This window comes from Paenibacillus senegalimassiliensis (assembly GCF_001486585.1).
Lineage (GTDB): Bacteria > Bacillota > Bacilli > Paenibacillales > Paenibacillaceae > Fontibacillus > Fontibacillus senegalimassiliensis.
The window spans coordinates 1-57,671 of sequence record NZ_LN909036.1; the positions used below are offsets into that span (position 1 = coordinate 1).

The following is a 57,671-nucleotide window of genomic DNA, read 5'->3' on the forward strand; positions in this document are numbered from 1 at the left end:
CTGGGTAGCTAAGTGCGGAAGGGATAAGCGCTGAAAGCATCTAAGCGTGAAGCCCCCCTCAAGATGAGATTTCCCAATGAGTAAGACCCCTTGAAGACGACGAGGTTGATAGGCCTGAGGTGGAAGTGCAGCAATGTATGGAGCTGACAGGTACTAATCGGTCGAGGGCTTATCCAAAAATAACGCAAATTCGTTTCGTATCCAGTTTTCAAGGATTAATACCTTGAATTTATGGCTTGGAGAGATACCCAAGTGGCTATAAGGGGACCCTCTGCTAAGGGGTTAGACTGCGTAAGCGGTGCGAGGGTTCGAATCCCTCTCTCTCCGCCATTTGTACAAGCTGTAACTTAATATGGCGGTGTAGCTCAGCTGGCTAGAGCGTACGGTTCATACCCGTGAGGTCGGGGGTTCGATCCCCTCCGCCGCTACCATATTATCCTGGAGGCTTAGCTCAGCTGGGAGAGCATCTGCCTTACAAGCAGAGGGTCGGGGGTTCGAGCCCCTCAGCCTCCACCATCTATAAATCTTTCTTCTATTTACACCGTGCCGGTGTAGCTCAACTGGTAGAGCAACTGACTTGTAATCAGTAGGTTGGGGGTTCAAGTCCTCTCGCCGGCACCATTTTTTTTGCGGAGCCGTGGTGTAGAGGCCTAACATGCCTGCCTGTCACGCAGGAGACCGCGGGTTCGAATCCCGTCGGCTCCGCCATTTAAGTTTATTTTCACCACAAAGTGGGAAAGTGGACAACTTCACCACTTTATTTTTTTGACCAAATTGCATATGGCTCGGTAGCTCAGTCGGTAGAGCAGAGGACTGAAAATCCTCGTGTCGGCGGTTCGATTCCGTCCCGAGCCACTTCTATGTTATCCCAGGATCATTTATGATTTGCTCGGGCAACATAGGTATTATGGAGGCTTAGCGAAGTGGCCAAACGCAGCAGACTGTAAATCTGTTCTCTGACGAGTTCGGTGGTTCGAATCCATCAGCCTCCACCAGTTTTTTTTATGAGCCATTAGCTCAGTTGGTAGAGCACCTGACTTTTAATCAGGGTGTCGAAGGTTCGAGTCCTTCATGGCTCATCTCTAGAAGTCGTTAACTTTACGGTTAACGGCTTTTTTTGTGTTTTGGCGACATCGGCAATAATGGCAAGATTTACGCTTCCGGTAAAGGGTATGATAAAATAAAAATATTTAACACTACAAAGGATCGAGGGAAAGTCAGCTCATGGATATCAAATTGCTGAAGCAGCAAGTGGAGAACATCGTGGACACGTCCTTGACGGAATCGAACTGGGAGCTTGAGGCATGGAACGAGCTGGTACGGCGATCCGGGGGAAATGAATTTGGACCGTTCCATCAAGATCAACGATGGGTCTGGCTATTGAAGTATCAATCATCTTCCGTGCTTGCCTTTGAAGCGGGAGCAGAGACGATCACCGAAGCCGAAGCAAAGCTGATTCAAATGCTATTGTCTTCTGTGCACTCCCCCGTCTCTCCATCCGGCTTGAAGCGTGATGAAGAAGCGCGAAGTTTACAGTTGGGGCAATGGCTGCAAGAGAGATTGGAGCAAGGGGAACTGGCACAACAGATCCCGGAGAACATGCCAATCAAAGCCAAGCTTCGAGGGAGGTTGCTACCTTTTTTGCTGAGTTGGGAGCACCAAGGCCAAGCCATATCGTTTACCCAACTGAGTAAACTGCTTAAGAGTTATTTTGGTGGTGCCATCATACTCATTCCACTTAAAGAGGACTGGCTGATACTGCTTGGAGAAGAACTCTTCACCAGCCTAAGAGAAGAAAGCGAAGAGGCTGCCGAGACGGAAAGGGACATGCTGAGCGCGCTTTGCGAAGGGTTGTATGAGCTGATTACCAACGAATGGGTCGGTGGTTTGCATTTGTCGGTGGGAGATGTATTAATTACCGCTAATGAATTAACAACTGCTACCTTGGCATTACGGCAAACCTTGGCCTTGGGCCGGATGTTTAATGTAACCAATCAGATTCATCTGCCATGGGAATTAAAGCTGGAGCGGTTAATTGCTAGCATACCTGAGGCTGAGCGGCAAAAATTTATTGCAGAGAGCGGAGATCACAGTCACCTTTTGCAGGAAGAAGAGACCTTCACTACCCTGGAGACCTTCTTCTCTCTGGATTGCAATGTGAGCGAAACGGCCAAGCGGCTTTATATTCACCGAAATACTCTGTTATACCGATTCGACAAGTTCAAGCAGGAGACAGGACTGGATGTCCGAACCTTTGCAGATGCCGTGTTGGTCAAGCTGGAGCTATTATTGTACAAAGTGACGAAAAGGTCGTAATTTTTTTGTGCAGTTTGTGTATGGATGGGTTTTGCCCTATCGTTTAATATATAAATATAGAATGTATCCGATTTCATGAAACATAAACACAACTAATTTAACGACTTGGGAGGAATAACAAATGGCAGGCGTACGCTTAGAACACATTTTCAAAAAATATCCGGGTGCGGATAAAGCAACTGTTGCTGACATTAACCTCGATATTGCTGATAAAGAATTTTTGGTACTGGTAGGTCCGTCCGGTTGCGGTAAATCAACAACGCTCCGTATGATTGCTGGTCTGGAAGAAATTACAGAAGGTAAATTGTACATTGGCGACCGTGTCGTGAATGACGTTGCTCCGAAAGACCGCGACATCGCGATGGTATTCCAATCCTACGCTTTGTATCCACATATGAATGTGTATCAAAACATGGCGTTTGGTTTGAAACTTCGTAAAGTAAAGAAAGAAGAAATCGACCAACGTGTTCGTGAAGCTGCAAGAATTCTTGATATCGAGCATTTGCTGGATCGTAAACCAAAAGCACTTTCCGGCGGTCAACGTCAACGGGTAGCCTTGGGCCGTGCTATTGTCCGTGATCCTCAAGTCTTCCTGATGGATGAACCTCTTTCTAACTTGGATGCTAAGCTGCGTGGTCAAATGCGCGCCGAAATCACGAAATTGGTAAAACGTCTGGAAACTACTTGCATCTACGTAACACATGACCAAATCGAAGCTATGACGATGGGTGACCGTATCGTGGTTATGCATGACGGTATCATTCAACAAGCAGCTTCTCCGGAAGAACTGTACAACCAACCAAGTAACATTTTCGTAGCAGGCTTTATCGGTTCCCCTACGATGAACTTCATCCATGGTACTTTGACAGAAGAAGCAGGTGCCGTTCGTCTGAAAGCTACTAACCTGGATGTTGTTGTGCCTCAAGGTAAAGCGGCTGTACTGAAAGATAAAGGCTACATTGGTAAAGAAGTGATTATGGGTGTTCGTCCTGAGGACATTCATGAAGAGCCTGTATTCCTGGAAGCTTCCCCGCAAACTTCATTTGCAGCTAACGTGTACCTGACGGAAAACCTGGGTCACGAAATGCAATTGTACTTGAACGGTGCAGGTGGCGACGGCCTGATTGCACGTGTAGACGGACGTTCCAATACACGTGAAGGCGACAATGTTAAATTGGCGATCGATATGAACAAAATTCATATCTTCGACAAGGAAACAGAACGCAACGTATTCTACAATTAATTTTCGAAAACTTACGAAAACCGCCCTTCGGGGCGGTTTTTTTGCCGATATGCCAGTAAAATACCGCTGAATTGGCTGACAACCACAGCATTGAGGTGGCGATGATTGATTTACGGGGCATTTTCCATTACGATGAATACATTGAGCAATCCAGAAATAGGTTGAATTTATGCCTTAGGGCAGCTTATATTTGCAACCGTAGACACAATCGGACGTTCTAGGTTCCGGAGAGTGCCGGTAGGAAGGAAGAACAAATGGCTACTAAAAAGGTAAAGGTATCGGAATTGGTCAATCAGTTCGGGCTTGAGGTAATTTCCGGAGAGCAAGGATTGAAACGGCCGATTACGGTGGACGATTTATATCGCCCCGGTCTGGAAATGGCGGGTTACTTTGAATATCATCCGCCGGAGCGCGTTCAGATTTTGGGGAAAACAGAAATGGCTTTCTTTGAAATGTTGCCGCCCCAGGAGCGCAAAGATCGTATGGAGCGCTTGTGCAGCAGTGAAGAGACACCTTGCATTATTCTCACACGTTCCTGGGAGGTCCCAGATGAACTGGTGGCTATCAGTGCAGAGAAGCAAATTCCCGTGTTACGCAGCAGTATGGCGACGACGATTTTATCAAGCAGAATTACTAGCTTCCTCGAACGGAAGCTTGCCCCTACGGCGACGATCCATGGTGTTCTGGTGGACGTATATGGCGTAGGTATGCTAATTACCGGCAGCAGCGGCATCGGGAAAAGTGAAACCGCATTAGAACTGGTCAAACGTGGACACCGTCTTGTTGCTGATGATGCGGTAGAAATTCGGCAGACCTCCGATAATCAACTACATGGTACGGCACCAGAGCTCATTCGGCACCTGCTGGAAATTCGCGGCGTTGGTATTATTAACGTAATGACCTTATTTGGTGCTGGGGCGATTCGCAACAATAAGCGGATTTCGTTGGTGGTAAGGTTGGAGGCATGGCAGCAAGAGAAGCAATATGATCGTTTGGGCCTGGATGAAGAGACGACACGAATCATTGATACCGACGTGCCATTGGCCACGATTCCGGTACGTCCAGGACGGAACTTAGCAGTTATTATTGAAGTGGCGGCCATGAACTTCCGTCTGAAACGCATGGGGTATAATGCAGCCTTGCAATTTACCACTAAGCTGACGGAGACGATTGCAGAAGATATCGACGATTTGGATTAGGAGCGTGAATCATGAGCACCTTGTTATTGGACCCGATTGCCTTTTCTATCGGGAGTATAAACGTGCATTGGTATGGTTTGATTTTGGGAAGTGCGGCTTTATTCGGACTTCTGTTGGCTGTCTGGGAGGGCAAGCGATTCCAGGTTCCCCAGGAGCTGTTCATGGACTTGCTGTTGCTGGGTGTACCTTCGGCCATTATTGGCGCACGTATTTACTACGTCGCTTTTATGTGGGATGAATACAAAAATAATTTCTGGGATGTCTTCAAAATTTGGAATGGTGGGATCGCGATTTATGGTGCTCTCATCGGAGCCATTATTTGTGCGGTTATTTTCTTCAAGCGCCGTGGCTATAACTTCTGGCGGATAGCCGATATTTGTGCGCCATCCCTGATTGCAGGCCAAATGATCGGGCGCTGGGGGAACTTCGTGAATCAGGAAGCGTATGGGGGGCCTATATCCGAATCCTTCCTGCGGGATAGTCTACACCTTCCGTCATTTATCGTGAATCAAATGAATGTGCAAGGGACCTTCCATCACCCGACGTTCTTATACGAATCGTTGTGGAACCTGGCGGGCTTGGCCTTGTTATTCTTGCTGCGCAGACAGAAATTTTTGCGTGCTGGTGAGCTCTTTGCTTCCTATTTCATTTGGTATTCCATCGGGCGGTTCTATATTGAAGCATTGCGGACAGACAGCTTGGCCTTCCAAGGGGCTTCCTGGCTTGCCTCCTTCGTAGATGGCTTATGGTCTCCAATGACCTGGTTTGGCTTCGAGCAGGGTTACCTGGCTCCATCTTACGGCAATGTCCGGATATCGCAATTGGTAGCCATCGGCTTAATCGTTGCTGCGATTGCGTTCATTATCATTCGCCGCCGTAAGGTAACAGATCTGCCGTATTATAGCGACCCGATTGTATGTACAAAGGCAGCTCCCGTTAGCGTGTTGCCTGCTACTTCAGAAGCGGGGGAAGCTAGACCAGCACAAGAAACTGATGAGCATGCTGAGATTATAGTGGACAACCTGGAAGAGGAAGATAAGAAGGAGTAACGACGACATGATCGACACCGTGTTATTTGATTTGGATGGGACTATCATCAATACCAACGAGCTGATTATTGCTACATTCTTGCAAGTCATCGACAAGCATGGCTTGGGGCCTTACACGCGGGAGCAGATTATTCCGCATATGGGGACTACGTTGGAGCACCAGTTGCAAACCTTCTCTGGACAGGAGGACGTGGCCGCATTGGTCGCAGACTACCGAAAATATAATCGGGAGCGACACGATGAACTGATCGACGAGTTCCCTCATGTGAAGGAAGTGCTGGCGGAGCTTCACGAGCGTGGCGTCACGATGGGAATTGTGACCACGAAAATTAGGGAAACAACCATGCTGGCGCTTGAACGATTTGGCTTTCTTGATTACATGAAGACCATTGTTACGGTGGATGATGTCAGCCATCCCAAACCGCATCCGGAGCCGATCTTGACTGCCTTAAATGCACTACAGGCTGATCCTGCCCGAACATTAATGGTTGGGGACAGTGCGGCAGACCTTCTATGCGCCAAAGCGGCAGGGGTGCATGCTGCGGGTGTAGCCTGGTCTCTAAAGGGTGAGGCGGAGCTTCGCAAGTACGATCCCGATTATATTATCCAGGATATGACCGAACTGTATGCCATTCTCGAAGGAGAGTCGGTGAAGCCGTGAGGAAGGTAAGGAGCTATCCGGTAGAAGGCCCCAATGCATTATGGCAATTGTACCGGACAGTCAGCCCTTGGAAGGGCGTCCGCAACTTCATATTCATTCAGATCGCCCGGTATTGTCCGGTGTTATCAGTGAAGAATGCCATCTATCGCCGTATCCTTGGGGTGAAGGTTGGAGAGCACACCGCCTTTGGCCTTATGGTGATGCTGGATGTATTTTTCCCTGAGTTGATTACGATTGGCCGGAATTCCGTTATCGGGTACAATACGACAATTCTGGCGCACGAATATCTGATCAAGGAGTATCGGCTGGGCGAAGTGAATATCGGCAATGAGGTGATGATCGGAGCCAATTGCACCATTTTACCGGGTGTAACGATTGGGGACCATGCTGTAGTGGCTGCCGGATCTGTGGTACATAAGAATGTAGAGGCTGGTGCTTTTGTGGGTGGGAACCCATTACGGTCATTGGAACGCCGCAGTCTGGAGAACGAATAGGATAAGCTGTCTTATGTCAACACGACATGGGGCAGCTTTTTGCTTAAGCCTCCTTTATTTTGCATAGACAACCCTTGGGGAGTGATATAATTTAAGGTAGACATCCCATACATAATTACGGGTTTCTTCTTAATTATGCCTAGGAGTTGATGATGTGAACCAAGTAGTCAAGGAACGGTTACCGCAACTGGAGATTTTTCGGGCGCTGGCCATTTTCAGTGTAATCCAGGTTCATGCTTCTTCGTTTGCTGCCGCGGAACAGGCGCTGGACTCGCCTTTTTATTATGTGTATAACTGGATGAACATCTTCTTCAAGATCGGTACGCCGGGCTTTATATTTTTGAGCAGCTTTGTGTTGTTCTACAATTATTATGATCGGCCGATAAGCCGGAAGCTGGTGAGCAGATTTTATAAGAAACGCTTGACGTATATCATTTTGCCTTATGTTCTGGTCTCTTGCTGCTATTTTTTTCTGATTGCCATCCTCTATCATGGTTTTCTCCAAGACCCCACGATCGCTGATTTAAAATCATTAGGTACGGCTCTGCTTACAGGAACGGCCTATACTCATCTTTATTTCATCTTCATCAGCATCCAATTTTATGTGCTATTTCCTCTCTTTTTGTGGTTATTCCAGTCTTTCCGTGAAAACAGGCTGCTGTTAAGCTTGATTCTTCCCGTAGGGCTCGCCTTGCAGTGGGGGTTCTTCTTCTGGAATCGATACAGCCTGCAATTGCCAAATAAGGCGAGCATTGCTCTAACGTACATGGCATATTACATGCTGGGGGCAGTAGTGGCTATATATTTCCCGGCGGTTAAGAGCTGGCTTACTGTAAAATGGAGTGAGATGTCCAGGAGGCAGCGCACCCTTTCTACGGCATTATGGATTGGTTGGTTCATCGTGGCTTTTGCCCATGTTCATCTCTGGCTGATATACCGGAAGGGGGCTGGAGTCCCCAATTCACTCTGGTTTGAATTATTCTGGAATGTGCATTGCTTGTTGTCGTCACTGGTGCTTCTTCAAATGGCCTTTTACATTTCTCGAAGAGGTTCGGATACCTTGGTCGCATGGTTGACCCGGCTAGGTGAGTTGTCCTTTGGCATTTATTTGTTTCATCCGTTCGTCCTGTTGGTCTATCGGTGGTTCTTCAACAAGCAGGGACTACCTAGTGAATCGGTGGGCTATTTGTTGTACATTATAGGGGGCTCCTTGCTTGCGCTCATGGGGTCTTTGGTTTTCGTACAGCTTAGCTTCCGCTGGCTGCCCTTTGCTTCCTGGCTCCTGGGAAATGTTCCAGCTTCATTACGGCGCAAAAGTGGTGGCAATCAGGAGGGCCAGTCTACCCCTTCAGTAGACACCCATAGCTAACAGAGGGAACGGTGTCCGGGGCGTTGACGGTCTGAAAGTAAGTGTGATAAGATATGTCATAATCTTTAGTTTGTTAGACAATTAGCGCTTTAATGCGATAAATTAATTCTGGAGATATATTAGGGGTGAATTACTTGTCGAAACCAAAAGTATTTGAAAAACCGGCAGGCGTTCGCGACTATTTGCCGTTTGCCGTTGATAAGCTGCGTGCGATTGAGCGTCGTGTGCTGGATTGCATGGCTGGCTGGGGTTACCGGCAAATTATGACGCCAACGATGGAATATTACGATACCGTTGGGGTGGCGAGCTCCACCTCGGATCAGAAATTATTTAAGCTACTGAACAACCGCGGCACGACAATGGTGCTACGTTCAGATATGACTGCACCCATTGCTCGCGTAGTCTCCTCCTTACTGAAGGAAGAGCCGCTTCCACTGCGATTATCCTACCATGCTAATGTGTTCCGGGCGATTGAGGAGGAGGCGGGTAAGGAAGCGGAATTTTTTCAAACCGGGGTTGAACTGGTGGGAGATGATTCCGCTGATGCAGATGCCGAAGTCATCGCCTTGGCTGTCGCTTCATTGCAGGCGGCGGGCGTCAAGTCTTTCAAGATCGCTGTAGGCCATGTCGGGTTCCTTAACGGCTTGCTGGCCGAAGCGGTGCCAGGACGAGACGACATTCGCCAGGCGCTGAAGGAAGGGCTGCTCCATCGTGATTACGTTGGCTATCGGGAGATGCTGGCCGAGCTATCCTTATCCCAACAACAGCATGAGGAGCTTGAAGGAATTCTCCGGCTGCGTGGAGGCAAGGAAGTGTGTGGTCAAGCTCTGGAGTTAAGCGCCGACCCGCTTGCCCAAGCATCGGTCAAGCATTTGAGTCAGGTGTGGGATGCGCTGGAGGACTTCGGGGTAGCTGAGCATGTCATGATTGATTTGACGATGATTGGTGACTTCTCTTATTATACGGGCATGACCTTCGAGGGATATGCAGCCGAACTGGGCTTCCCGGTATGCAGCGGTGGGCGGTACGATAATTTGCTGCAACAATTCGGCAGACCTGCTCCGGCCACAGGATTCTCCCTGAAGACGAACCGGATCCTTGACGGCGTTCACGGCCTGGACAGCGAAGCGGAACTGCCGGTGGTATTGCAATATGACGTGGTCAATCGGAAACGTGCCTTTGCAGAAGCCGAGCGGCTTCGCCAGGAAGGAAAAAGTGTCTTGATGAGACATGTTGCAAGCCTAGGGGATTTGCTGGCATCAGGACAAGGCGGGGAACGGCGGCCGGGACCGCTGGGACCCTTGTATGGAGACATTCTGACCTTTGTGAGCTTCTAAAGCAGAGGTCCAGTCTCCCAGTCTGAAAGGAGGGCCATCTAGTGGGCCAGATTATAAAAGTAGCCATGCCCAAAGGGCGTATTTATAAGAAAGCATCGATCTTGTTTCGTGAGGCAGGTATTCTCATTCCAGGAGATGTGGATGATTCGCGCAAGCTGGTTATACCACTGCCGGAGATCGGTATGGAGTTCATTCTGGCCAAACCGGTGGACGTACCCACCTATGTTGAATACGGGGTCGCTGATATCGGGATTGTGGGCAAGGATGTATTAATGGAAGAGGAACGGGACGTATATGAGTTACTGGATCTTGGTATTGCCCGTTGCCGGATGTCTGTCATTGCACTGCCGGATTGGAAGCCGGGGATACAGCAGCGAGTGGCGACCAAGTATCCAAACGTGGCCTCAAGATTCTTCCGTGAGCAAGGACAGCAGGTGGAAGTGATCAAGCTGAACGGTTCCATTGAGCTGGCACCCCTGATTGGTCTTGCGGATCGGATTGTCGATATGGTAGAAACCGGGCAAACGTTAAAAGAGAATGGACTGGTTGAGCGGGAACAGCTCTTTGAAATTACCAGCCGCTTGATTGCGAATCGGGTAAGCTATCGGATGAAGAATGCAGAGATTCAGACGGTATGCGATGCGCTAAGTAAAGTGATTGGGCGGGATCAGGTCAAGCAAGGCTAAGCAAATGGAACGAACAGCGTGGTGAACAAGTTGCCGAAGAGCGGTGACAGCGGGTGTAAGCCTATAATGGACGCAGGTGCCCTATGGGTTCACCACACTTCTAAATAGAGCAGGGGGAACGTGGGATGAAGCTGGTATCGGCAGAGGAGTTTGATTTGCGGCGGGAAGTGGAATACGGCTCGCCAGAGCAGAATGAGACGGTAAAAGCCATCGTGAAGGCAGTCAAGCAGGAAGGGGATGCGGCACTGCTTCGGTACACGAAGCAGTTTGACAAGGTAGCGCTAGAGGCTTCGCAGCTACGCGTTATGCCGGAGGAACTGGAAGCGGCTTATGCTAAGGTTGAGGCTTCCTTTGTAACGGCTATTCGGGCGGCGGCCGACCATATCCGGCAATTCCATGCCCGGCAGAAGCGCAACTCCTGGATGGACCTGCAAGCCGATGGCAGTCTGCTCGGCCAGATCATTCGGCCGCTGAAGCGAGTCGGAGTCTATGTTCCCGGCGGTAAAGCAGCCTATCCATCCTCCGTGCTGATGAACGTCATTCCTGCTCAGGTGGCAGGCGTACCGGAGATTGTGATGGTGACGCCGCCAGCGACCGGCGGCAAGGAAAGGATCGACCCGTATATTCTCGTCGCCGCCGCTGAGGCGGGCGTACATGAGATCTACCGGGTCGGCGGGGCGCAAGCGGTGGCGGCACTCGCTTACGGCACCGACACGATTGCCCCGGTCGATAAAATTTGCGGACCGGGCAACATCTACGTCGCGCTAGCCAAGCGCGAGGTGTACGGCGTCGTCGATATCGACAGTATCGCCGGACCGAGTGAAATCGCCGTCCTGGCCGACGATACAGCAGATGCCGCCTATGTGGCGGCAGATCTGCTGTCGCAGGCGGAGCATGACGAGATGGCTTCGGCGATTCTCGTGACCCCGTCCGAGACGTTCGCCAAGGCTTGTCAGGCCGAGGTGGAGCGTCAGTTGGCCGAATTGCCGCGCAAGGAGATCGCGGGCGCGTCGATAGAACAGTACGGCGCTATTCTGCTGGTCGATTCGATTGAGGCGGGTATCGATGTGATCAATAAGCTGGCGCCGGAGCATTTTGAGCTAATTGTGGACAATCCGATGGGGTATTTGGGGTTGATCGAGAACGCTGGCGCAATCTTCCTTGGTCCCTATAGCTCTGAACCGGTGGGCGACTATTTTGCCGGACCGAATCATATCATTCCAACCAATGGTACGGCGAGATTCTCATCGCCGGTGGATGTGGATGATTTTATCAAAAAGTCCAGTGTGATTTATTATAGTAAGGAAGCGTTGCTGGAGAACGGGGCTACCATTATGGAACTGGCCCGGCGCGAAGGGCTGGAGGGCCACGCTCGCGCCATTGAAGTGCGGCTGCGTCAAGAAGGAAAGGCAGGGGGATTACAATGACAACCCATAATGAAAATGTGATCGTACGGGAATCCAGCGTTAGCCGGACTACCAATGAGACGGATATCAAATTGAGCTTTGCGGTCGATGGCCGTGGCGAAGCCAAGCTGGAGACGGACGTACCATTCCTGAATCATATGCTGGATTTGTTCACCAAGCACGGACAATTCAACCTGGCTGTGGAAGCGCGGGGAGATATTGAGATTGATGACCATCATACGGTGGAGGATATCGGGATTTGTCTGGGACAAGTAATCCGGGAAGCGCTGGGCGACAAGAAGGGCATTAAGCGGTATGCCAGCGTTTTTATCCCTATGGATGAGGCCTTGGCTCAAGTGGTCATTGATATCAGCAATCGGCCTCACTTCGAGTATCGGGCAGAGTATCCGTCAGACCGCGTAGGCAGCTTCGATGTGCAACTGGTGCAAGAGTTCCTGTGGAAGCTGGCGCTCGAGGCGCGGATTACGCTGCATGTGATTGTGCATTACGGACAGAATACGCACCACATGATCGAAGCGGTCTTCAAGGCGCTCGGACGGGCGCTGGATGAGGCAACGACCATCGATCCGCGCGTCAGCGGGGTGCCATCGACGAAGGGAGTGCTATAGCCCATGAGAATCGCCATCGTCGATTATGGCATGGGCAACCTGCACAGCGTAGGCAAAGCGGTGGAGCGCCTTGGCTATGAGGGCTTCGTCACGGGAGACGAAGCCCAGATTGTTGCGGCAGACGGCGTGATTCTGCCGGGCGTCGGGGCCTTTGGCGATGCGATGGAGCATCTGCGAGCCACTGGGCTGGACCGCGTAGTGCGGACGGTAGCCGCCAGCGGCACGCCGCTGCTCGGCATCTGCCTCGGGATGCAGCTACTCTTCGCGGAGAGCGAAGAGTATGGGCGCAACGAGGGGCTGGGCTTGCTGCCGGGCAAGGCGGTCCGGTTTGCCGGCACCGAAGGGTACAAGGTGCCGCATATGGGCTGGAACCGGCTGGAGTTTCGCCAGCCGGAGAACCCGCTGCTCCAGGGCCTGGAGGAAGGACATGTGTACTTCGTCCACTCCTTCCATGTGCTGCCGGAGCAGCCGGAGGATTTGCTGGCCGTGACAGACTACGGCCACCCGGTTACGGCCATTGTGGGCCGTGCCAATGTGCTGGGCATGCAGTTCCACCCCGAGAAGAGTGGAGCGCTGGGAATGGCGCTGCTGCGCAACTTCCTGGCCTTGGTGGAACGACAAGAAGGCTGAGTCTAACGTACGTTGCGGCACAGTGCAGCCACGTTCATGACAGCTTGGTTGGCGGCAGGCGGGATGTGCTTGTCCAGGGTGAGGGTGAACCCGGGCTGCATGCCGCATGCGCGCAAACCAAGCTGTACACGTCTATTATGAGAGCATAGATACAGGAGGGAATCACGATGTCATCATTTATCATATACCCGGCTATCGATATTCGCGGAGGCCAGTGTGTCAGATTGGTTCAAGGCGATTATGACCGTGAGACGGTATATAATGCCGATCCGCTAGAGGTGGCACGTTCCTGGGAAGCCCAGGGCGGTTCGTTTATTCACTTGGTAGATTTGGATGGGGCCAAGGCCGGCCATCCGGTAAATGACGAATTAATCGGGCGCATTGCCAGCAGTGTTCAGGTTCCGGTACAAGTTGGCGGGGGACTTCGGACGGTGGAGGATGTACGGCATCTGCTGTCGCTTGGCGTTAGCCGGGTGATCATCGGTACGGCAGCCATTGAGGATCGGGCCTTCACCGAGGCGGTGCTGGGCGAGTACGGGGACCAGGTAGCTATTGGGATCGACGCGAGAAATGGACTGGTGGCTACGCGCGGCTGGCTGGAAACGTCCGAGGTACAGGCGGAGGTATTGGCCAAGGAACTGGCGGCGAAGGGAGCCGAGACTTTTATCTTCACGGATATTTCCCGGGATGGCATGATGCAGGGACCTAATGTGGAGGCAATCCGTTCACTAGCCAAAGCGTCGGGGAAAACGGTCATTGCTTCCGGGGGCGTCACGGTTCAGGATGATTTGCTGCGGTTAGCGGAATATGCCGATCAAGGTATCGGTGGCGCGATTGTGGGCAAAGCGCTGTATACGGGTAATATTCAACTGGCTGAGGCCATTAAGGCCGTCCAAGCCGGGAGATAAAGTTACTCTTAAGTGACGGGAAAAGTTCTGAACTGATTATAGAAAGGAAGTTGAACCAGATGCTCGCAAAGCGAATCATTCCCTGTCTGGATGTGAAGGATGGCCGGGTCGTCAAAGGGGTTAACTTCGTCAACCTGCGCGACGCCGGGGACCCGGTGGAGTTAGCAGCCCTATATGACCGCGAAGGTGCGGACGAGCTTGTATTTCTTGATATCTCTGCCTCGCACGAAGGGCGGGCGACGATGGTGGAAGTGGTCAAGCAAACGGCCGGGGAGATCGCTATTCCTTTTACTGTAGGTGGCGGGATTTCTCAGGTTGAGGATATGAAGCGCCTGCTGCGGGCCGGTGCGGACAAGATCGGGATTAATACGGCGGCGGTGCTGAATCCGGAGCTTATTGCGGATGGGTCACGTCGCTTCGGTGCTCAGTGTATCGTGGTGGCGGTGGATGCCAAGTATAATGCGGACTGGGAAGAATGGGAAGTGTACACCCATGGTGGACGCAAACCGACAGGAATTCGTGCGCTGAATTGGGTACGGGAGGTAGAGAAGCGGGGAGCGGGCGAGATTCTGCTCACCAGCATGGATGCGGATGGTACCAAGGATGGCTTTGACTTGCCGCTTACGAGCGCTGTTAGCCGGGCTGTCGGCATTCCGGTAATCGCTTCGGGCGGAGCCGGGAAGATGGAGGATTTCTACGAGGTATTTATGGAAGGCCAGGCCGATGCGGCGCTGGCGGCGACGATTTTTCATTATAAAGAAATGGCGATACCGGACTTGAAAAAAGACCTGAAGGTCAAAGGGGTGGAGATACGATGAGCGTAGCGGGTGAACAACCGTTGCAGTTGCTGGTGTCTGTAGAGGAATTGAATGGAGCAATCAAGTGGGATGCGGACGGATTAGTCCCGGCTGTGGTCCAGGATGCGGATAGCAAGGAAGTGCTGATGATGGCTTATATGAACCAGGAATCGCTGCGCAAGTCCGTGGAGACGGGATTCACCTGGTTCTGGAGCCGCTCACGTAGCGAGCTTTGGAACAAAGGGGCGACCTCTGGCAATACACAGCGAATCACGGCGCTGCACTACGATTGCGACGGCGATACGCTGTTGGTAGAGGCGCAGTCGGCGGGCCCTGCCTGTCACACCGGTGAGCGGACCTGCTTCTACCGCACGGCGGCCGTTGCCAACGATACTGAATCGAAGGTGACTGAAGGAAGTGAGCTGGCGCGGTTCAAGGTGCTGGCCGAACTGGAGCAGTTAATTGCCGAGCGTGACGCTGAGCGTCCAGAAGGCGCGTATACGACGTATCTGTTCGAGAAGGGCATCGACAAGATTCTCAAGAAGGTGGGCGAGGAGACGGCTGAATCGATCATCGCTGCCAAAAATGGGGATAATGACGAGCTTCGTTACGAGGTTAGCGATCTGATCTACCATCTGCTGGTGCTGCTGCGCGAACGCAAGCTGCCGTTGGACGAGGTTATGCAAGAGCTGGAGCGGCGCCATGAACGGCCGCGCCGGGATTAAGGGGGCGCTTGTCTCATGTTGATCGACTATCATACACATCATGAACGGTGCGGGCACGCTGTTGGCAAGCTGGAGGAATATATTCAGCAAGGTATAGCGATCGGCTTGTCCCACATCGGGGTATCCGATCATATGCCGCTCTTGCATGTGGACCCGGCGACCTATTATTCCGAGGTGGCGATGCCCATGGAGGAATTGCCACGTTACGTGGAGGAAGCCTTCGCATTGAAGGAGAAATACCGGGGACAGATTGATGTCAGAGTCGGCCTGGAAGGTGACTATGTAGAGGGCTGGGAAGCGGACATTAGCAAGCTGATCCAAATGTATCCATGGGACTATGTGATTGGCTCCGTTCATTTTCTTGGAGAATGGGATGTGACGGATTACCGGCAAGTACACCATTGGGAAGGGCAGGACGCACTCACGATCTATCGTCGCTACTTTGAGGCGGTAGCCAAGGCCGCGGCCACGGGCTTCTACGATATCATGGGTCATTTGGACGCGATAAAAAGATTCAAGCATAAGCCTGGCGCTGAGTCGGAGCAAGCTGTGATAGAACTGGAGCGCACAGCGTTGAACGCGGTGGCTAAAGCAGGCGTTGCTATGGAATTGAACGCCTCTGGCTTATCCAAGCCTTGTGCGGAGATGTTCCCTAGCCAGCGGATCTTGCAAGGGGCCATTGAACGGGGTATTCCACTGACGTTAGGGTCAGATGCTCATGATCCTCAGAAGCTGGGAGAGCATCTGGATACGGCAAGAGAACTGCTGTACCGCTTGGGCGTACGGGAGGTTGCCACCTTCGAGGGAAGACGGAGAACTATGATTGCCCTGGATTGTGACTGAGGGCGGAGTGAACCCGGGGCTTGCTACGCTGGACGCTACTTGAAAATGGATGTACGATAAAGACGAGAATGTGTTACACGAGGTTGAGCTCGCACTATAATTCAATCTATTTGAGGAGTGAAACAGGTGGGGTCCAAGATGCGTATTTTTTCCGGTTCGTCCAACCCAAGGCTGGTATCTGATATTTGTGAGCGCCTAGGCGTGGAGCCCGGAAAGGTCAAGCTATCGCGCTTCAAGAGCGGCGAGATTTATGTCCACTATGAGGAGAGCATCCGTAATTCCGACGTGTTTCTGGTGCAGTCGTTAGCACATCCGATTAATGAGTTATTTGTCGAGCTGTTGGTGATGATTGATGCGGCGAAGCGGGCTTCCGCTCGAACAGTGAACATCATTATGCCGTATTACGGTTATGCCCGGCAGGAGCGCAAGTCCGCACCACGGGAGCCAATCTCGGCAAAGATGCTAGCTGATGTGCTGACTACGGCAGGGGCCAGCCGAGTGGTGACTATCGATTTGCACGCTCCCGCAATACAAGGCTTCTTCAATATTCCGGTGGATCATTTAACGGCGCTGGATTTAATGACCGATTACCTGAAGGCGCAAAATATCCCGAACCCTGTCATTGTCTCACCCGATGCCGGACGAGCCTCTATGGCGGAGAAGCTGGCCAACGGGCTGGATTCTCCGTTTGCTATTATGATCAAGAAGCGGCCTTCGCATAATGAATCAGTTATCACGCACGTTATTGGTGATGTTGCCGGGCATACGCCCATCATTATTGAGGATTTGATCGATACAGGCACGACCATCGTGAATGTGGTAGAAGGCTTGAAGGAGCGCGGAGCTACAGATGCTTATGTGTGCGCTACCCACGGGCTGTTCTCCGGGGAGGCGCTGGAGAAGCTACAGCATCCTAATATCCGGCAGGTCGTGGTCACAGACTCGATTGACCAGCCTGAACTGCATTCCGCTCATATTCAGGTGCTATCTGTCGCCCCGATGCTGGCCCGAGCGACCCAGTTCATTATGGAGGGCGGATCAATCGCAGCTTTGTTTAAGGACCGGGGGATTTAACTCTCCTGAGCGCTTATATTTCAAAATCAGTTGGAGGGCGTCCTTCAACTGATCAGGCTAGCCGAATTCTGGCTGGCCTTTTTAATTTAACTCTTCTTTGGCGGTTGTCCCTTCCGCTTGGCTTGAGCCTTCTCCATATTCTCCTCGGCGCGAAAACGAACGATTTGTCGAATTAAGTCCAGAGGGAGTGGTTGTTCGATAGGAAACTGTATCGATCCTTTGGCATGCTTGTAGCCAGTTAGCTGATCCTGAAATTTCTCGATACCGCTAGGGGCAGGATAGAAGCCGATATGCTTCTTATAGGCGGCGTAATGCACCAGGTTGGTGCCAGCAAGGGCGAAGGTAGGCATCTGATAGCTAATTTTTTCAGTAGCTTCGGGAGCAGCTTCGCGAATAGCACCGCGAATTTGCTGCAATTTCTCCTGAATATTCGGCGGCCATAGGGCCATGTAATCTTCTATGGTGGACAGTGGGGGCGTATTTTCTTTCATAGCGTACCTCCTCCTCCTTATTTTCTCCTCTTATTATGACTAAACAAAGACCAGACCAGAACAATAAATAATCCTAATACGATGCCAGTAACTACAATATTTTCCCATAAAATAGTCATAACGGAAATAAGTTTCTCCTCTCGCATAAGCCTTATAATCCCGCTTACCGTCCTGTTTATATTCGCTTGGGCTAATTTATTTTCCTTCCTCTTCCGTAAAGTCCGCTATTTTCCGACAGGATTCCTCGTGGGAGGACAGCTTATACTATGGTATACTTTGGGGTGATGGAAGATTAAGTACGCTATAAAGGGGAGGTGCCTTGCTTGAAGGGAAACAAGCGACCGGCCGGAAAAAAACGGGGGAAAGTGCTGCCGATCTCGATGGATGCGGGATTTTTCTTCGAGAGAGCCGTTTTCTCATTGGATCGCTACCGCTATGACAAGGCATTGAAGTATTTTCGTAAAGCTGTAGAATATGAGCCGGGTAATCCGGTGAATCACTGCAATATGGCGGGCATCTTGTCCGAAATGGGAGATTACGAGGGCTCCAATGCTGTGCTGAAGACGGTTCTGGAGGAGATAGACCCGGGGATGACGGAGTGCTATTTCTATATGGCTAATAACTATGCAAATCTGGATTTGTTCGAAGCGGCAGAGGAAGCGCTAGTCACTTATTTGGAGCAGGATGAGAGCGGTCAATTTCTGGATGAAGCCGAAGAGATGGTTGATCTGCTGCAAGTTGAGTTGGAGCGACCAGCTAGACTCCGGGGTATTAAATCCCGGCAAGGAGTATATGAGCATGATCAAGCGCGTTCCTTGCTGGAGGATGGCAAGTTCACCCAAGCGGTGAGTCTGCTAGAACAGTTGGTGCAGCAGCAGCCTGATTTCTTGGCGGCACGCAACAACCTGGCCTTGGGTTACTATTATCTTGGCCTGTTCCGCAAGGCGCTGGATACCGTGGAAGAAGTGCTGGCCCAGGACGGAAGCAACCTGCATGGCTTGTGTAATCTGGCTATATTCTATCAGCATGCCGGAGAGAGCGAGGCTTTGGAAGAGCTTGCGAATCAACTGGCTAGTATTATTCCATTCCACGAGGAGCACGTATTTAAGCTGGCGACGACAATGGGGATTTTGGGCCGTCATGAGGAGGCGTTTCACCATTTCGACCGTTTGCTGAAGAGCTTTAGTATTCCCAAGGATGCCTGCCTTTTCCATTATGCAGCGGTGGCTGCTTACCATACAGGTCGTTCCAGGCAAGCGCGCAAGCTTTGGAGCAAGGCTAGAGGGCTTGATCCGCAGGCGGGAGTGGCTGATTTCTATTTGAATCGCCTTATTGCTGAGCGAGAGGGAGGTCCGGTGGATTCGCTGCCGGTCAATTACCAGTACCTGTTGCCTTTCGAGGAGCAGTTCAAACGCTGGGAGTTGGAAGAAGAGGGCTTACCTTCCGAGGTGAAGGACAATCCGCTGATTCGCTCCTCCTTCTTCTGGGCATTACGTCACGGCGATGCTCGCACCAAGTTGCAGGTTATTCAGGCACTGGGCCTGATTGCTGATCAGGAGGTTGAGGAAGCGTTACAAGCTTTCTTATTGGAGCCCGACGAAGATGCTTATTTGAAAGAGATGGCTTTGTTTGTGCTTCGCAGTCTCGGTGTCAGTAAGCCGTTGCCTGTTCGCTCAGGCAGTACGACGCGAATGGTCGACCCTAGCCGGGCCTCTACAGAGCTGCCAGTGTGGCGGAGCGAGTGGCAAGCCGTGGTAGATTTGGCTATAGAGCATATGAAACGAAGCTTTGACCTCCAACAGCAGCACGATATGGAGACATTGTGGGTCGATTTTATTACCCGGTTATATCCCGAGGCGCCGGCGATTACTCATTTGGAGGGCTGGGCGGCGGCGTTGGAATACTTGACGGCCAAGATGCACGGGCGTTATGTCACCTATGAGCAGGTAGCTAAGCAATACAATATATCTGCCTCAACAGCCAGCCGTTATGTACGCCGAGTAGATGAAGTATGCGGTGTGAAGGAGAAGATTGAGGCCATTTTTCCATCCGTTCAGTAGGTAGATGAGGGTAAAGCTGTTCCGACTTGGGGAAAACTTGATAGGTAGTGTCTATGTAGGACCTGTGAGAGACCATCCTGAGGAGGTAGGGAAGATGCATAAGACAGTGGTTATTGGTACCGGGCCTGCCGGACTGACGGCAGCGATTTATTTAGCAAGAGCGAATCTTAGCCCAATTGTCATTGAGGGGCTGGAGCCGGGAGGACAACTCACCACGACAACGGAGGTTGAGAATTTCCCCGGGTTCCCCGAAGGCATTCAAGGGCCAGAGCTTATGGATCATATGCGTAAGCAAGCCGAGCGGTTTGGGGCTGAATTTGTCACGGGCTGGGTGGAAAGCGTGGACTTCTCTGGACAACCCTTTCAGGTGAAGCTGGAAGGCGGTAAGACGCTGGAAGCCTCATCCGTCATTATCTCTACGGGGGCTTCGGCCAAGTATTTAGGCATTCCTGGCGAGCAAGAAAATGTAGGCCGGGGTGTCAGCACCTGTGCGACTTGCGATGGCTTCTTCTTCCGCAGCAAGAAGCTGCTGGTTATCGGGGGCGGCGACTCTGCAATGGAGGAAGCGAATTTCTTGACGAGGTTCGCATCTGAGGTTACGGTGGTGCATCGGCGCGAAGAACTGCGTGCTTCGAAGATTATGCAGGAACGGGCACGGGCCAATGAAAAAATCGCCTGGGCGTTGAACCGTGCGCCGCTGGAAGTAGTTACGGCCGAGGGAATCGTCAAGGGGTTAAAGGTTCGTCATAACGAGAGCGGCCAAGAGGAATTGCTGGAGGCAGATGGCATATTCGTAGCTATTGGTCATACGCCCAATACGAAGTTCCTGAATGGAGCCGTCGAGACGGACGGGTTAGGTTATATCGTCGTGAAGCCGGGGACGACGGAGACGAACGTACCGGGGGTATTTGCCTGCGGAGACGTGCAGGATACCCGTTATCGGCAGGCGATTACCGCAGCGGGGTCAGGCTGTATGGCGGCTATGGATTGTGAGAAGTTCCTGGAGGGCAGCATGGTCCATGATTGGAGTGGACTGGCAGGCTCGTAAGGCTTGTAAAATGATGAAAAAGGATGCTGGCGACACGTGAATGTGCGCTGTGCATCCTTTTTTATATGCGTTATTGTTACGTTACAGCCAGCCGTTCTCCTCCGCCAACCGTACCGCCTCAATTCGGCTCCCTACTGCGAGTTTACTGAGAATTTCCGAGATGTAGTTGCGAACCGTACCATGGGAAAGGTGCAGGGTGGCCGCGATATCTCCGGCTGTCTTTCCTCCTGCTGCCAGGCGAAGAATGTCCTGCTCGCGGGAGGTGAGCGGATTCTCCTGACGAACGCTACCGAAGATCAGCTCCGGCGATATTTCCCGGTGGCCGTCCATGACTCGGCGAATGGCTTCGGCCAGCCGGTCGCTGGATTCGTCCTTGAGCAAGTAGCCGTGCACGCCTGTCTTGACGGCCCGCTCGAAATAGCCAGGGCGGGCGAAGGTGGTCAAGATGATGACGCGGCAGGGTGATCCCTGCTGCTGTAAGGTCTCGGCGACATCCAGCCCGGTTTGCAGCGGCATTTCAATGTCCATCAGGCAGACATCAGGCTGAAGCGCCCCGATTAACTTAAGAGCTTCTGCCCCATCCCCGGCTTGACCAACCACCTCAAGGTCATCCTCGAGATCAAGCAGGGAGGCCAAAGCCCCTCGTAACAACCGTTGATCTTCGGCAATCAGGATGCGGATCATACAGATTCACCTTCTTTGTTGGTTTCTTTGATAATCAGCGGGATGGTGATGATAAGCCGGGTACCATGTGAGAACGAACCGGCACTGGGTGCATCTGTGGTGGCAGTGGCGTCTTCCTTGGCGAGGTGGTCTGAGGCTTGCGTCACGCTTAACGTTCCATCCATCAGCGACAAGCGTTCCGCCATTCCCTTTAAGCCGTTGCCGGGGGAAGGGTCAGCTTGTCCTAATCGGGCTTGTTCGTCTTCCGGGTGACCTTCTGCCTTGGTATAACCGCCTAGACCGATCCCATCATCTTCAATCGTCAGCCTTACCTCTGCCGGAGTCGTCTGAATCGTAATGGTGCAGCGCTTAGCCTCACTGTGCTTGACTATGTTCGTCACGGCTTCCTTGATGCACAGGCTGATGATGTTCTTGGATAAATCCGGGACCTCCGGAAGCTGCGTGCTTCCTTGCACCTGCAACATGATATCAGCGGCACTCAGAATTTCGTTCGCCTCAGCCACTGCTTCAGTAACAGTCACGGCACGCATATCGGACACCAGCTCTCGAACCTGACGGAGGGCGGCACGGGAGGTCCGCTGAATTTCCCGGGCTTCCCCCTTGGCGCGTTCGGGGTCTTTGTTGATTAACTTTTCAACCAACTGGCTCTTTAAAGTAATCAAGGACAAGGTATGACCAAGCGTATCGTGCAGATCGCGGGCAATCCGCAAGCGCTCTTCTCGTTTGACCAGTTCCTTGATGCGTTCCTGAGCGATGCCCAGGTCCTTCTCCAGTTGCATTCGCTGATTCAGGGAACGGCTGCCATTCGGGGTGATGAGCATAATGACCAGGAAGGGCAGCAGGAACAATAGATCATTGCCTTGCAGATAATGCAGCGAGAGGGCAATGGATAATAGCTGGGCCACCGCAAATCCAGCCAGCGCTGTAATGAAAGGGCGCCGTTCCAGATACCAGCCGATGAAGTAGGAACTGAAGAAGCCCATAAAGAAATTGTATGGATTATAGAAGGCGCATAGCAGAATGGTCAGTATCATTTGCAGTGCCAGCCAGCTATGAAAGGCAATACCACGGCTAACATAAAGCTGCCGGTAGGTTACAGCAAATAGGAAGACCAGGCCGATGCCAAGCAGCAGCTTGACCCCCTGCTCTCCCCGCAGATTAATGAGGGGCAGCAGTAAATAAATTGGCCAGATGTAAGGGAACCAGCCGTATTTCTTAGGAAATAATCGAAAGCTGCCTAACGCCATGATGAACTACACCGCTTCCTGTTTTTTTCGAATATAAGTGGATAGTATCATAAACAGAAACAGATAGCCCAATAAAATCAACACGTTACTCCATTCCGGGGCTTGACCGCGAATGATGGCCCATGCTCCGCTACCGAACGGGTAGGAAGGCAGCCATCTGCCGATGGCTTGCATCAGACGAGGCAGAATATCCATTGGCATCCACATGCCGCCCATGACCGCCAGAGATAAATAGAGGGCGTTGCTGATCCCGCTGGCCGTTTCCGCACGCTTCATATTGCCCACCAGTGTTCCCAGTGCTAGGAAGGGCAGAGATCCGACTAAAATCCACAGCCCGCTGTATATCCAGGTTAGCGGAGCGAGAGATACACCGTTGATAAGATACCCGGCAAGGAAGATACAGATGATAGAGAAGACGTTCATCATCATTTGCCCGAATACTTTACCCCCGAAATAAATGACTTCTGGCAGCGGGGTCATACGCATATACGTCGACCAGCCTTGGGTACGCTCCTGCACCAGCCAGATGCCCATAGTCATAATGGATGAGCCCATGACACTGAACGCGGTCATAGACATGAGGTAATGTGCCTGCCATTCTCCCGGGTTATCGCTTCCAGTATTTACGATACGGGTGAAGATTACATAGAACAAAATTGGCATCATCAGGGACCAAATGACATAGAAGGGGCTGCGGAAAATACGCAGTATTTCGGTCTTGCACAGCATCATCAGGGTTCGCATCATCGTTACATCAACTCCGTTTCTTGAGGGTTTGTCAGTTGTTCGAAGGCTTCTTCAAGCCGTCCTTGTTCAATCTGTATATTGCTTACGCGTGGCAAACCGCTTGTGAACAGGGCAGCGAGAGCGTCGTCGGTGTCGTTGGTCGTCAGGTGTATCCGGCCATCTCTGTCGTAACAATCAATCACGGGTTCGAGTTCAAGTAACCTTGCCCGCAACCTGGGTCCATCATCTTCTGCTATGAAGGAGATGGAGCGCCCTACAATCCGTGCCTTAATCTCCTCAGGAGTACCGTCTGCGATTAGACTACCTTGACTGAACAGCAGGATACGATCGGCGATATCGTCGGCTTCTTGCAGATAATGCGTCGTGAACAAAATGGTCTTGCCCTGCTTGGATAATTGCCTTACGTTGTTCCAGAATTGACGTCTTGCCTTAATATCCAACCCTACGGTCGGCTCATCCAGGAAGATCAACTCCGGGTTGCCCGCTAGGGCCAAGGCGAAGCCCAGACTCCGCTTCTGCCCCCCGGATAGCTTGTCGGCATAGCGGTTCATGTCGCCAGAGGCTAGTCCGGCAAGTCGGGCCAGCTCCGTAAGCTCCAGGGGGTTCGGGTAATAGCTGCGGACCAGTTCCAGCACCTCTTGCACCTTCAGTCGGTCCAGTACGCTGATGTCCTGAAGCATGGCGCCGGTCTTCTGACGGACGGCCCGCTCCTTTGGGGCTTGACCAAACAACCTGACGCTTCCCTCCGTGGGTTCTAGCAGCCCCAAGAGCATGGAGATTGCCGTCGTCTTCCCAGCTCCGTTAGGTCCCAGAATGGCCGTGATGCTGCCTTGGGGGATCTGAAAGCTTAGCTGATTGACGGCCTTTTTATCCCTGAATATTTTGCTGACGCCGTTCATTTCAATAATAGGTTCCATGCTATGTTCCTCCATATGTCTAAGGGATATGAGTGCGGCTTGCTGTGTTGAATTGCTTGACTTAATCATATAGGGAAGGGAGGAAGCGGGTTAGTATGGAGTGTCATAAGGTGAAGGTGACAACTGTCATGAAAAAAGTAGCGACATTAAGAACAGAGGCCTGCGCGGGTGCGCAGACCTCTGTTCTGTTGATAATAAACATGATGAATGGCCGTGGAGGCAGAGTTAAACAGCCTTGCGGCGGAAATAAAGCAAGCCAGCGGACAAGAAAATGATGAAGCTGCCGATGACGGTAATGGCAAGACTTTCATAGGGAAGGTGGGCGGCCACATAACCGCCCTCTCCCCCGCGTGGCATCATCGCTAGCAGCGGCTGGGCCCACGGGTAGAACGGCCCGATTTGGGCCGAGTTGACGATCAGCAAATTGGGAATCGTCAGCGACACGTTAACGGAGAGCGGAGCCGCAAAGCTGGACCACATCAGTGAGATGCCAAGCTGCAAGGTCACCAGCGGGAGGCAAGCGATCAGTCCACCCAGCAGACTTGTGGCAATCATGCCCCAAGGGATCGGGGCGCTCACTTGCTGAACGAACCCGACAATCAGCAAGGCGGCAAGGAATAACAGTTGCGATAAGGCCAGCAGCGTGAATACGATGAGTAGTTTGGCAAAGTAGACGGCGCCTCGCGAGATGGGCAGGACCAAGAGCTGCTTCCAGCCGCCGCCCGTATGCTCGTACCGACAGATAAATGAAGGGAACAAGCCGGCCATAATCGGCAGGAAGAGCAGCCCGTGCAGCATGGCCATAGCCATAAGCAAGGTCATCCAGGCCTCACTGTCCGGCGTATTTGACAAATCGGCAAGAACGCCGATGAGTGCGGCCAGGGTGGGACTTGCCAGCAGCACAATCCAAAGGCGGGAACGAGCCATTTTCAGGCGTTCTGCAGCGAGCACATGAATGAAGGTCTTCATGAATTAGTCCACATCCTTTCGGTTAAAATGAATCATCCCCATCAGCAGAATCAGGCTTCCCACCAGAAGACCTGCCAGGACGAATGCCTCCCGGTGCGGTCCCGAAAAGCCAAAGACGGGCCAGTTGAGTGGGAATTGTGCTGGCAAGCTCATCGTAAAGGGGGAAATGATCGAGATGGTGACTCCCAGCGACACCGGCAGGAACGGGTTGCGATAAGTAAGCGAAAGCCAAAGCTGCAAGGCTAAGAGCGGCAAGGCGGCAAGCAAAGGATAAAACCCCATTCGAGCCAAATCCGCATAAGGCATCGGCTCGGTATTAAATCCGAAGCATAATCCCAAAATGACCGTGCCAATTGGCAACAGAATGCAAGATACCGATAGCAGCAGGAAGCATAGCAGGAATTTGGCGCTGAATACCGCAGTTCGGGAGATAGGCAGGGCTAGCAACTGCTTCCAGGAGCTAAGCTGATGCTCCACATTGGCCACCAGCGAGCTGACCAGTGTGCATCCCAAGTATAAGGCGATCGGCACAAAGCCGGAGACGTTAATCAACAGCCCATTCCAGGGGTCATCGGCATACCGTTCGCTCAAGTAGTCGAAGCGCAGACCATAATTGAGCGCCTGCATGACAACGAGCCCTACCGGGGCCAATACGATAAGGAACCAGATCCCCTTGCGGCGAATTTTCAGAAAGTCGGCTGATAGAGAACGTAGCATCATACCTGACCACGCTCCCCAATAACCTGCATGAAAATATCCTCCAGCGATTTCTTCTTCTGCTCCACCCTGTAAATGTCGTGCCCGTTCTCCACCAACCGCTTAACCAGATGGGCAACCTGTGCATCGACCATTCCGGGGAAGGAAAGAATGCCGTTCTCCGCCGTTCCACTTGCTCCAAGATCGCGGGCAATCCACATCGCCGAATCTGGCTCGGAGACGACAAGCTCCATATTATGCGTGGATCTCAGGCGCAGATTGTCAATCGTATCTTGAAACACTAGTTGGCCCTCGCGAATGATGCCTACTTTGCTAGCCATCAGCTCCATCTCACCTAGTAAATGGCTGGATACCAGTACGGTAATGCCGTATTGCTCCGGCATATGCTTGATCAATTCACGAATCTCGTGAATACCTGAGGGGTCCAGCCCGTTCGTAGGCTCATCCAGAATGAGTAGATCGGGGCTGCCGAGCAGGGCTGCCGCGATGCCTAGCCGCTGCTTCATTCCTAGCGAGAAGCCTTTGACGGGACGGCGTGCCTCACTGGTCAGCGACACAATCTCCAGCACTTCATGAATCCGTGACTTCGGCACTTGAAGGATACGCCGGATGGCTTCCAGATTGTCTATGGCGCTCAAGTGTCCGTAGTAGGAAGGAGATTCGACGAGAGAGCCGACATGCCGGAGAATTTCCAGCTTGTCCTTGGGCATGTCCCGGTTAAAAATGCGGATTGAGCCACTCGTTGGCTGAATCAAGCCCAGCAGCATGCGAATGGTAGTTGTCTTCCCGGCTCCGTTGGGTCCGAGGAAACCATAAATATCCCCCTTGGCGATTTCCAAATCCAAATGATCGACCGCCATGCGGCCACGGTATGTCTTGGTTAAGCCTTTCGTTTGAATGATCATCTCACTCACTATTTATCACCTCGTAGATGATCATATCGCCGGGAGGTTAAAAGCAAAGGCGGGGCAAGTTTAAGATTGGTTTAAATTAAAGAGCGCCGTTTAATTCGGCGCCCTTAGTGGATAAATCGATATGGCTGTACCTGCCGGGGAAGTTTGTGTCTTCCGGGTAAGATTCATTTCACGCAGCAGCAGGTCGACGATCTGCAGACCGAGGCCGGAGCCGTGGGACGTTGACTCAACCTCCATACCAGGGCCACGGTCGCTAATGATAAGGGCTTCAGCTCCGTTCTCCAGCTTCACGGAGATACCCACATATCCGCCGGAGCCAGCATGGCGGACGAGATTTTGGAACAGATTGTCCAGCACCCGGCGGAAGCCCTGGGCATCGACGCTCCAGTACAAAGGCTGTTCTGGCAGCTCGATGTCCGCGCTGATTCCTGCCTTCTCCCAGACGGGGTACCAGGCCGCAGCACTTTCGCGTACCAGCCGCAATATGTCCAATCGCTCCATGGATAAGGCGTAACGCTTGCTGGTAAGCAGACTATAGGAGAGCAAATGATCCATCAGCCCGGAGAGATCGCTGATCTTGGTCTCCATAAGGGAGAGGGACTGCTTGCCTTGATCTGTTAGGGGCTCTTGCCGCAGCGAGTAAAGATGGCTGCCCAGCACGGTAAGCGGCGTACGGAGGTCATGAGAGAGGTGACTAATCAAGCCCTTGCGCAAATTTTCTTCTTCCTGCTCACGCTGCCGGCTATTTTCCAGCTTGTATAGCATCTGGTTAAACGCTTGCTCCAATCGGCCAATCTCATCGGGCCTTCCCTCCTGGATCGGAGAGGGGAGGCCGCTTGCCCCCGTTTGGCTCATAGCCGCAGCAAGCCGCAGCAACCGCTTGCGAATATCGCCGAAGAACAAGGCGGACAGCAAGACAAAGGAACCCAGCAGAATGACTAGAAACACACCATAAAAGCGACCATCATCCCGCTTATCGTCCGTAATTACCATGAATTTGCGGGGGAGCTCGAAGACCATAAAGCCTTGGCGGACTTCTTCGCCTCCGCCGATAAAGGCAACAACCGTGAAGGGGTCACCGTTCACTCGCGCTTTCATGAAGGCGATGGTATCCTCCAGCGTCCACTGGGCGGGAACGTCACTTTGCTCTGGAAGCTGCAATTGGGTGTTCCCCTTCGAATCCACCCAATACATGGTGGCATCCGGGTATTTGAGCTTCATGGTTCTCAGCGTATCGCCTATCACCTCAGGAGTGGCATCCCGTAGCTTGGCGGAGGCTTGGTGCCAGTCCGCTTCAATGTCCAGACCATTGCCATACGGGCGAATATCTGGGCCAGCCCCCTTGGGGTCAAGCAGCAGGTTTACCCCCCACGAAGCCATAAAGCTGACGGGAATCAGCACCGGGATGAAGAGCAGGGCAACGGCTAGTAACAGAACATAGCGGGTCACCAGCGATTTGCGTGGTTTGCGAAGCTTCAGCCGTCTCATGTTCTCACCCGATAGCCGATCCCGCGAATGGTCTCAATGACCTGCGGGTTGGCAGGGTCGCGCTCCAGCTTTTCCCGTAAATGGCGAATATGAACCATCAAGGTCTTGTCACCATCCAGATAAGGCTCGTTCCATACCGCTTCATAGATTTGTTCCTTGGTTAAGATCTGCCCGAGATGGCGCAGCAGATAAGTAAATATATGAAACTGCTTCCCGGTGAGGACGATTTCTTCCCCCGTGGCTTCATCAGTGATCCGGTTCTCTTTTTCATAGACCAACAGATGCTTTAATTGAATGGGCTCTGCGGCAGGCGATTCTCCGCTGCGGCGCAGCAACACTTCAATTCGCGCAGCAAGCTCATCGGGATGGAACGGCTTGGTCAAATAATCATCGGCGAATTTCAGTCCCTGCAGCTTATCGTCGATTGATGTTCTGGCAGATAACATCAGTACAGGCAGGTCCGGGTAATGCTGCTTCAGACGCCCTCCTACTGTGAATCCGTCCAGACCAGGGAGCATCACATCCAGAATGACCAGGTGACGATCAACAGCTTGCTCCACCGCCTGCTCTCCGCTGGTCAGCCAGGTCACATCATATCCCCGCTCCCGCAGGTTCTCGCTCACCCAGTCCCCGATTTCAATATCATCTTCAATATATAGCAAGTTTGTTGTAGGCATAGGTACATTCCCTCCTTCCTCTATTGTGGCAAATACGCGGTAAAAAAGAAACGGGACGTGGGCAAGATTTGCTCACTTCTTTTGTGACCGCAATCACAAAGTGCGTATTTTCCCCATGCTACGTTGTATCTGAGAATGGTTATCAATGATCGAGAAGGGAGCAGTGCGCCATGAGCGAGCTGATCAATAACCGGGAGTTTGGGGCACAGAGCCAAGGTCGCCGGCAGGAATTGCTGAAGGAGATCATTAAGGAACTGCACCAGGGCAAAAGCGTGGAAGAGGTCAAGGCGCGCTTTGAAGAAGCGGTGGGCGATGTTACGGTGACAGAAATCTCCGCCATGGAGCATGCCTTGATGGAGGAGGAAGGGATTCCGGTCGAGGAGGTACAGCGGCTTTGTTCCGTGCATACGGCCATCTTCAAGGGATCTATCGAGGAGATCCATCGTTCATCCCGGCCGGAGGAGCAGCCGGGACATCCGGTTCATACCTTCAAGCTGGAGAATCGGGAGATTGAGCGGCTGGTGGGCTTCAAGCTGCAACTGCATCTGGATAAATATCGCAAGGAGGGCGGCGAGGAAGTGACTTTCAAGCTGCTTGAGGATTTGAACTTGCTGATGGATCTGGACAAACATTACAGTCGTAAGGAGAATCTGCTGTTCCCGTACCTGGAGAAGTATGGAATTTACGGACCGACTACCGTGATGTGGGGCGTGGATGACGGCATCCGTATGATGATCAAGGAGACGAAGGGCAAGCTGGCGGACGGAAGCGCTGATAAGGAGACGGTGTGCCTTGATCTGGAGCGGATCATCAAGGAAGTAAACGAGATGATCTTCAAGGAAGAGAACATTCTGCTGCCGATGGCCCTGGAGAAGCTGACAGAGGACGAGTGGGTCAGCATCGCCAAGGAGAGCGATGAGATTGGCTTCTGCTTGACCGCCCCGGATCAGGAATGGATTCCTGAGCGGGTGCCTTTACAGGCTAGTCCAGAGGGAGAGCGGAATGCTGAGGTTGCTGGGGAGACGGAACAGGAGCCACAGGAGGTCCAGCCGCCGCAGGGCTTCGTCAAGTTCGAGACCGGGCTGCTATCGATGGAGCAACTGGAAGCTGTCATGAATCACTTGCCGGTAGACCTGACTTTTATTGACGAAAATGATGTCGTTCGTTACTTCTCCCACGGCAAGGAACGAATATTTGCCCGGACGAAAGCGGTTATTGGCCGTACTGTGCAGAACTGTCATCCGCCGCAAAGCGTTCATGTCGTCAACCAGTTATTGGCTGATTTTAAGGCAGGAATCAAGGATGCCGAGGATTTCTGGATTCCGTTCAAGGATAAGTTCGTGTATATTCGCTATTTTGCGGTTCGCAGCGAGGACGGTCGATATCTGGGCACTCTGGAATTTACACAAAATATTGCGCCCATCCGCGAGCTGGAAGGAGAGAAGCGGATCATGTCCTGAGCCGGCTTGTGCCGATTCTGTTAAATCTATGCATTTCGTCTGCCCCGGTGTGCCACGCGCGCGCCGGGGTTTTTCCCCTTCCTCCCTACAATGACACGCGTTGAACCCTTGCTCCGGCTGGGCTTTGGGACGGCTACTTCTCTTGACCGAATAGGAGGGTTCGCTTATAGTTGGTAACGTAGGAGAAGCATATTATTTGAGAAAAAAGGTGGCTTGTAAATATGTCTGAAAACATCTACATTGGCGTTGACCTGGGCGGCACCGCAGTGAAAGTCGGCATTTGCAATGAGGAAGGTCAACTTCTTCATACCTATGAAGGCCCAACTGAAGTGGCAAAGGGTGCAGATGTCATCGTTGCCAATATCGAACACTATGTCCGCACCGTAGTGGAGCAATCTCCGTTTACCTGGGAGCAGGTAGCTGGAGTGGGCGCGGGTGTTGCGGGATTTACGAATGTTCGTGACGGTATTATTATTTTGGCGCCGAATGTAGGTTTGAAGGATTTTCCGATTCGCGAGATTCTGGAAGAGCGACTCGGCAAGCCGATCAAAATAGATAATGATGCCAATGTGGCGGCTCTAGGCGAAGCTTGGGGCGGCGCTGGTAAAGGCATCGACAATTGTGTCTGCTATACGCTGGGAACCGGTGTAGGCGGCGGGATTATCATTAACGGGAAAATTTATCAAGGGTTCTCCGGTATGGCTGGAGAGCTTGGACATATGTCCGTTGTACCTGACCTGGAGGCTATCGGCTGCGGCTGCGGTCAACTGGGTTGCCTGGAGACCGTCTCTTCCGCAACCGGAATTATTCGGATGGCGAAGGATGCGGTAGCCCGTGGCGATCGTACTTCCCTGTCTCAGGTGGAGACGATTACAGCGAAGGACGTCTTCGATGCAGCGAAGGCTGGCGACGAAGCATCGATCCGTATCGTCAACCGTGCAGCCTTCTATCTGGGCAAATCGATGGCTGCTGTAGCCGTCGTGCTTAATCCGGAGTTATTCATCGTAGGCGGTGGCGTATCCAAAGCCGGTGACATTCTGTTCAACGAGGTTCGCAGCGTGTTCGCCAAGCTGACCCCGGGACCTGTCCAAACGGGGATGAAGATTGTACCTGCCACACTTGGCAATGATGCGGGTATGGTTGGGGCTGCTGGCCTGTTCTTGCGTTCTTAAACCTTGGTGAATTTGCTCACCAGGTTTCTATATAAGTTGAACTAAGAATAGGCATAACAAGCAAGCGAGAAAAATGATTCTGGAGAAGCGTAGCGTTCGCCTTTGGGAATGGATTTCTACCTCATCTGAATTTATTAAATTAAGAAATCCATGAGCAACAGCGATCGTAAGAACATTTTCTCGTCTGCTTCCTATTAGTAATTCATATTTCAACTTACAATAAAATAGATAAATGGATGGTGTGGAATCAACGATGGGACAAGGTGAATCTCACGAGGAGGGAACTATGATGCCGGACAAAGAAGTAGGCTCAGTCGCCAATCTGATTATTATTACAGGCATGTCAGGGGCAGGTAAATCCCTGGCTGTACGAAGCCTGGAGGATCTCGGATTTTTCTGTGTAGATAACCTGCCCCCGGTATTGATTCCCAAGTTTGCCGAATTGATTGAGCAGTCCAAGGGGAAGATCGCCAAGGTAGCTCTGGTCATCGATTTGCGTGGCCGCGAGTTCTTCACGGCGTTATCCGAATCCTTGGGTTATATCAAGGAGCACTTTACGATTAAATGCGAAATTCTGTTCCTGGATGCGACGGACTCCGTACTGGTGCAACGCTATAAGGAAAGCCGCCGTCGCCATCCACTTGCTCCTGAAGGCATGCCGCTGGACGGCATTCGTCTGGAGCGTAAGATGCTGGATGAGCTTCGATTGTCTGCTACTCAGCTTATTGATACGAGCAATATGAAGCCAGCACAGCTTAAGGAAAAGATCATTTCCCGCTTCTCCCATCTGGAGAGCAGTAATCTGTCGGTGAACATTACCTCGTTTGGGTTCAAATATGGCATTCCCATTGACGCCGATCTGGTATTTGATGTGCGGTTCCTGCCGAACCCACACTACATCGAGCAGCTTCGTCCGCACACAGGACAAGACAGCGATGTATATGAATATGTTATGAAGTGGCCAGAGACGCAAACCTTCCTGACCAAGCTACTGGATATGCTGCACTTTCTGCTTCCGCAGTATCATAAAGAGGGCAAAAGTCAGGTCATTATCGCTATCGGCTGTACCGGCGGCAAGCATCGCTCTGTCGCGATTGCCGAATATCTGGGCAGGATGCTCAGTGCCAGCGAGATGGAAACGGTTCGCGTCAGCCACAGGGACGAGGGCCGGGATCGGTAACAAGACCCTGTGAACTCGAGTTAAGAGGTGAACCTAGTGACACATCGGGCTAAGGAACCAAGAATTCCGCGGATCGTCGTGATGGGCGGAGGAACCGGGCTGTCTGTCATGCTCCGCGGATTGAAAGAGAAACCGCTCGATATCACGGCTATTGTAACTGTAGCCGACGATGGAGGCAGCTCCGGGATCTTGCGCAATGAACTACAAATGCCGCCTCCCGGCGATATTAGGAACGTGTTAACGGCATTGGCTGATGTCGAGCCCTTGCTTTCAGATATGTTGAACTACCGTTTTGCAACGGGTTCGGGATTAGCCGGGCATAGTCTGGGCAACCTGATTCTGGCGGCAATTACCGATATTTCCGGTGATTTTGTGACCGCTGTTAGGGAGTTAAGCCGCGTGTTTGCGGTTCGCGGGCGCGTGTTGCCTGCTGCCGGGCAGGCGGTTGTGTTGCATGCGGAGATGGAAGACGGTACCTGCGTCACCGGGGAATCCAAGATTCCCGAAGCGCGAGGCAGAATTAAGCGAGTATTTCTGGAGCCGGAGATTGTGGAGCCGTTGCCAGAGGCCGTGCAGGCCATCCGCGAAGCCGATGCGATTCTGATTGGCCCCGGCAGCCTATATACGAGTATCATTCCCAACCTGCTGGTGCCCAAGCTGGCCGAAGCGGTTCTGGAGAACACGTCGGCAATTAAAATTTTTATCTGCAATGTCATGACCCAGCCCGGCGAAACGGACAATTATACGGTCAGCGATCATCTGCAAGCGGTCTATGACCATGTGGGACAGCACTTATTCGATTATGTAATCGTGAACGACGGGGAAATCCCTGCCCAGGTTCAAGACTTTTACGCCGAGAAGGGCGCCAAGCCGGTACAGGTGGATTGGGACAACGTCACCGGGCAAGGCTATAAGGTGATTGCGGATACTCTGGTATTGTTCCGTCGATATTTAAGACATGATGCAGATAAATTGAGTCATCACATCTACCAATTGGTAGAAAACTGGATTTTACGAAAGAGGTGAGTCCCTTGTCATTTGCGGCGCAAACCAAAAAAGAACTGACCATGGTCGAAGCCTCGGCTTGCTGCGAGCAGGCTGAATTATCCGCGTTGATTCGTATGAACGGCTCGGTACAGGTTTCGAACAAAAAGGTGATTTTGGATATCTCTACGGAAAACGCCGCGATCGCAAGGCGAATTTATTCCTTGTTGAAGAAGCATTTCCAGATTCATACGGAGCTGCTGGTTCGCAAGAAGATGCGTCTAAAGAAGAACAATGTCTACATTGTGCGGATTCCAGGGCGGGTGCAGGAGATTCTTCGGGAGCTGAGTATCGTTTCCGAAGGGTTTATTTTTACCACCGGGATTAATCCGGAGCTTACCCGGAAAAACTGTTGTAAACGGGCATACCTGCGAGGGGCCTTCATGGCTGGAGGTTCGGTCAATAACCCGGAGGGGGCCTCGTACCATCTGGAGATTGCGTCGATGTACGAAGAACACTGCAAGGCACTGGTGGATCTCGCTAACGAGTTTCACTTGAATGCACGTTGTATCGAGCGGAAGAAAGGGTTTATTTTCTATATTAAAGAGGGCGAGAAAATTATTGAGCTGCTGAGTATTATCGGGGCGCATCAGGCGTTGTTCAAGTTTGAGGACGTGCGGATTATGCGCGACATGCGTAATTCCGTTAACCGGATCGTGAATTGTGAAACGGCCAACCTGAACAAGACGATCGGGGCCGCGGTACGGCAGATCGATAATATCAAGCTGCTGCAAAGGGAAGTAGGCCTGGAAAATCTGCCCGATAAGTTACGTGAGGTTGCGGAGGTCCGGCTAGCTCACCCTGACATCAACCTGAAGGAAGTGGGCGAACTGTTAAAGGGAACAGTCAGCAAATCGGGGGTAAACCACCGTCTGCGCAAGATTGACGAGCTTGCCGAAAAAATTCGCGGTAGCTAAACCGCTTTTGCGCTAGTGTGTTGCCTGTTCTGTATGCTATAATGATATAAATTATATGTCCACGAATGTGATTATGTTGATTGAATTCGTATAGGGGGTAAGTTTTCATGGTCAAACACCCGGTTACCGTTCGTTTGAAGACGGGGCTCCACGCTAGACCGGCTGCGCTTTTCGTACAGGAAGCGAATAAATATTCTTCCGAAGTTTTCGTTGAGAAGGACGATAAAAAAGTCAATGCCAAGAGCATTATGGGTATTATGAGTCTTGCAATTAGCACAGGTACCGAGATCTACATCAGTGCAGAAGGTGCGGATGCCGAGCAAGCGGCAAGCGCTTTAATCAGTTTGGTTAGCAAGGAAGAGTTGGAGAACCAGTAATTTTCTGACGTGGGAAAACCAGGGGATGCATCCGTTTCAATAACGGGTCCATCCTTTTTTTGCGTGTGCTGCAACATTTGTCCACCGACCACGTCTAGTAGGTAAATGTAGCAATATCAAATATGAAGATGGAGGTCATGCATCATGAAAACTTGGATGAAGCCTGCTGCAGCGTTGGCAATTGCGGGAGCAATGGTGGTTGGAGGTACCTTTCTGGCTGGAGGACTGAATTCGCCGAAGACGGTGAATGCTGCTGAAGCGTCAGCGCGCAATATTGTCACGGTTGAAGGAAGCGGAAAGCTGTCTGTGAAGCCGGACATCGCTTATTTATCAATAGGAGCGGCTACGGAAGCGAAGACGGCGAAGGAAGCACAAGCCGCTAATGCAACCAAGATTGCAGCATTGACGAAGCTGTTGAAGGACACTTGGGGTATTGCCGACAAGGACATTCAAACCGGACAATTTTACGTGCAACCCAATTACAGCTACAATGATCAGGAAGGGCAACAAATTAAAGGCTATTCGGCCCAACATACACTCAAGGTAACCTACCGGGACCTGGAGAAGGTCGGCCAATTGCTTGATGCAGCCGCAGCCGCTGGTGCCAACCGAATCGATAACATTAGCTTCAGTACAGAAAACCCGGATCAATATCAAGAGCAAGTGATTCAGAAGGCTGTGGACGATGCGGGTAAAAAAGCGCAGGCCATTGCCAAAGCAACCGGGCGTCAAATTGGGATCGTCTTAAGTGTGAGTCAAGGCAGCATGGCCACACCGATGTATAGAGAGAGCTATGAGATGCTAAACAGTGCCGCGAAGGTGGCAGATCAAAGCACGGCCATTGAGCCTGGAGAAATTGACTTGCAAACGACACTGACCGTGATTTATGAGTTGAAATAAATTTTACATCAAGTCCTGACTTCGAGACATCCATTAGCCTTTGCCCGTCTGTATCTAGACGCGGCAAAGGTTAATTTATTTTACAAATTTACAGCGGGCTCGATTACAGATTCATGCTCTGTTTAACGGTGTAAGCATAAGGGGAATATAAAGGCGAGACCTAAATAAATTGGATATAAAAAGTGTTGTAACCCGCAGGAAAACAAGGTATAGTGAATATGCGAAAAAATGAATTGTTTGAGAGGTTAAAGCCATACCAATGGATATGGCTTTTTTTTCTTAAATAGAGGTAAGAATTAATATCAGGAGTTGATGTCAAGATGATTGAACTGGCCGCTGTAGAGAAACGCTTTGCCGGACAGGTCGCCTTGCATCCGCTATCGCTCACAATTAAGGAAGGTGAATTCCTTACCTTGCTGGGCCCAAGCGGCTGCGGCAAAACGACGATTCTACGTATGATCGCCGGGTTTGAACAGCCAACCGGAGGGAAAATCCTGCTGGATGGACAAGACCTGACGAATCTGCCGCCGAATCGCCGGGATTTGAACCTTGTCTTTCAACATTATGCTTTGTTTCCGCATATGACCGTGGAAGAAAATGTTGCCTTTGGGCTGAAAATGAAAAAGATGCCAGCACAGCAGCAGCGGGAGCGCGTGCAGGAAGCGGTTGAGATGACGCAATTAACCGCGCTAACCAAACGTTACCCGCATCAATTATCCGGTGGACAACAGCAACGGGTTGCTATCGCGCGGGCTATTGCCAACAAGCCGCGGGTGCTCTTGCTGGACGAGCCGCTGGGCGCTCTGGATTTGCAGCTTCGCAAAAGTCTGCAAGCCGAGCTGAAGCAGTTGCAGCGTAGCTTGGGGATCACGTTTGTCTACGTGACGCATGACCAGGAGGAAGCGATGATGATGTCCGATCGCATCGTGGTCATGAATAGCGGCCGTGTAGAGCAAATCGGTACACCGAAAGAGATCTACGCCCAGCCGGCAACCCTATTCTCTGCGACCTTCGTGGGAGAGAACAATGTGTTTTCGCGTGATGGCGAGTTATTTGCCGTTCGGCCGGAGAAGCTACAAGCGATTAGTGGTGAGGCGATCAGCGGAGCCAAGCGCAGTGGGGAAGTGCTGGATGTGCTATACCTTGGTGGTGTTCACAAGCTGGTTGTTCAGCTTGATAATGAACCCATGCGCGTATCGGTCGTGCTTGGCGGAGAAGATGAGCGGTCGTGGCAAGTTGGAGAAGCGGTTGGGGTGAACTGGAAGTCGGAAGACGAGGTGGTTATCGGCTCATGAGAAGATCAAGCTTGAGTACATTGCCGGTCCTCTTGTGGCTTTGCCTGTTTCTGGTCGTCCCTATGCTAATCGTGGTCGGCATATCCTTTATGGGTCGGGATGAGCTTGGCAATGTGGTGCCTGGCTTTAATCTGGAGTCGTACAAGCTGTTTGTTGACCCGCTGTATTTGGGTATATATTGGGATACGATCGTGTTGTCGGTGCTTACGACGGCATTGTGCCTGCTGCTAAGCTATCCGTTAGCCTACTATATTGCGAACGCCGGTCCGAGAATGCAAACCTGGGGCCTTGTCCTCATTACCGTACCTTTCTGGATTAATTTTTTGATTCGGACCTACGCCTGGGTGCTATTATTGCGAACGCAAGGCGTTGTGAATGAATTGCTACTAGGAACCGGTTTGATTCATGAACCTCTGCAAATGCTGTATACCAAGGGAGCGGTGCTGCTGGGAATGGTGTATACCTTTATCCCATTTATGGTGCTGCCGATTTATGTCGCTTTGGAGCAAATGGATAAGAAATTGCTGGAGGCGGCTTCCGATCTTGGGGCGACCCGCTGGAGATCGTTCTGGTATATCACTTTGCCGCAGACCAAGTCGGGGATTATGACCGGTTCCGTGCTGGTGTATGTCTCTACAACCGGGATGTTTGTTGTCACCGACATTCTTGGGGGCGCAAAATCCGCGATGATCAGCAACATCATTCAAAGCCAGTTCCTGGGTGCCCGTAACTGGCCGTTCGGCTCGGCATTGTCGGTCATCTTCGTCATCACGTCGCTGATTATGATCCTGCTCTTTAATCGGGCGATGACCTCACGATATCAATCGTCGCGGGAGGTGCGCTCATGAAGACGAAGAATCACCCGATACTAGGCATTCATTCCCTGTTGTTAATGATCTTTATCTATGTGCCCATCGGATTTATTGTGGCGTATTCATTTAACAGTTCTAGGCTGGCCGCGGACTGGAGCGGTTTTACATTTGATTGGTACATTTCCCTATTTCAGAATCGACATGTCATGGAGGCACTTACCAATAGTTTGATTGTGGCTGCCGTCTCAACCATCGTCTCGACAGTATTGGGTACGTTGGCTGCTCTGGCCATGCGTAAGCTGGGAAGACGTTTCAAGACCGGAATGGGTGGACTACTGTATCTGCCTATTATTATTCCGGACATTATTATGGGATTAAGTTTGCTGGTCTTGTTTAATCAAATCAACATGCCGCTGGGCAAGATAACGATCATTATCGCTCATATTACTTTTAGCTTGTCTTACGTTTATGTTGTCGTAACGACTCGATTATCGGGAATGGGTGGACAGTTGGAGGAAGCGGCTCAAGATTTGGGGGCCAGCGCCTGGCAAACCTTCCGCCATGTGACTCTTCCGCAAATTTCGCCAGGGATTATATCCGGTGCGTTGATCGCATTTACATTGTCGCTGGACGACTTTATGGTCAGTTTTTTTGTCAGTGGGCCGAACTCGACGACGTTGCCCATTTACATTTACGGGCAGGTCAAACGGGGTATTTCCCCGGAAATTAACGCGTTGTGTACGATTTTGATCGTAGTGACCGTGACTTTAATTTTCCTGGCGCAATTTATGTTGAATCGTGGCAAGGGGCAGAAGAAAAAGTCCATGCTGCCATTTTAAGCTCTGCTAGTAAAAGCTAGACAAGAAGGGAGATCGAGAATTGAAAAAAATGAAATGGGCTGGCCTGGTGCTGGCGGCAATGATGGTAACCGGGCTGTTAGCGGGATGTGGATCGTCGAAGGAAACACTCAATATTTATAGCTGGGCCGATAACTTTGACGAGGAAGTGCTGGAGCAGTTCGAGCAAGAGTTTGATGTAAAGATTAACTATGACGTATTCGCCAACAATGAGGATTTGCTGGCCAAAATCAAGGCGGGGGGGGGCGGATATGATTTGATCCAGCCGTCCGATTATATGGTGGCTACGATGATCAAGCAGGATTTGCTGGCACCGTTGGATATGAACAATATTCCGAATTTTGAGGGTTTATCGGATGCCTATAAGGATCCGTCCTACGACCCGGGGAACAAATACTCCATTGTTTATATGTCAGGGGTCACCGGGATTGCTTATAACACCAAATACGTCAAAGACGAAATTGATAGCTGGGAAGACTTGTGGAACCCTGAATATAAGGGCAAAGTCATCTTGCTGGACGATAACCGTGAAGTGATCGGGATGGCGCTGAAGAAGAATGGTCAATCCAACAGTTCAACAGACGAAGGACAGATCAACGCGGCTGTAGCTGATTTGAAGAGCCTTTTGCCTAGCGTGCTTGCCTTCGATACGGATAACATCAAGCAGAAGATGATCCAGGAGGAAGGTTGGATTGCTACTGTTTGGTCGGGGGATGCCTCCTTTATTGCTCAGGATAATCCGGATGTGGCTTATGTCGTGCCGAAGGAAGGCGGGACCATCTGGTCGGATAACTATGCTATTCCGAAGGATGCCAAGAATAAAGCACTGGCCGAGAAATTCATCAACTTTATGATGACTCCGGAGATCAGCGCCAAGAACTATGAATCCATCGGCTATAGCGACCCGAATACGAAGGCAGCCGAGTTCCATAGTGAAGAATACCTGAACGATAAAATGATTAACCTGTCTGAGGAGGAACTGTCCCGTACGGAGTGGCTTGGGGATGTGGCTGATAAGCTGCAACTTTATGACCGCCTTTGGACAGAACTGAAGAGCGGCCGGGAATAACGAATCGCGGTTATGAATGCGAATGGAATATGAGAGTGTCGTGGTCTCCCTGACTAGGGGGACTGCGGCGCTTTTTTTTGTATTCCGAGGATGTACATGAAAAGCTGCCGGCAAGGCCATAATTTAAATATTCACTAACAAAAGGGTGGCGATGACAGATGAAACTAAGCGTTAAAGGGATGGCTTTGTTTATAACTACGGTGCTGCTATTAGCCGGTGCTGGATTAATGCCTGCCGAGGCAAGGGCAACAGATTCAGGAATGCCTACAAGCCTGCATACAGGAGCACGTACGGAAGAAGCCCTTCCTACAGCCGCACCTCAGCAAGCCAGTGTCCGCATCATCAATCATACGATTGAGAAAAAAATTCCTGAAGCGTCGATTAAAGTCGATTATCCGCAGATTAGCGGATTGAAGAATCGGGCGGTGCAGAAGCAAATCAACAGTTTGCTAAAGAAGAAAGCCGAGACCTTCGCGGCCAATTCGCTCAAGGAAGCCAAGGCGAGCCAGCCCAGCACACCAAGTGGCAATCCTTACGAGTATGTCGGTACTTACAAGGTAACCTATAATGGCAACGGGGTACTCAGTTTGTATCAGGACACGTACTCCTTCACGGGGGGTGCCCACGGCATGACGTACCGCGAGGGCTTGACCTTCCGGCTGAGTGACGGCAAGCTACTTACGCTCGATGAACTGCTGCGGGCAAACCCTAATTATCGCAGCATCGTTGATCCGGAGATAGCCAAGCAGCTCCAGCAAACGGAAGGCTACTTTGGCAATTTCAAGACAGTGGGCCCCAATCCCTCCTATTACGTTAAGGATCAGGGCGTGACAATATTTTTCCAACTGTATGATTATCTGCCTTACGTCTATGGGTTCCCCGAATATTATTTCCCGTTCTCCAAGCTGCTGCCGCCGGGGACCGATCCTTTCAACTTCAAGACACGCTAAACAATTAGCTAAGCTGTTCTGCATGGCATTCTGTCATGTGGGGCAGCTTTTTTTATGGGGTAAAGGTAAAGGCGATAAACCTCCTTGCATTTTGCAGTAAAACGTTTACAATAAATATCAGCTATCGTAATGTTAACGTGAACATAATCAGTTTGATAAAAATTTGAAGATCAGATCGAAGGGAGCAGGGGAAATGGCGAAGAAGTTTCTGGGGAAAAATTTTCTGCTGAATAGTGAAGCGGCTGAGGTACTCTACCATCAATATGCCAAGGAATTGCCCATCATCGATTACCACTGTCATCTAAGTCCGGAGGAGATTTATGAGAACAAGACTTTCCGCAACCTGACGGAAGCTTGGCTGGGTGGAGACCACTATAAGTGGCGCGTGATGCGGGCATGTGGTGTGGATGAGTCGTTGATTACCGGGGATGCGGAGGATTACGACAAATTTCTGGCCTGGGCTTCTGTCATGCCGAAGCTGATAGGCAATCCGCTGTATCATTGGACGCACTTGGAGTTGCAGCGTTTCTTCGATATTCGGGAGCTGCTGAATGAGCAGACGGCTCCTGCGATTTGGGAGAAAGCAAATGCCAAGCTGCAAGGGGAAGGCTTTGGAGCCAGGGATTTGATTACCAAGTCGAAGGTAACGGTAGTTTGCACGACGGATGATCCGGCAGATTCGCTGGAATATCATTTTAAGATCAAGGAGCTGGAGGGTTTTACGGCCAAGGTGCTCCCTAGCTTCCGCCCCGATAAATTTCTGGAGATTAACCGGGCGACCTTCAAGCCGTGGCTGGGCAAGCTTGAAGCGGTGACGGGCAAGTCGATCAAGAGTTATGGGGCCCTGCTGGAGGCACTCGAAGCAAGAATCGACTTTTTCCACGAGGCGGGAGGCAGGGTGTCGGATCATGCGCTTGATACAATTGAGTATCGGGAGACGACCCGGAAGGAAGCGGATGCGATCTTCGCCAAGGTGCTGAGCAAAGGCAAGGTAACGCCGCTGGAGGAGAAAAAATACAAATCGTATACGATGCGCTTTCTGGGACAGGCGTACGCTGCACGCGGCTGGGCGATGCAGTTGCACATCCATGCTCTACGGAATGTGAATGCGGCGATGTTCAAGCAGCTTGGACCCGATACCGGCTATGATGCCATTAACGATGGCCAAGTAGCGGATGCGCTGGCTGGGCTTCTGGACGGGATTCAGAAAGCCGGGGAATTGCCCAAGACGATATTGTACTCACTAAATGCTAATGATTATGCTGTGCTGGCGAGCATCATGGGTAGCTTTCAGGGCGGTGGTATTCCGGGAAAAATCCAATTGGGTACCGCGTGGTGGTTCAATGACACCAAGGAAGGCATGATCGAGCAGATGAAGACCTTGGCTAATCTTGGCGTGCTGTCTCAATTTGTCGGAATGCTGACCGACTCCCGGAGCTTCCTGTCCTATCCCCGTCATGAGTATTTCCGGCGTATCCTGTGTGATGTGCTGGGTGACTGGGTGGACCGGGGAGAGGCGCCGGAGGATTACGAGCTGCTCGGCCAGATTGTTACGGATATATGTTATGATAACGCCGAGCGCTATTTTGCGTTCCCTGAATAGAAGAGAGGAAGGACGCTTCTTATGTCCGCAACGATTAAGGACATCGCTAAACTGGCGAATGTCTCACATATGACGGTCTCCCGGGCGCTCAATAACAGTCCGCTCATCAAGGAGGAGACTAGGCGCAAAATTAAGGAAATTGCCGAGCAGCTTAACTATGTTCCAAATGTTAATGCCAAGAGTCTGGTGCTGCAACGCTCCCACACGATTGGTCTATTCTTCACAAGTATGGCCCAGGGAACTTCCTCCAGCTTCTTGGCGGAGGCCCTGCGTGGCGTGAACCAAGGCATTGGCGTTCAGTACAATTTGTTTGTTCGTGGTATCGATGATTATGAGGACTATGCTCCGATTCATCGTCGTGCTTTTGACGGCATTCTGTTGATGAGCCAAAGCGAACGTGATGATGCGTTCATCGGGCATGTGCGGGAGCAAGAAATTCCCTTGGTCGTGCTTAATCGTGACATGGGCAGGCAAGATCCAGGGATTGTGAATCTGGCTTCAAATGATCGGGAAGGGGCGGAGGAGCTAACCCGTTATCTTATTGCTGGTGGTCATACGCGGATTGCTCTGATTAAAGGGATTTCGGGATATAAATCCACCGCCGAGCGGAATGAAGGTTATCAGCAAGCGATGCGTGCAGCGGGGCTTGCGGCAAGTGAGCAGTATATCGTGGAAGGCCGCTATGACGTGGAAAGTGGATATGAGGCGATGCGGCAACTACTCTCCCTTAAGGAACGTCCTTCGGCTGTATTTTGCAGTAATGACGATATGGCTATTGGTGCGATGAAGGCAGCAGCCGAAGCTGGTGTGCGTATTCCTGCGGATATTTCAGTCGTGGGCTTCGACGATATCGGCTTTGCCTCCTACACGACGCCTCCATTAACAACGGTGAAGCGGCCGATTGAGCAGCTATCTCTCATGGGCGCGCGCAAAGTGCTTGAATGGATTGAGCAAGGGACAGGAACGGGTGAGCGGGTGCTGATGGACACTCAGTTCATTCCCCGGGAGTCGGTACGATTGCTGGTATGAACAGAACTACAACAAACTCCAATCCTGGAGGAAGAGCGCTCTTCCTAGGATTGGAGTTTGTTGTTTGATGCTGAGTTTAAACTACCTCTACCGGTATGAGCTGGAAGGTGTTCACGTCGGCCAAGCCGCGATTGGTGATACGAAGCTCGGGAATGACAGGCAAGGCAATCAGGGAGAAGGTCATGAACGGTGCGTTCAGCTCACAGCCGAGCGTTCTCCAGGCTTCCTCCAGTTGCTTCACCTGAGCTACAACCTTCTCCAGCGGTTGGTCCGACATCAGCCCGGCAATGACCATCGGGACGGCGGCAAGTACCTGGCCATCCAGGACAGCGATCATACCGCCGCCCAGCTTGGCAAGTTCGCTCGCGGCGAAGGCCATATCCTCGGGGCTGGCGCCCATGACCAGCAGATTGTGGCTGTCATGAGCAACCGTGGACGCCACGGCCCCCCGCTTCAAGCCGAAGCCACGAGCGAAGGCCAATGACAGATCGTCGGAGCCACGATGGCGGTCGATACAGGCGAGCGTAATGATGTCCTGCTCGGGGGCAGGACGCAACACGCCAGTGCTATCCACCTGCACGTTAGCCGTTCCTTTTTGCGTACGAGCACTGTTCTCAATGACGTCGATGACGTGAATGGTAGTCTCACTTTTACCGCTGCCCTGGCTATGATAAAGGAAATCCTCGGCGGTTAACGTCCGTGTCAGATGAACCGACTGGCGAGCCTCCGGCGGATATTGATAGACCGGGAATTCGAAGCAAAGACCTCCGCTATCAAATATGACTTCTCCATCTGTAATGACGGTGGAAGGCTCCATCCGGGTCAGATCGTTGATCAATAGCAGGTCGGCGAACTTGCCGGGCGCAAGGCCCCCGACATCCCCATCCACCTTGAAGTGGCGAGCCGTGTTGATGGTACTCATCTGAATGGCTGTCACCGGATCGACGCCCTCTTCAATCGCACGGCGTACAACGTGGTTAATGTGGCCTTGTTCGATCAAGGTTTGCGGGTAGACATCGTCGGTAACAAGGAGGATTTGGGCCGGGTTCACGTGATCCTCGGTCACGACCTTAATGACTTCCTTGACATCTTGCCAGGCTGAGCCTTCCCGAATCATCAGATGCATGCCAAGCCGAAGCTTGGTCAAGCCTTGCTCACGTGTAATCGTCTCGTGGCAGGAGGTTACGCCGGAAGCGATGTAAGCTTGAAGCAGGGCTTCGTCATCACTGGGAAAATGCCCGGTGACCGTCTTGCCCGCCTCCATCGTTGCCCGAATCTCGCCGAGCATCTTCGGATCGCCATTAACGACACCGGGGAAATTCATGACTTCACCAAGCCCCTCCACGCCAGGCCAGGTCATGCCGTCAGCGATGTCCTCGACGCCAAGGGCGGCACCTGCATCCTCCAGATGATCTGTCGCCGGCACGCAGGAAGGGAAGGTAGTGTATACTTTCAGTGGCAAGCCTTGTCCTTCCTCATGCATCCAGCGCACACCTTCGCGGCCAAAGACATTGGCAATCTCATGAGGGTCCATGAAAATGCCGGTGGTCCCCTTGGCAAGAGCAGCCTTGGCAAATTCTGTTACCGACAGCATCGTACTCTCTACGTGCATATGGCCGTCCAGCAATCCTGGGGAGATGTAACGCCCCTCAGCCTCAATGATTCTCGTCTTCTCGCCAATCGTATGTGCGGCGTCACCCACGTAAGCAATTCGCCCCGCAGCAATAGCGATATCCGTATGGGGCAGTAGTTCCCCCGTATAAACGTTCACTAGAGTCCCGTTCTTGACCACCAGGTCAGCCTTTACTTGCCCTTTGGCGACATCTGCCAGCACCTGGCTAACCTCGTGTAGTTTCTTTCTCTCCGCTTGTCTGTTCATCTTTCGGTTCGCTCCCTTGCATTTGGCATCTGTCTTATTATCTATTCCCTCATTCTAGCAAGAAAAGGCTGCCCCGAGAACAGTTTTTCTGTTCGGGCAGCCTTATAGCAGCTTAGATTAAGCGTTCGCCGCAGGATTGATTTTCTCGATGACCTTGTCAACCAGGCCATATTCTTTCGCTTCAGCCGCACTCATGAAGTAGTCGCGGTCGGTATCCTTCTCAATACGTTCCAGCGGTTGGCCAGTCCGTTCTGACAGGATTTGATTCAACTTGTCACGCATTTTGAGGATGCGACGAGCACGAATTTCAATGTCCGTTGCTTGACCTTCCGCACCGCCGAGCGGTTGATGGATCATGATCTCACTGTTTGGCAACGCATAACGTTTGCCAGGAGCACCGGCATTGAGCAGAAAGGCACCCATCGAAGCAGCCATACCTACGCAAATCGTGGATACATCGGACTTGATGAACTGCATTGTATCGTAAATCGCCATGCCCGCTGTAATGGAACCGCCCGGGCTATTAATGTAAAGAGAGATGTCCTTCGTGGGATCTTCCGCATCCAGAAACAACATCTGCGCGATGATGGAGTTGGCGACGACATCATTCACTTGGGAGCCCAGAAAGATGATCCGATCCTTGAGCAGTCTGGAATAAATGTCATATGCGCGCTCCCCGCGGTTGCTTTGTTCAACGACCATAGGAATATAACTCACCAATAAAACCTCCTTGAATTTGGAGCGGCTACTTAGGGCTTAATCCGGAGGAACACTTCCGCTTCGGGAAGGTCCGGCGGCGGTCCGCAGGTAACCTCTCTTGTGGAATGTAATGATTCAAATCTCGCCACTCATCTATATCAGAGGTTGTTCAAAAAGTTGTCTTCTAAAAACCCGACTTTTTGAACACGCACTATCAGAATAGACGGAAACGAAAAAGATTAACCTCATCATAACTAATTTGCTTGAGAAAGTCAAAGAAAGTCAAACTCAAAAAATAAAAAAAGCACTGCGGGTTCCCCGAGGCTTGTTTGGGTTAATGATTATTGAGCTATGTGAAAAAATAATGGCGCGCCCGCGAGGAATCGAACCTCGATCTCAGGCTCCGGAGGCCTACGTCATATCCATTGGACCACGGGCGCAAATTAGCGAACAAAAATGATTATATGTTATGTAGAAGATAATTGCAAGCAATTGCTAGCATTAAATAACGCCCGCCTCATCTCCACAGAAATTTAAATTCGACAAAATCTCCTTAAAACGCCGCTGTTTCGCCGCTTCTTTAAATATGAAGGTATAAGAGCCCCGAATTATGCCAATTATACGGACAGTCATGCTTGCAACAGAGCTGAAAATTAGTTAGAATATTGGTGGGACTTAAAAAGTTAACCCGGGACATTTTAAGACCAGGAGATGGAGAGAGAAGACGAAGCTTGCAGGAGTGGAAAGCATGCGAAATGTATTAGATATTCAAAAGCAGCTTCTTCCTGATCTCATGGACGTTCTCAAGAAAAGGTACACCATACTTCACCAGATCATGTTATCCGACGTCATTGGCCGTAGAACGCTGGCAACTTCACTGGACATGACCGAGCGTGTGTTGCGTGCCGAAACGGATCTCCTCAAGGCCCAAGGCCTGATTGAGATCGAGAATATTGGCATGAGAATCAGCGACGCGGGTCGGAAACTGCTGGAGGGCCTGGAGCCGATTGTGAATGAGCTGTTTGGCCTTTCCAATTTGGAAGAGAAGATTCGTCAGCATTATGGTTTACGCAAAGTCGTGATCGTACCCGGAGACTGCGAAACCTCGCCAATGGTCAAGCGGGAGTTGGGCCGGGCGGGTGCCAAGGCACTTCTTGGAGCTATGTGCGGAAATGATGTGGTGGCGGTCACTGGCGGTACTACGCTGGCGGAAGTCGCGGATCAACTGAATCCGTCTCAGGGTGTCACCATGAAGCAGAGCTGGTTCGTACCGGCTCGCGGCGGACTTGGCGAAAGCCTGGAGATTCAAGCGAACACGATTGCTTCCGGTATGGCGAAGCGGGTAGGGGCAGGTTATCGTCTGCTGCACGTTCCCGATTTGCTGGGCAAAGAAGCCTATGAATCCTTGGTGCATGATCCGAACATTCAGGATATTGTCAACATGATCCGCCAGGCGCGAATTGTGGTGCACGGTATCGGCGATGCCATGGAGATGGCTCGGCGGCGCAAGCTGGAGCAGACCGTGGTTGAAGACATCCGGAATGAAGGCGCTTTGGCTGAATCGTTTGGCTACTATTTTAATGAAGATGGCATTGTCGTGCATAAGATGCTGACCCTCGGCCTTCGTCTGGAGGATATTCGGAAGACGGAGACGGTGATTGGTATCGCTGGCGGCAAGACGAAGGCAAGAGCAATCCATTCGGTGCTGCGCTTTGGGCATGAGGATATTCTGGTGACTGATGAAGCAGCAGCAGAGGAAATCGTCAGCAGACTGGAATAGGATTCCGGGCAAGAGAAGCTCTTATTAACTATTGTTTACTCATGGCGGGCTTTTCGGCCTGTCTTGAATAATAAAAAAAACGAACACTGGGAGGAACTATTTAATGAGCGTAAAAGTAGGGATTAACGGGTTTGGACGTATTGGACGTTTGGCTTTCCGCCGCATTCAAAACGTGGAAGGTATTGAAGTAGTAGCGATCAATGACCTGACAGATGCAAAAATGTTGGCTCATTTGTTGAAATATGATACGACGCAAGGCCGCTTCGACGGTGAAGTTGAAGTGCATGATGGCTTCTTCAAAGTTAACGGCAAAGAAGTTAAGGTTCTGGCTAACCGCAACCCTGAAGAATTGCCTTGGGGCGACCTCGGCGTAGATATCGTTCTGGAATGCACAGGCTTCTTCACAACCAAAGAAGGCGCTGAAAAGCACCTTAAGGGCGGCGCGAAGAAAGTTGTTATCTCCGCTCCAGCTACTGGCGACATGAAGACCGTTGTTTACAACGTTAACCATGAAATCCTTGACGGTTCCGAAACGGTTATCTCCGGTGCATCTTGCACAACGAACTGCCTGGCACCTATGGCTAAAACCCTGAACGACAGCTTCGGCATCGTTGAAGGTTTGATGACTACGATCCACGCTTACACTGGCGACCAAAACACGCTGGATGCTCCTCATGCGAAAGGCGACTTCCGTCGTGCTCGTGCAGCAGCAGCAAACATCATCCCTAACACAACTGGCGCAGCTAAAGCTATCGGCCTGGTTATCCCTGAACTGAAAGGCAAGCTCGACGGTGCTGCTCAACGTGTACCTGTACCAACTGGTTCCCTGACTGAGCTTGTGACTGTTCTGGAAAAATCAGTTACAGTTGAAGAAGTAAACGCAGCAATGAAAGCCGCTTCCGATCCAGAAACTTTCGGTTACACTGAAGATGAAATCGTATCTTCCGATATCGTAGGTATCACTTACGGTTCCCTGTTCGATGCGACTCAAACGAAAGTAATGACTGTTGGCGACAAACAACTCGTTAAAACAGTAGCTTGGTACGACAACGAAATGTCCTACACAGCTCAATTGGTTCGTTCCCTGGAATACTTCGCAAAAAAAGTTAAGTAATATAGCAATGTCAAATGAGAAGATGCATTTGTGAATCTTCTCTAATATAAACAATCCAAAGAGGAGCGACCTGCCTAGAAGGACTCCTCTTTGGTTCATGCACCAAACACGGCATTCACACACACCCCGTTTTTATAAATAGAGATAGCTTTTCGTAAGACGCTTAGGAGAGAAATCAAGAATTAAGCCGTATATGCGCATTTTTCCGCTAGTTCTGGAAACCGCCGCGCATACCCTTAGGAGGAACGTGGATATGAACAAGAAAAGTGTACGTGATGTGGAAGTAAGCGGCAAACGCGTGTTTGTTCGTGTAGATTTCAATGTACCAATGCAAGACGGCAAGATTACGGACGATACCCGGATTCGCGAAACGCTGCCTACGATCAAATACTTGATCGAAAATGGTGCGAAAGTTATTCTCGCGAGTCATTTGGGCCGTCCAAAAGGCCAAGTGAATGAAGACATGCGTTTGACCCAAGCGGCTGCACGCCTGTCCGAGTTGCTGGGCAAGCCAGTAGCTAAGGCTGACGAAGCTATTGGTGAAGCAGCAAAGGCAAAAGTAAGTGCCTTGAATAACGGCGACGTCCTCGTGCTTGAGAACGTTCGTTTCTACCCTGGTGAAGAGAAAAACGATCCTGAGCTTGCGAAGCAATTTGCTGAATTGGCTGACCTGTTCGTCAATGATGCATTTGGTGCGGCTCACCGTGCTCATGCTTCGACTGAAGGCATCGCTCATCATTTGCCGGCCGTATCTGGTCTTCTGATGGAGAAGGAACTGTCCGTTCTCGGCAAAGCCTTGTCGAACCCGGATCGTCCTTTTACAGCTATCATTGGTGGATCGAAAGTAAAAGACAAGATTGATGTCATCGACAATCTGCTCAACATTGCAGACAACGTGTTGATTGGCGGCGGTCTGGCTTATACCTTCTTCAAGGCTCAAGGCCATGAAATCGGTAAGTCCTTGCTGGATGATTCGAAGCTGGATGCAGCACTCGGCTTCATCGAGAAAGCCAAGAAGCTTGGCAAGAACTTTGTGTTGCCTGTTGACTGCGTAGTAGCAGACGACTTCAGCGCAACTGCGAATCACAATGACGTTGATATCGATAGCATTCCTGCCGATTGGGAAGGCGTAGACATCGGACCGAAGACGCGTGCTATTTATGCAGACATCATCAAGAATTCCAAGCTGGTTGTTTGGAACGGACCGATGGGCGTATTCGAAATCGACATTTTTGCTAACGGTACAAAAGAAGTGGCTGAAGCTTGCGCGACTACGGAAGGCTACACCATCATCGGTGGCGGCGATTCCGCAGCAGCAGCAGAGAAATTTAATCTGGCAGGGGAAATGGACCACATTTCCACTGGCGGCGGCGCTTCTCTTGAATTTATGGAAGGCAAGGCGCTTCCAGGCGTGGTTGCCCTGAACGACAAGTAAGAAATAGGTTCAAACGTTCAAAAAAACGGGATTTCAGCACCGAGAAGGCTGGATGAAGCTAGGGACAGAGTAGCGGAGCGTAGATAGATCTACGTGAGCAACGGAAGGCCCGGCTGAATTCAGGATTCGATGTCGAAATACTTCCTGAAATTGCATCGTGATCAAAGGCCGTTTTTTGAACTACCTCTATGAAATAAAGGAGTGGGCTCTGTGAGAACACCTATCATTGCAGGAAACTGGAAAATGTTCAAAACGGTTTCCGAAGCTAAAGCTTTCTTCGAAGCGGTTAAAGGTAAAGCGGAAGTTGCAGGCGTGGAAAGCGTCATCTGCGCTCCGTTTACAAACCTCCCGGCTTTGGTAGAAGCAGCAAAAGGCACGTCGATCAAAATCGGCGCGCAAAACATGCATTTTGAAGACGAAGGCGCATTTACAGGCGAAATCAGCGGAGGAATGCTGAAAGAGCTGGGCGTGGATTATGTCATTATCGGACACTCCGAACGTCGCGCATACTTTGGTGAAACCGACGAAATCGTTAACAAGAAAATCCATGCAGCGTTCAAGCATGGCTTGACTCCAATCCCTTGCGTTGGCGAGAAATTGGAAGAACGTGAAGCGGGTCAAACCAAGGATGTCGTTAAAGTGCAAACGGAAGCGGCGTTGAAAGGCTTGACAGCAGAGCAAGCGGCTCAGGTCGTTATTGCTTACGAACCAATCTGGGCAATTGGTACAGGCAAATCCTCTACTTCTCAAGATGCGAACGAAGTCATTTCCTACATCCGCAGCCTGGTTGATGGACTGTACGGCATTGATGTTGCTGCGAAGATCCGTATCCAATACGGCGGCAGCGTGAAGCCGGAGAACGTAAAGGAATACATGGGTCAAAGCGATATCGATGGCGCGCTTGTGGGCGGAGCCAGCTTGCAGCCAGCATCTTATGCTGAGCTTGTTGAGGGGGCGAAGTAAATGACAGCCCCCAAACCGGTAGCATTGATCATCATGGACGGCTTTGGACTTCGCGAGCAAGTAGAGGGCAATGCAGTAGCCCAAGCGAATAAGCCGAACTATGATCGTTACCTGAAGCAATATCCAAACACGACTTTGACTGCCAGTGGTGAAGCGGTTGGTTTGCCGGAAGGTCAAATGGGCAACTCGGAAGTAGGGCACTTGAACATTGGTGCTGGCCGGATTGTATACCAGGACTTGACCCGGATCTCCAAGTCGATTCGCGAAGGCGAATTCTTCAACAATGAAACGCTGGTAGCAGCGGTTCGCAGTGCAAAAGCGAAGGGCAAGAAGCTGCATTTATATGGTCTTCTGTCCGACGGCGGCGTTCATAGCCATATCGACCACCTGTTTGCTATGTTGGACCTGGCCAAGAAGGAAGAGATGCATGAAGTGTACATCCATGCCTTCCTGGACGGACGCGACGTGGCTCCAGATAGTGCGAGGGGCTTCCTGGAACGTCTGATTGGGAAGATTAATGAGCTTGGCGTAGGCCGAATCGCTACAGTGCAAGGCCGTTACTATGCGATGGACCGTGACAAACGGTGGGATCGCGTAGAGAAGTCGTACCGTGCGATGGTTTATGGCGAAGGCCCTAAATATACCGACCCGATTACGGCAGTAACCGAATCCTACGAGAAATCGGTATTTGATGAATTCGTCATGCCAACCGTTATTGTGGATGGACATGATCAACCGATCGCATCTGTGGAATCCGGGGATTCAGTTATATTCCTGAACTTCCGTCCGGACCGTGCGATTCAATTGTCCAACGTATTCACCAACAAAGATTTCCAAGGCTTCGATCGTGGTCCGAAGTTCCCAACCGACTTGCATTTTGTATGCTTGACGTTGTTTGCGGAGACGGTGGACGGTTATGTGGCGTACAAGCCGAAGAATTTGGACAACACGTTTGGCGAAGTGCTGGTTCAGCAAGGCAAGAAGCAATTGCGTATTGCCGAGACGGAAAAATATCCGCACGTAACCTTCTTCTTCAGCGGTGGTCGCGATGTCGAACTTCCTGGCGAAACCCGTGTGTTAATCAACTCACCGAAGGTAGCTACTTATGACCTGCAGCCTGAGATGAGTGCTTACGAAGTGGCTGCGGCTTGCGTAGCTGAGATCGAAGCAGATAAGCATGATGCGATTATCCTGAACTTTGCCAATCCTGACATGGTAGGCCACTCGGGGATGATGGAACCAACCATTAAGGCGGTTGAAGTCACCGACGAATGTGTAGCCAAGGTTGTTGATGCGGTTACCGCTAAAGGCGGCGTAGTTATCATTATTGCCGACCATGGTAATGCCGATATGGAAACGGATGAGCAAGGCCGTCCATTTACTGCACACACCACTAATCCGGTTCCATTCATCGTTACTGACGAGAATGTCGTATTGCGCGAGAAGGGGATTCTGGCCGATGTAGCTCCAACGCTGCTCGATCTGATGGGCCTGCCGCAACCGGCTGAAATGACCGGTACATCCATGATTGCCAGCCGCAAGGCTTAAGGAAGTCAAGAACAAAAAATAAAAATTAACACTTAAAAGGAGACTGTATCTTATGACAATTATTTCTGATGTCTATGCTCGCGAAGTCCTGGACTCTCGCGGTAACCCTACTGTTGAAGTTGAAGTATATCTTGAGTCCGGCGCAATGGGCCGCGCTATCGTTCCTTCCGGCGCTTCCACAGGTGCTCATGAAGCGGTTGAGCTTCGCGACGAAGACAAGTCCCGTTACCTGGGCAAAGGCGTACTGCAAGCTGTTAAGAACGTAAATGAATTGATCTCCCCAGAAGTGATCGGTATGGACGCTCTGGACCAACTCGGCATCGACAAATTGATGATCGCTTTGGACGGTACACCAAACAAAGGTAAATTGGGTGCCAACGCAATCCTGGCTGTATCCATGGCTGTTGCCCGCGCTGCGGCTGACGCTCTGGACCTGCCACTCTACGAATACCTGGGCGGATTCAACGCCAAGCAACTTCCAGTTCCGATGATGAACATCGTGAACGGTGGCGCGCATGCCGACAACAACGTAGACGTACAAGAATTCATGATTCTGCCTGTAGGCGCTCCTAACTTCAAGGAAGCTCTTCGTACTGGCGCAGAAATCTTCCACAACCTGAAATCCGTTCTGAAAGCGAAAGGCCTGAACACGGCTGTTGGCGACGAAGGTGGCTTTGCTCCTAACTTTACTTCCAACGAAGATGCATTGTCCTCAATCATGGAAGCTATCACGAAAGCAGGCTACACACCAGGTAAAGACGTATTCCTGGGTATGGACGTAGCTTCTACTGAATTCTACAAAGATGGCAAATACCATCTTGAAGGCGAAGGTAAATCTTACACTTCCGCAGAATTCGTTGACTTGCTCGCTTCTTGGGTAGAAAAATATCCAATCATCACTATCGAAGATGGTTGCGGCGAAGATGACTGGGAAGGTTGGAAGCTGCTCACTGAGAAATTGGGTGACAAAATCCAGCTCGTGGGTGACGACTTGTTCGTAACTAACACAGAACGTCTCTACAAAGGGATCAAAGATGGTATCGGTAACTCCATCCTGATCAAAGTAAACCAAATCGGTACTTTGACTGAAACCTTCGATGCTATCGAAATGGCTAAACGTGCAGGTTATACGGCTGTTATCTCTCACCGTTCCGGTGAATCCGAAGACAGCACCATTGCCGACATCGCTGTGGCAACAAATGCGGGTCAAATCAAGACGGGTGCTCCTTCCCGTACAGACCGTATCGCTAAGTACAACCAATTGCTTCGCATTGAAGACCAATTGGCTGACCTGGCTCAATACAACGGCTTGAAATCTTTCTACAACCTGAAAGAGCATCGTTAAGATTCAAACCTTAACGAGCTTTAAATTGCAATAAAACAAGGCCCTCTGGATTTAACTCCAGAGGGCCTTGTTTATGTTTCGTTCATATTTTCACAAGTCATAGTATGATAATTCTGTTCGAATTAGGGCTTACGCCTTGAAGACCTTGATTTGTTCTTTCAGTTCATTCATCAAATGATTCAAGGATTGCGCTGAAGCTTCAATGCCTGTCATAATGGTCGATTGCTCTGTAGAGGAAGCGGCCACCGATTGGGCGCTTTGTGCAGAATCTGTGGCAATCGTCAGCATGTCTCCAACCGAAGCCGCGATCTCTTCGGTACCTGCTGATATCTCCTGTGTAGTTGCCGAGACATCCTGAATTTGTGAGGAGACATGATGAATGGAGGCGCGAATTTGGCTGAAAGAAGTACCCACCTGCTCCATGCGTTCAATCCCGGTATCAATTTCACCAATGCTGTTAGTTATTGAAGTGGAAGCCTGGGCTGTGGAGCCTTGAATGAACTGAATCAACTCCACGATATGGGAGATAGACTGATTCGTCTGTTCCGCAAGCTTCTTCACTTCTCCGGCGACAACAGCAAACCCACGTCCTTGTTCCCCTGCACGTGCGGCCTCAATGGAGGCGTTCAGTGACAGCAGTGCGGTCTGGTTTGAGATATCGGAAATTACATGGACAATCTCACCAATTTCGCTAGAGTGCGCCGCTAATTTCTCGATGTCGGCCGCCGTTTGGTTGGCGGTAGACTGGATTTGTCCCATCTGTTCAATCGCCGATTGAATCTCCAAATAGCCGTGCTCGACCTCTTCAAACACAGCTTCTGCCCGTTCTGATACACTGCCAGAGGCTTCAGCAATTCTTTGTACGCCGATAGCCATTTCTTCTGTAGCTTGCGCGGATTGCCGGGCACCTTGAAGCTGGGTCTCCGTACCGCTGGCCACTTCCTGAATTGCCGAAGTGATATCTGCAGTCGCGTGAGAAGACTTCTGCGCGGCGTTCAGCAGTTCATTGGAAGCGACGTCTACTTGACCAATAGTATGATCGATTTGCTGCACCATATTAGACAATGAATCAATCATCAGATTGATATTTTCGCTCATTTGACCGATTTCATCCCGCGATTTTACCGCAACCCGTTCGCCCAGATGGCCGGCAGCTACCTTAGTCATCACTTGGGAGATGATTTTGATGGGCTTGACGACCAGTCTGGCCAGCACCACAGCGATAGCCGAGACAATGAGTACCGTGGCTATGGCGAGGGCGATGGACAAGCTTCGAGCTTCCGTAACTTTAGCGAATATTTCGCTAGTCGGTACGGTAATGACCATTTTCCAATGCGTACTAGGAATCGTCCCGTAGTAGGTAATCACTTCCTGGCCCGTTTCGTCCTGATATGTCATGGACCCGCTTTGGTTGCCCAGGATGGTTGTTACAGCCTTCTGCAGCCCTGGGGTGGTAGCGTAGTCCTCCATCTTCTTGCCAAACCGCTCGGCATCAGGGTAGCTATAGTAGACTCCGGTATCAGAGATCACGTAGCCGTAACCCGTCTCGGCCATGTTGATTTTGTTGCTCTGAGCGGTTAGTACGTCAGGGGTGATGGAAAAAGCAATACCGCCCACAAATGCGCCCGATTGATCATTAACGGGCACGATGGCCGGTATAATATATTTATCAAGCGCCTCCAGGTAACTCATCTCGCCGATGGCGGGCTTGTGGCTCTCCTTGGCTTCAAGAAAATAGTCGCTCTGCGACATATCCGATGTCATTCCGAGCATATTCAGAAGCTGCCCGTTCTTATCAATGACGCTGTAACCCTCGGACTGACTGTCGCTTTGCTCCAAGATGGTGAGCAGCGGGAAGATATCCTCGGTTTTGCCGGATTGAAATTTCGGGTTTTGCTCAATCAACTGTTCCACCGCAGAAGATTTGGACAATACCCATTCATCGATCTTATCGATGTTCATACGTAGCGTTGCCTGGGCCAAATCGTTGCTATCGTCCTTCGTGACACCGCCGAAGTAATTAATGAAGAAGATGCTGGCGGCCAGCAGGGGAATCAGAGACGTCGCCAGAACAATTAACAGTAGCTTGGTCTGGAAGGACATCGACTTGCTATTAAGCTTGCTTTTGCTAAACACATTATTAACCTCCAATGACTGACTTGTGCATAAAATATGAGTTAAGAAAATAGTACCACGAATAAAAGGGCCAAATTGGCACGATATGTAGAATTTTGGGACTTAAGACGGGAAATGTTGGGTCTTGGAATGAGAAACCTCGTTGACGCTTAATAAAATATAGAGTAAATAACCGGACCGGATAATTTGGGTTGAAGTTGGTGTAATGGATGAAAACGGTTGTTAATTTACGGGTGCTATGATACAATAATAATGCTGTTTTTGTATCAATGATAAACTCGAAGCATAAAGGAATAGATGAAGAGATTCTCACTTTAGGAGGTGGATTGAATGGATATTTTCTTGAAGGTATTGCTCGTTATTTTCTCGATCGGTCTGACCGTTGCTGTATTGTTGCAGAAGGGGAAGAGCGCGGGTCTTGCGGGTGCCATCTCCGGGGGTGCTGAACATCTCTTCGGAAAGACGAAAGCCCGTGGTATGGAACTGGTGCTGGAGCGTGTAACGATCGGCTTGGCCGTCGGCTTCTTCGTTCTATCAATCGTGGTTGCCGTTGTATTGGATTAGATCAAATTCAAGCAAAGCCTGCTTTTCCTTTGGGGGAAGGCAGGCTTTTTTTGGTTGATATAGTTACAAGAGTGATGCTGATTGCTGGATTTGGATACTGGACTTTGGGATAGCGTGGTAAATTTGTGCAGGGGCGGTGCAGGGCATACACGGATGTACCGCGTTAAATTCGTGTATACTAGGGTATATACAACTAGAGGAATATTATAGAAACGAAG

At 51.1% G+C, this 57,671-nt stretch carries 53 protein-coding genes, 9 tRNA genes and 1 rRNA gene; 49 read left to right on the plus strand and 14 right to left on the minus strand.

The features are described 5' to 3' along the window. From BN3279_RS00670 to BN3279_RS00795, 26 genes are all read left to right on the plus strand, one after another. Positions 1-177: ribosomal RNA gene (locus tag BN3279_RS00670) — 23S ribosomal RNA — on the plus strand; the annotation flags it as partial. A gap of 61 nt (positions 178-238) precedes the next feature. Continuing rightward, positions 239-330: transfer RNA gene (locus BN3279_RS00675), tRNA-Ser, on the plus strand. A 24-nt stretch (positions 331-354) separates the two neighbouring features. Further along, positions 355-431 (plus strand) — tRNA-Met (locus tag BN3279_RS00680). Positions 432-440: 9 nt separating this feature from the next. Beyond that, positions 441-516, plus strand: a tRNA-Val gene (locus BN3279_RS00685). Positions 517-545: 29 nt separating this feature from the next. Continuing rightward, positions 546-621: transfer RNA gene (locus BN3279_RS00690), tRNA-Thr, on the plus strand. 10 nt (positions 622-631) lie between these two features. Further along, a tRNA-Asp gene (locus BN3279_RS00695) sits at positions 632-708 on the plus strand. Between the two features lie 74 nt (positions 709-782). Next, positions 783-855: transfer RNA gene (locus BN3279_RS00700), tRNA-Phe, on the plus strand. Positions 856-909: 54 nt separating this feature from the next. Further along, positions 910-995: transfer RNA gene (locus BN3279_RS00705), tRNA-Tyr, on the plus strand. An 11-nt stretch (positions 996-1,006) separates the two neighbouring features. Beyond that, a tRNA-Lys gene (locus tag BN3279_RS00710) sits at positions 1,007-1,079 on the plus strand. A 145-nt stretch (positions 1,080-1,224) separates the two neighbouring features. Next, positions 1,225-2,316 carry a PucR family transcriptional regulator gene (locus tag BN3279_RS00715; RefSeq protein WP_059048777.1) on the plus strand — a complete coding sequence of 364 codons (1,092 nt, stop codon included), beginning with the start codon at positions 1,225-1,227 and terminating at the stop codon, positions 2,314-2,316. Positions 2,317-2,437: 121 nt separating this feature from the next. Next, the gene (locus tag BN3279_RS00720) at positions 2,438-3,559 is read left to right on the plus strand and encodes an ABC transporter ATP-binding protein (RefSeq protein ID WP_059048778.1); all 1,122 of its coding nucleotides are present in this window, start codon (positions 2,438-2,440) and stop codon (positions 3,557-3,559) included. Between the two features lie 254 nt (positions 3,560-3,813). Next, positions 3,814-4,758 carry an HPr(Ser) kinase/phosphatase gene (gene hprK / locus BN3279_RS00725; RefSeq protein WP_059048779.1) on the plus strand — a complete coding sequence of 315 codons (945 nt, stop codon included), beginning with the start codon at positions 3,814-3,816 and terminating at the stop codon, positions 4,756-4,758. 11 nt (positions 4,759-4,769) lie between these two features. Then, positions 4,770-5,807 (plus strand): prolipoprotein diacylglyceryl transferase, encoded by a 1,038-nt coding sequence (lgt, locus tag BN3279_RS00730; protein WP_059048780.1) that lies wholly within the window; start codon positions 4,770-4,772, stop codon positions 5,805-5,807. Between the two features lie 7 nt (positions 5,808-5,814). After that, a complete protein-coding gene (gene ppaX, locus BN3279_RS00735) occupies positions 5,815-6,468 on the plus strand; it encodes a pyrophosphatase PpaX (protein WP_059048781.1) in 654 nt (217 codons plus the stop codon). After that, positions 6,465-6,962: an acyltransferase gene (locus tag BN3279_RS00740; protein ID WP_059048782.1), complete on the plus strand. Its 498-nt coding sequence runs from the start codon at positions 6,465-6,467 to the stop codon at positions 6,960-6,962. The genes ppaX and BN3279_RS00740 overlap by 4 nt, the downstream gene beginning before the upstream one ends. Before the next feature lie 154 nt (positions 6,963-7,116). Continuing rightward, positions 7,117-8,331, plus strand: coding sequence for an acyltransferase (locus tag BN3279_RS00745; RefSeq protein WP_059048783.1), 1,215 nt, complete (start codon positions 7,117-7,119; stop codon positions 8,329-8,331). A gap of 134 nt (positions 8,332-8,465) precedes the next feature. Next, positions 8,466-9,668, plus strand: a complete 1,203-nt coding sequence (locus tag BN3279_RS00750) for an ATP phosphoribosyltransferase regulatory subunit (protein WP_059048844.1) — start codon at positions 8,466-8,468, stop codon at positions 9,666-9,668. 65 nt (positions 9,669-9,733) lie between these two features. Beyond that, positions 9,734-10,354 (plus strand): ATP phosphoribosyltransferase, encoded by a 621-nt coding sequence (hisG, locus tag BN3279_RS00755; protein WP_392396819.1) that lies wholly within the window; start codon positions 9,734-9,736, stop codon positions 10,352-10,354. A 125-nt stretch (positions 10,355-10,479) separates the two neighbouring features. Then, complete coding sequence (gene hisD, locus BN3279_RS00760; RefSeq protein WP_059048785.1) at positions 10,480-11,781, plus strand: histidinol dehydrogenase; 1,302 nt, start codon at positions 10,480-10,482, stop codon at positions 11,779-11,781. Beyond that, positions 11,778-12,389, plus strand: coding sequence for an imidazoleglycerol-phosphate dehydratase HisB (hisB, locus tag BN3279_RS00765; protein ID WP_059048786.1), 612 nt, complete (start codon positions 11,778-11,780; stop codon positions 12,387-12,389). The genes hisD and hisB overlap by 4 nt, the downstream gene beginning before the upstream one ends. A 3-nt stretch (positions 12,390-12,392) precedes the next feature. Next, positions 12,393-13,019, plus strand: a complete 627-nt coding sequence (gene hisH / locus BN3279_RS00770; RefSeq protein WP_059048787.1) for an imidazole glycerol phosphate synthase subunit HisH — start codon at positions 12,393-12,395, stop codon at positions 13,017-13,019. 167 nt (positions 13,020-13,186) lie between these two features. Further along, positions 13,187-13,927 (plus strand): 1-(5-phosphoribosyl)-5-[(5-phosphoribosylamino)methylideneamino]imidazole-4-carboxamide isomerase, encoded by a 741-nt coding sequence (gene hisA / locus BN3279_RS00775; RefSeq protein ID WP_187377710.1) that lies wholly within the window; start codon positions 13,187-13,189, stop codon positions 13,925-13,927. A gap of 59 nt (positions 13,928-13,986) precedes the next feature. Then, the gene (gene hisF / locus BN3279_RS00780; protein WP_059048789.1) at positions 13,987-14,745 is read left to right on the plus strand and encodes an imidazole glycerol phosphate synthase subunit HisF; all 759 of its coding nucleotides are present in this window, start codon (positions 13,987-13,989) and stop codon (positions 14,743-14,745) included. Then, positions 14,742-15,449 carry a bifunctional phosphoribosyl-AMP cyclohydrolase/phosphoribosyl-ATP diphosphatase HisIE gene (gene hisIE / locus BN3279_RS00785; protein ID WP_059048790.1) on the plus strand — a complete coding sequence of 236 codons (708 nt, stop codon included), beginning with the start codon at positions 14,742-14,744 and terminating at the stop codon, positions 15,447-15,449. Before hisF ends, hisIE begins: the two co-directional genes overlap by 4 nt. A 15-nt stretch (positions 15,450-15,464) precedes the next feature. Next, positions 15,465-16,292, plus strand: a complete 828-nt coding sequence (gene hisJ, locus BN3279_RS00790) for a histidinol-phosphatase HisJ (RefSeq protein WP_059048791.1) — start codon at positions 15,465-15,467, stop codon at positions 16,290-16,292. Positions 16,293-16,430: 138 nt separating this feature from the next. Continuing rightward, positions 16,431-17,366, plus strand: coding sequence for a ribose-phosphate diphosphokinase (locus BN3279_RS00795; RefSeq protein ID WP_059048792.1), 936 nt, complete (start codon positions 16,431-16,433; stop codon positions 17,364-17,366). Positions 17,367-17,452: 86 nt separating this feature from the next. On the opposite strand, the gene BN3279_RS00800 is transcribed toward BN3279_RS00795, so the two are convergent. Then, positions 17,453-17,857, minus strand: coding sequence for an iron chaperone (locus BN3279_RS00800; protein WP_059048793.1), 405 nt, complete (start codon positions 17,855-17,857; stop codon positions 17,453-17,455). A gap of 323 nt (positions 17,858-18,180) precedes the next feature. Between BN3279_RS00800 and BN3279_RS00805 the strand changes: the two genes are divergently transcribed. Further along, entirely contained in the window at positions 18,181-19,917 is a 1,737-nt protein-coding gene (locus BN3279_RS00805) for a tetratricopeptide repeat protein (protein ID WP_059048794.1), read from the plus strand. Between the two features lie 94 nt (positions 19,918-20,011). Further along, a complete protein-coding gene (gene trxB / locus BN3279_RS00810) occupies positions 20,012-20,965 on the plus strand; it encodes a thioredoxin-disulfide reductase (RefSeq protein WP_059048795.1) in 954 nt (317 codons plus the stop codon). Positions 20,966-21,046: 81 nt separating this feature from the next. Here trxB and BN3279_RS00815 read toward each other — a convergent pair whose 3' ends face one another. The 9 genes from BN3279_RS00815 to BN3279_RS00855 all read right to left on the minus strand — a co-directional run bounded on the left by BN3279_RS00815 (position 21,047) and on the right by BN3279_RS00855 (position 29,325). Next, positions 21,047-21,649 (minus strand): response regulator transcription factor, encoded by a 603-nt coding sequence (locus BN3279_RS00815; RefSeq protein WP_059048796.1) that lies wholly within the window; start codon positions 21,647-21,649, stop codon positions 21,047-21,049. Next, positions 21,646-22,896 (minus strand): sensor histidine kinase, encoded by a 1,251-nt coding sequence (locus BN3279_RS00820; protein ID WP_059048797.1) that lies wholly within the window; start codon positions 22,894-22,896, stop codon positions 21,646-21,648. The genes BN3279_RS00815 and BN3279_RS00820 overlap by 4 nt, the downstream gene beginning before the upstream one ends. A gap of 6 nt (positions 22,897-22,902) precedes the next feature. Then, positions 22,903-23,640 (minus strand): ABC transporter permease, encoded by a 738-nt coding sequence (locus tag BN3279_RS00825; protein WP_059048845.1) that lies wholly within the window; start codon positions 23,638-23,640, stop codon positions 22,903-22,905. A gap of 5 nt (positions 23,641-23,645) precedes the next feature. Further along, on the minus strand, positions 23,646-24,560 hold the full coding sequence (locus tag BN3279_RS00830) for an ABC transporter ATP-binding protein (RefSeq protein WP_089153415.1): 915 nt from the start codon (positions 24,558-24,560) through the stop codon (positions 23,646-23,648). A gap of 225 nt (positions 24,561-24,785) precedes the next feature. Continuing rightward, positions 24,786-25,529 carry an ABC transporter permease gene (locus BN3279_RS00835; RefSeq protein WP_059048799.1) on the minus strand — a complete coding sequence of 248 codons (744 nt, stop codon included), beginning with the start codon at positions 25,527-25,529 and terminating at the stop codon, positions 24,786-24,788. 3 nt (positions 25,530-25,532) lie between these two features. Beyond that, positions 25,533-26,249, minus strand: a complete 717-nt coding sequence (locus BN3279_RS00840; protein WP_059048800.1) for an ABC transporter permease — start codon at positions 26,247-26,249, stop codon at positions 25,533-25,535. Then, a complete protein-coding gene (locus tag BN3279_RS00845; RefSeq protein ID WP_059048801.1) occupies positions 26,246-27,160 on the minus strand; it encodes an ABC transporter ATP-binding protein in 915 nt (304 codons plus the stop codon). The genes BN3279_RS00840 and BN3279_RS00845 overlap by 4 nt, the downstream gene beginning before the upstream one ends. A 90-nt stretch (positions 27,161-27,250) precedes the next feature. Then, a complete protein-coding gene (locus BN3279_RS00850) occupies positions 27,251-28,648 on the minus strand; it encodes a HAMP domain-containing sensor histidine kinase (protein WP_059048802.1) in 1,398 nt (465 codons plus the stop codon). Then, a complete protein-coding gene (locus BN3279_RS00855) occupies positions 28,645-29,325 on the minus strand; it encodes a response regulator transcription factor (RefSeq protein WP_059048803.1) in 681 nt (226 codons plus the stop codon). The genes BN3279_RS00850 and BN3279_RS00855 overlap by 4 nt, the downstream gene beginning before the upstream one ends. Before the next feature lie 170 nt (positions 29,326-29,495). Between BN3279_RS00855 and BN3279_RS00860 the strand changes: the two genes are divergently transcribed. The 14 genes from BN3279_RS00860 to BN3279_RS00925 all read left to right on the plus strand — a co-directional run bounded on the left by BN3279_RS00860 (position 29,496) and on the right by BN3279_RS00925 (position 43,990). Next, a complete protein-coding gene (locus BN3279_RS00860; protein ID WP_059048804.1) occupies positions 29,496-30,785 on the plus strand; it encodes a DUF438 domain-containing protein in 1,290 nt (429 codons plus the stop codon). A 221-nt stretch (positions 30,786-31,006) separates the two neighbouring features. Next, positions 31,007-31,957, plus strand: a complete 951-nt coding sequence (locus tag BN3279_RS00865) for an ROK family glucokinase (RefSeq protein WP_059048805.1) — start codon at positions 31,007-31,009, stop codon at positions 31,955-31,957. Positions 31,958-32,246: 289 nt separating this feature from the next. Continuing rightward, entirely contained in the window at positions 32,247-33,137 is an 891-nt protein-coding gene (gene rapZ, locus BN3279_RS00870) for an RNase adapter RapZ (RefSeq protein ID WP_059048806.1), read from the plus strand. 81 nt (positions 33,138-33,218) lie between these two features. Continuing rightward, the gene (locus BN3279_RS00875; protein ID WP_059048846.1) at positions 33,219-34,163 is read left to right on the plus strand and encodes a gluconeogenesis factor YvcK family protein; all 945 of its coding nucleotides are present in this window, start codon (positions 33,219-33,221) and stop codon (positions 34,161-34,163) included. A 5-nt stretch (positions 34,164-34,168) separates the two neighbouring features. Continuing rightward, positions 34,169-35,098: a DNA-binding protein WhiA gene (whiA, locus tag BN3279_RS00880; protein ID WP_059048807.1), complete on the plus strand. Its 930-nt coding sequence runs from the start codon at positions 34,169-34,171 to the stop codon at positions 35,096-35,098. Positions 35,099-35,205: 107 nt separating this feature from the next. Beyond that, the gene (locus BN3279_RS00885) at positions 35,206-35,475 is read left to right on the plus strand and encodes an HPr family phosphocarrier protein (RefSeq protein WP_018751856.1); all 270 of its coding nucleotides are present in this window, start codon (positions 35,206-35,208) and stop codon (positions 35,473-35,475) included. A 144-nt stretch (positions 35,476-35,619) separates the two neighbouring features. Then, complete coding sequence (locus BN3279_RS00890) at positions 35,620-36,375, plus strand: SIMPL domain-containing protein (RefSeq protein ID WP_059048808.1); 756 nt, start codon at positions 35,620-35,622, stop codon at positions 36,373-36,375. Positions 36,376-36,695: 320 nt separating this feature from the next. Next, entirely contained in the window at positions 36,696-37,670 is a 975-nt protein-coding gene (locus BN3279_RS00895; protein ID WP_059048809.1) for an ABC transporter ATP-binding protein, read from the plus strand. Then, a complete protein-coding gene (locus tag BN3279_RS00900; protein ID WP_059048810.1) occupies positions 37,667-38,518 on the plus strand; it encodes an ABC transporter permease in 852 nt (283 codons plus the stop codon). Before BN3279_RS00895 ends, BN3279_RS00900 begins: the two co-directional genes overlap by 4 nt. Further along, on the plus strand, positions 38,515-39,321 hold the full coding sequence (locus tag BN3279_RS00905; protein WP_059048811.1) for an ABC transporter permease: 807 nt from the start codon (positions 38,515-38,517) through the stop codon (positions 39,319-39,321). Before BN3279_RS00900 ends, BN3279_RS00905 begins: the two co-directional genes overlap by 4 nt. 49 nt (positions 39,322-39,370) lie before the next feature. Further along, entirely contained in the window at positions 39,371-40,408 is a 1,038-nt protein-coding gene (locus BN3279_RS00910) for an ABC transporter substrate-binding protein (protein WP_187377712.1), read from the plus strand. A gap of 158 nt (positions 40,409-40,566) precedes the next feature. Beyond that, complete coding sequence (locus BN3279_RS00915; protein WP_059048813.1) at positions 40,567-41,358, plus strand: DUF3298 and DUF4163 domain-containing protein; 792 nt, start codon at positions 40,567-40,569, stop codon at positions 41,356-41,358. A 193-nt stretch (positions 41,359-41,551) separates the two neighbouring features. Continuing rightward, positions 41,552-42,961, plus strand: a complete 1,410-nt coding sequence (gene uxaC / locus BN3279_RS00920) for a glucuronate isomerase (protein WP_059048814.1) — start codon at positions 41,552-41,554, stop codon at positions 42,959-42,961. A 21-nt stretch (positions 42,962-42,982) separates the two neighbouring features. Then, positions 42,983-43,990 carry a LacI family DNA-binding transcriptional regulator gene (locus BN3279_RS00925; protein WP_059048815.1) on the plus strand — a complete coding sequence of 336 codons (1,008 nt, stop codon included), beginning with the start codon at positions 42,983-42,985 and terminating at the stop codon, positions 43,988-43,990. Positions 43,991-44,066: 76 nt separating this feature from the next. Here BN3279_RS00925 and ade read toward each other — a convergent pair whose 3' ends face one another. The 3 genes from ade to BN3279_RS00940 form a co-directional block, all read right to left on the minus strand. Next, positions 44,067-45,869 (minus strand): adenine deaminase, encoded by a 1,803-nt coding sequence (ade, locus tag BN3279_RS00930; protein ID WP_059048816.1) that lies wholly within the window; start codon positions 45,867-45,869, stop codon positions 44,067-44,069. A 117-nt stretch (positions 45,870-45,986) separates the two neighbouring features. Beyond that, positions 45,987-46,586 carry an ATP-dependent Clp endopeptidase proteolytic subunit ClpP gene (gene clpP / locus BN3279_RS00935; protein ID WP_059048817.1) on the minus strand — a complete coding sequence of 200 codons (600 nt, stop codon included), beginning with the start codon at positions 46,584-46,586 and terminating at the stop codon, positions 45,987-45,989. Positions 46,587-46,933: 347 nt separating this feature from the next. Then, positions 46,934-47,008 (minus strand) — tRNA-Arg (locus BN3279_RS00940). A 308-nt stretch (positions 47,009-47,316) separates the two neighbouring features. Between BN3279_RS00940 and BN3279_RS00945 the strand changes: the two genes are divergently transcribed. From BN3279_RS00945 to eno, 6 genes are all read left to right on the plus strand, one after another. Beyond that, complete coding sequence (locus BN3279_RS00945; protein WP_059048818.1) at positions 47,317-48,348, plus strand: sugar-binding transcriptional regulator; 1,032 nt, start codon at positions 47,317-47,319, stop codon at positions 48,346-48,348. A gap of 103 nt (positions 48,349-48,451) precedes the next feature. Next, positions 48,452-49,462: a type I glyceraldehyde-3-phosphate dehydrogenase gene (gene gap, locus BN3279_RS00950; RefSeq protein WP_059048819.1), complete on the plus strand. Its 1,011-nt coding sequence runs from the start codon at positions 48,452-48,454 to the stop codon at positions 49,460-49,462. 253 nt (positions 49,463-49,715) lie between these two features. Next, positions 49,716-50,897, plus strand: a complete 1,182-nt coding sequence (locus tag BN3279_RS00955) for a phosphoglycerate kinase (protein WP_059048820.1) — start codon at positions 49,716-49,718, stop codon at positions 50,895-50,897. Between the two features lie 210 nt (positions 50,898-51,107). Then, the gene (tpiA, locus tag BN3279_RS00960) at positions 51,108-51,860 is read left to right on the plus strand and encodes a triose-phosphate isomerase (protein WP_059048821.1); all 753 of its coding nucleotides are present in this window, start codon (positions 51,108-51,110) and stop codon (positions 51,858-51,860) included. After that, positions 51,861-53,408, plus strand: coding sequence for a 2,3-bisphosphoglycerate-independent phosphoglycerate mutase (gpmI, locus tag BN3279_RS00965; protein WP_059048822.1), 1,548 nt, complete (start codon positions 51,861-51,863; stop codon positions 53,406-53,408). It begins immediately after the preceding gene. A 52-nt stretch (positions 53,409-53,460) separates the two neighbouring features. Beyond that, complete coding sequence (eno, locus tag BN3279_RS00970) at positions 53,461-54,753, plus strand: phosphopyruvate hydratase (RefSeq protein WP_059048823.1); 1,293 nt, start codon at positions 53,461-53,463, stop codon at positions 54,751-54,753. A 129-nt stretch (positions 54,754-54,882) separates the two neighbouring features. Here the strand turns inward: eno and BN3279_RS00975 are convergent, their stop codons facing one another. After that, on the minus strand, positions 54,883-56,889 hold the full coding sequence (locus BN3279_RS00975) for a methyl-accepting chemotaxis protein (RefSeq protein WP_059048824.1): 2,007 nt from the start codon (positions 56,887-56,889) through the stop codon (positions 54,883-54,885). A 330-nt stretch (positions 56,890-57,219) separates the two neighbouring features. On the opposite strand from BN3279_RS00975, the gene secG reads away from it, so the two are divergent. Further along, complete coding sequence (secG, locus tag BN3279_RS00980; protein ID WP_059048825.1) at positions 57,220-57,453, plus strand: preprotein translocase subunit SecG; 234 nt, start codon at positions 57,220-57,222, stop codon at positions 57,451-57,453. Positions 57,454-57,671: the final 218 nt, after the last annotated feature.

Bases quoted from the DNA above. Each gene is read 5' to 3' on its own strand.
- BN3279_RS00835 (WP_059048799.1), bottom strand. From the start codon at position 25,529: ATGAAGACCTTCATTCATGTGCTCGCTGCAGAACGCCTGAAAATGGCT.
- BN3279_RS00715 (WP_059048777.1), top strand. From the start codon at position 1,225: ATGGATATCAAATTGCTGAAGCAGCAAGTGGAGAACATCGTGGACACG.
- BN3279_RS00925 (WP_059048815.1), top strand. From the start codon at position 42,983: ATGTCCGCAACGATTAAGGACATCGCTAAACTGGCGAATGTCTCACAT.
- BN3279_RS00840 (WP_059048800.1), bottom strand. From the start codon at position 26,249: ATGATGCTACGTTCTCTATCAGCCGACTTTCTGAAAATTCGCCGCAAG.
- BN3279_RS00905 (WP_059048811.1), top strand. From the start codon at position 38,515: ATGAAGACGAAGAATCACCCGATACTAGGCATTCATTCCCTGTTGTTA.
- ade (WP_059048816.1), bottom strand. From the start codon at position 45,869: ATGAACAGACAAGCGGAGAGAAAGAAACTACACGAGGTTAGCCAGGTG.
- hisG (WP_392396819.1), top strand. From the start codon at position 9,734: ATGCCCAAAGGGCGTATTTATAAGAAAGCATCGATCTTGTTTCGTGAG.
- hisA (WP_187377710.1), top strand. From the start codon at position 13,187: ATGTCATCATTTATCATATACCCGGCTATCGATATTCGCGGAGGCCAG.
- hisF (WP_059048789.1), top strand. From the start codon at position 13,987: ATGCTCGCAAAGCGAATCATTCCCTGTCTGGATGTGAAGGATGGCCGG.
- BN3279_RS00910 (WP_187377712.1), top strand. From the start codon at position 39,371: ATGAAATGGGCTGGCCTGGTGCTGGCGGCAATGATGGTAACCGGGCTG.
- rapZ (WP_059048806.1), top strand. From the start codon at position 32,247: ATGCCGGACAAAGAAGTAGGCTCAGTCGCCAATCTGATTATTATTACA.
- BN3279_RS00895 (WP_059048809.1), top strand. From the start codon at position 36,696: ATGATTGAACTGGCCGCTGTAGAGAAACGCTTTGCCGGACAGGTCGCC.
- hisB (WP_059048786.1), top strand. From the start codon at position 11,778: ATGACAACCCATAATGAAAATGTGATCGTACGGGAATCCAGCGTTAGC.
- hisH (WP_059048787.1), top strand. From the start codon at position 12,393: ATGAGAATCGCCATCGTCGATTATGGCATGGGCAACCTGCACAGCGTA.
- hisJ (WP_059048791.1), top strand. From the start codon at position 15,465: ATGTTGATCGACTATCATACACATCATGAACGGTGCGGGCACGCTGTT.
- BN3279_RS00825 (WP_059048845.1), bottom strand. From the start codon at position 23,640: ATGCGAACCCTGATGATGCTGTGCAAGACCGAAATACTGCGTATTTTC.
- BN3279_RS00830 (WP_089153415.1), bottom strand. From the start codon at position 24,560: ATGGAACCTATTATTGAAATGAACGGCGTCAGCAAAATATTCAGGGAT.
- BN3279_RS00875 (WP_059048846.1), top strand. From the start codon at position 33,219: ATGGGCGGAGGAACCGGGCTGTCTGTCATGCTCCGCGGATTGAAAGAG.
- BN3279_RS00900 (WP_059048810.1), top strand. From the start codon at position 37,667: ATGAGAAGATCAAGCTTGAGTACATTGCCGGTCCTCTTGTGGCTTTGC.
- BN3279_RS00800 (WP_059048793.1), bottom strand. From the start codon at position 17,857: ATGAAAGAAAATACGCCCCCACTGTCCACCATAGAAGATTACATGGCC.
- BN3279_RS00720 (WP_059048778.1), top strand. From the start codon at position 2,438: ATGGCAGGCGTACGCTTAGAACACATTTTCAAAAAATATCCGGGTGCG.
- BN3279_RS00945 (WP_059048818.1), top strand. From the start codon at position 47,317: ATGCGAAATGTATTAGATATTCAAAAGCAGCTTCTTCCTGATCTCATG.
- ppaX (WP_059048781.1), top strand. From the start codon at position 5,815: ATGATCGACACCGTGTTATTTGATTTGGATGGGACTATCATCAATACC.
- hisD (WP_059048785.1), top strand. From the start codon at position 10,480: ATGAAGCTGGTATCGGCAGAGGAGTTTGATTTGCGGCGGGAAGTGGAA.
- BN3279_RS00850 (WP_059048802.1), bottom strand. From the start codon at position 28,648: ATGAGACGGCTGAAGCTTCGCAAACCACGCAAATCGCTGGTGACCCGC.
- BN3279_RS00865 (WP_059048805.1), top strand. From the start codon at position 31,007: ATGTCTGAAAACATCTACATTGGCGTTGACCTGGGCGGCACCGCAGTG.
- gap (WP_059048819.1), top strand. From the start codon at position 48,452: ATGAGCGTAAAAGTAGGGATTAACGGGTTTGGACGTATTGGACGTTTG.
- BN3279_RS00915 (WP_059048813.1), top strand. From the start codon at position 40,567: ATGAAACTAAGCGTTAAAGGGATGGCTTTGTTTATAACTACGGTGCTG.
- gpmI (WP_059048822.1), top strand. From the start codon at position 51,861: ATGACAGCCCCCAAACCGGTAGCATTGATCATCATGGACGGCTTTGGA.
- BN3279_RS00885 (WP_018751856.1), top strand. From the start codon at position 35,206: ATGGTCAAACACCCGGTTACCGTTCGTTTGAAGACGGGGCTCCACGCT.
- BN3279_RS00820 (WP_059048797.1), bottom strand. From the start codon at position 22,896: ATGGCGTTAGGCAGCTTTCGATTATTTCCTAAGAAATACGGCTGGTTC.
- BN3279_RS00855 (WP_059048803.1), bottom strand. From the start codon at position 29,325: ATGCCTACAACAAACTTGCTATATATTGAAGATGATATTGAAATCGGG.
- BN3279_RS00890 (WP_059048808.1), top strand. From the start codon at position 35,620: ATGAAAACTTGGATGAAGCCTGCTGCAGCGTTGGCAATTGCGGGAGCA.
- uxaC (WP_059048814.1), top strand. From the start codon at position 41,552: ATGGCGAAGAAGTTTCTGGGGAAAAATTTTCTGCTGAATAGTGAAGCG.
- trxB (WP_059048795.1), top strand. From the start codon at position 20,012: ATGCATAAGACAGTGGTTATTGGTACCGGGCCTGCCGGACTGACGGCA.
- BN3279_RS00860 (WP_059048804.1), top strand. From the start codon at position 29,496: ATGAGCGAGCTGATCAATAACCGGGAGTTTGGGGCACAGAGCCAAGGT.
- eno (WP_059048823.1), top strand. From the start codon at position 53,461: ATGACAATTATTTCTGATGTCTATGCTCGCGAAGTCCTGGACTCTCGC.
- secG (WP_059048825.1), top strand. From the start codon at position 57,220: ATGGATATTTTCTTGAAGGTATTGCTCGTTATTTTCTCGATCGGTCTG.
- hprK (WP_059048779.1), top strand. From the start codon at position 3,814: ATGGCTACTAAAAAGGTAAAGGTATCGGAATTGGTCAATCAGTTCGGG.
- BN3279_RS00955 (WP_059048820.1), top strand. From the start codon at position 49,716: ATGAACAAGAAAAGTGTACGTGATGTGGAAGTAAGCGGCAAACGCGTG.
- lgt (WP_059048780.1), top strand. From the start codon at position 4,770: ATGAGCACCTTGTTATTGGACCCGATTGCCTTTTCTATCGGGAGTATA.
- BN3279_RS00795 (WP_059048792.1), top strand. From the start codon at position 16,431: ATGCGTATTTTTTCCGGTTCGTCCAACCCAAGGCTGGTATCTGATATT.
- BN3279_RS00815 (WP_059048796.1), bottom strand. From the start codon at position 21,649: ATGATCCGCATCCTGATTGCCGAAGATCAACGGTTGTTACGAGGGGCT.
- hisIE (WP_059048790.1), top strand. From the start codon at position 14,742: ATGAGCGTAGCGGGTGAACAACCGTTGCAGTTGCTGGTGTCTGTAGAG.